This window comes from Pseudoxanthomonas sp. LjRoot143 (genome assembly GCF_964252945.1).
Taxonomy (GTDB): domain Bacteria; phylum Pseudomonadota; class Gammaproteobacteria; order Xanthomonadales; family Xanthomonadaceae; genus Pseudoxanthomonas_A.
Map to the genome: position 1 here is coordinate 3,708,647 of NZ_CAXUPM020000001.1, position 57,671 is coordinate 3,766,317.

At 61.8% G+C, this 57,671-nt stretch carries 41 protein-coding genes and 1 tRNA gene (2 of these 42 running past the window's edge); 16 read left to right on the forward strand and 26 right to left on the reverse strand.

The features are described 5' to 3' along the window. The 5 genes from ACSQ1W_RS17930 to ACSQ1W_RS17950 form a co-directional block, all read left to right on the forward strand. A protein-coding gene (locus ACSQ1W_RS17930; protein ID WP_436046243.1) for a translocation/assembly module TamB domain-containing protein crosses the window boundary here: on the forward strand, nt 1-1,500 show its end. It extends 2,247 nt beyond the left edge of the window; only the last 1,500 of its 3,747 coding nucleotides appear in the window; the start codon falls outside the window, past its left edge; its stop codon occupies nt 1,498-1,500. 2 nt (nt 1,501-1,502) lie between these two features. Next, a complete protein-coding gene (locus tag ACSQ1W_RS17935) occupies nt 1,503-2,558 on the forward strand; it encodes a winged helix DNA-binding domain-containing protein (RefSeq protein WP_436045137.1) in 1,056 nt (351 codons plus the stop codon). A gap of 79 nt (nt 2,559-2,637) precedes the next feature. After that, nucleotides 2,638-4,779, forward strand: coding sequence for a S46 family peptidase (locus ACSQ1W_RS17940; protein WP_436045139.1), 2,142 nt, complete (start codon nt 2,638-2,640; stop codon nt 4,777-4,779). 2 nt (nt 4,780-4,781) lie between these two features. After that, nucleotides 4,782-5,141, forward strand: a complete 360-nt coding sequence (locus tag ACSQ1W_RS17945; RefSeq protein ID WP_436045141.1) for a putative signal transducing protein — start codon at nt 4,782-4,784, stop codon at nt 5,139-5,141. Nucleotides 5,142-5,159: 18 nt separating this feature from the next. Further along, nucleotides 5,160-5,339 carry an oxidoreductase-like domain-containing protein gene (locus ACSQ1W_RS17950; RefSeq protein WP_192274521.1) on the forward strand — a complete coding sequence of 60 codons (180 nt, stop codon included), beginning with the start codon at nt 5,160-5,162 and terminating at the stop codon, nt 5,337-5,339. A 127-nt stretch (nt 5,340-5,466) separates the two neighbouring features. Here the strand turns inward: ACSQ1W_RS17950 and mnmG are convergent, their stop codons facing one another. Further along, nucleotides 5,467-7,356, reverse strand: a complete 1,890-nt coding sequence (mnmG, locus tag ACSQ1W_RS17955) for a tRNA uridine-5-carboxymethylaminomethyl(34) synthesis enzyme MnmG (RefSeq protein WP_436045143.1) — start codon at nt 7,354-7,356, stop codon at nt 5,467-5,469. Nucleotides 7,357-7,801: 445 nt separating this feature from the next. Next, complete coding sequence (locus tag ACSQ1W_RS17960) at nt 7,802-8,452, reverse strand: hypothetical protein (protein ID WP_436045144.1); 651 nt, start codon at nt 8,450-8,452, stop codon at nt 7,802-7,804. A 140-nt stretch (nt 8,453-8,592) separates the two neighbouring features. Between ACSQ1W_RS17960 and ACSQ1W_RS17965 the strand changes: the two genes are divergently transcribed. The 3 genes from ACSQ1W_RS17965 to ACSQ1W_RS17975 are packed head-to-tail and all read left to right on the forward strand — an operon-like array spanning nt 8,593 to nt 10,635. Continuing rightward, nucleotides 8,593-9,555: a threonine ammonia-lyase gene (locus ACSQ1W_RS17965; protein WP_436045145.1), complete on the forward strand. Its 963-nt coding sequence runs from the start codon at nt 8,593-8,595 to the stop codon at nt 9,553-9,555. Further along, complete coding sequence (locus ACSQ1W_RS17970; protein WP_436045146.1) at nt 9,552-10,160, forward strand: YdcF family protein; 609 nt, start codon at nt 9,552-9,554, stop codon at nt 10,158-10,160. Before ACSQ1W_RS17965 ends, ACSQ1W_RS17970 begins: the two co-directional genes overlap by 4 nt. A gap of 46 nt (nt 10,161-10,206) precedes the next feature. Continuing rightward, nucleotides 10,207-10,635, forward strand: coding sequence for a ketosteroid isomerase-related protein (locus tag ACSQ1W_RS17975; protein ID WP_192274526.1), 429 nt, complete (start codon nt 10,207-10,209; stop codon nt 10,633-10,635). A 17-nt stretch (nt 10,636-10,652) separates the two neighbouring features. Here the strand turns inward: ACSQ1W_RS17975 and bioC are convergent, their stop codons facing one another. The 4 genes from bioC to bioB form a co-directional block, all read right to left on the reverse strand. Then, nucleotides 10,653-11,552 (reverse strand): malonyl-ACP O-methyltransferase BioC, encoded by a 900-nt coding sequence (gene bioC, locus ACSQ1W_RS17980; protein WP_436045147.1) that lies wholly within the window; start codon nt 11,550-11,552, stop codon nt 10,653-10,655. Next, nucleotides 11,549-12,325, reverse strand: coding sequence for a pimeloyl-ACP methyl ester esterase BioH (gene bioH, locus ACSQ1W_RS17985; RefSeq protein ID WP_436045149.1), 777 nt, complete (start codon nt 12,323-12,325; stop codon nt 11,549-11,551). The genes bioC and bioH overlap by 4 nt, the downstream gene beginning before the upstream one ends. Nucleotides 12,326-12,379: 54 nt before the next feature. Further along, complete coding sequence (bioF, locus tag ACSQ1W_RS17990; protein ID WP_436045150.1) at nt 12,380-13,579, reverse strand: 8-amino-7-oxononanoate synthase; 1,200 nt, start codon at nt 13,577-13,579, stop codon at nt 12,380-12,382. A gap of 118 nt (nt 13,580-13,697) precedes the next feature. After that, nucleotides 13,698-14,774 (reverse strand): biotin synthase BioB, encoded by a 1,077-nt coding sequence (gene bioB, locus ACSQ1W_RS17995; protein ID WP_436045152.1) that lies wholly within the window; start codon nt 14,772-14,774, stop codon nt 13,698-13,700. A 61-nt stretch (nt 14,775-14,835) separates the two neighbouring features. Between bioB and ACSQ1W_RS18000 the strand changes: the two genes are divergently transcribed. Further along, nucleotides 14,836-15,540, forward strand: a complete 705-nt coding sequence (locus tag ACSQ1W_RS18000) for a ComF family protein (protein WP_436045154.1) — start codon at nt 14,836-14,838, stop codon at nt 15,538-15,540. Nucleotides 15,541-15,558: 18 nt separating this feature from the next. Here the strand turns inward: ACSQ1W_RS18000 and ACSQ1W_RS18005 are convergent, their stop codons facing one another. After that, the gene (locus tag ACSQ1W_RS18005; RefSeq protein WP_436045155.1) at nt 15,559-17,292 is read right to left on the reverse strand and encodes a hypothetical protein; all 1,734 of its coding nucleotides are present in this window, start codon (nt 17,290-17,292) and stop codon (nt 15,559-15,561) included. 136 nt (nt 17,293-17,428) lie between these two features. Then, entirely contained in the window at nt 17,429-18,331 is a 903-nt protein-coding gene (gene ubiA, locus ACSQ1W_RS18010; protein WP_436045156.1) for a 4-hydroxybenzoate octaprenyltransferase, read from the reverse strand. Nucleotides 18,332-18,560: 229 nt separating this feature from the next. Between ubiA and ACSQ1W_RS18015 the strand changes: the two genes are divergently transcribed. After that, nucleotides 18,561-18,637 (forward strand) — tRNA-Arg (locus tag ACSQ1W_RS18015). 418 nt (nt 18,638-19,055) lie between these two features. Here the strand turns inward: ACSQ1W_RS18015 and ACSQ1W_RS18020 are convergent. Then, complete coding sequence (locus tag ACSQ1W_RS18020; RefSeq protein ID WP_436045158.1) at nt 19,056-19,286, reverse strand: hypothetical protein; 231 nt, start codon at nt 19,284-19,286, stop codon at nt 19,056-19,058. 178 nt (nt 19,287-19,464) lie between these two features. Here ACSQ1W_RS18020 and ACSQ1W_RS18025 point away from each other — a divergent pair, with 178 nt between their 5' ends. After that, complete coding sequence (locus ACSQ1W_RS18025) at nt 19,465-19,950, forward strand: hypothetical protein (RefSeq protein ID WP_436045159.1); 486 nt, start codon at nt 19,465-19,467, stop codon at nt 19,948-19,950. 501 nt (nt 19,951-20,451) lie between these two features. Here ACSQ1W_RS18025 and ACSQ1W_RS18030 read toward each other — a convergent pair. From ACSQ1W_RS18030 to ACSQ1W_RS18080, 11 genes are all read right to left on the reverse strand, one after another. Beyond that, entirely contained in the window at nt 20,452-21,228 is a 777-nt protein-coding gene (locus tag ACSQ1W_RS18030; RefSeq protein WP_436045161.1) for a hypothetical protein, read from the reverse strand. Next, the gene (locus ACSQ1W_RS18035) at nt 21,225-24,206 is read right to left on the reverse strand and encodes an HsdM family class I SAM-dependent methyltransferase (protein ID WP_436045162.1); all 2,982 of its coding nucleotides are present in this window, start codon (nt 24,204-24,206) and stop codon (nt 21,225-21,227) included. Before ACSQ1W_RS18035 ends, ACSQ1W_RS18030 begins: the two co-directional genes overlap by 4 nt. Beyond that, complete coding sequence (locus ACSQ1W_RS18040) at nt 24,203-24,493, reverse strand: hypothetical protein (RefSeq protein ID WP_436045163.1); 291 nt, start codon at nt 24,491-24,493, stop codon at nt 24,203-24,205. The genes ACSQ1W_RS18035 and ACSQ1W_RS18040 overlap by 4 nt, the downstream gene beginning before the upstream one ends. Before the next feature lie 724 nt (nt 24,494-25,217). Next, a complete protein-coding gene (locus tag ACSQ1W_RS18045) occupies nt 25,218-25,691 on the reverse strand; it encodes a hypothetical protein (RefSeq protein WP_436045164.1) in 474 nt (157 codons plus the stop codon). A gap of 88 nt (nt 25,692-25,779) precedes the next feature. After that, nucleotides 25,780-26,505, reverse strand: a complete 726-nt coding sequence (locus tag ACSQ1W_RS18050) for a hypothetical protein (protein ID WP_436045165.1) — start codon at nt 26,503-26,505, stop codon at nt 25,780-25,782. Between the two features lie 24 nt (nt 26,506-26,529). Then, on the reverse strand, nt 26,530-27,369 hold the full coding sequence (locus ACSQ1W_RS18055) for a hypothetical protein (RefSeq protein WP_436045166.1): 840 nt from the start codon (nt 27,367-27,369) through the stop codon (nt 26,530-26,532). A 432-nt stretch (nt 27,370-27,801) separates the two neighbouring features. Then, nucleotides 27,802-36,528: a calcium-binding protein gene (locus tag ACSQ1W_RS18060; protein WP_436045167.1), complete on the reverse strand. Its 8,727-nt coding sequence runs from the start codon at nt 36,526-36,528 to the stop codon at nt 27,802-27,804. A gap of 35 nt (nt 36,529-36,563) precedes the next feature. Further along, on the reverse strand, nt 36,564-37,250 hold the full coding sequence (locus ACSQ1W_RS18065) for a hypothetical protein (protein WP_436045168.1): 687 nt from the start codon (nt 37,248-37,250) through the stop codon (nt 36,564-36,566). A gap of 120 nt (nt 37,251-37,370) precedes the next feature. Continuing rightward, complete coding sequence (locus tag ACSQ1W_RS18070; protein WP_436045169.1) at nt 37,371-38,792, reverse strand: HlyD family type I secretion periplasmic adaptor subunit; 1,422 nt, start codon at nt 38,790-38,792, stop codon at nt 37,371-37,373. Next, nucleotides 38,789-40,999 carry a type I secretion system permease/ATPase gene (locus ACSQ1W_RS18075; protein ID WP_436045170.1) on the reverse strand — a complete coding sequence of 737 codons (2,211 nt, stop codon included), beginning with the start codon at nt 40,997-40,999 and terminating at the stop codon, nt 38,789-38,791. The genes ACSQ1W_RS18070 and ACSQ1W_RS18075 overlap by 4 nt, the downstream gene beginning before the upstream one ends. Before the next feature lie 221 nt (nt 41,000-41,220). Continuing rightward, a complete protein-coding gene (locus tag ACSQ1W_RS18080; RefSeq protein ID WP_436045171.1) occupies nt 41,221-42,051 on the reverse strand; it encodes a hypothetical protein in 831 nt (276 codons plus the stop codon). Nucleotides 42,052-42,198: 147 nt separating this feature from the next. Here ACSQ1W_RS18080 and ACSQ1W_RS18085 point away from each other — a divergent pair, with 147 nt between their 5' ends. The 4 genes from ACSQ1W_RS18085 (at nt 42,199) to ACSQ1W_RS18100 (ending at nt 47,542) form a co-directional block, all read left to right on the forward strand. Continuing rightward, nucleotides 42,199-42,465: a hypothetical protein gene (locus ACSQ1W_RS18085; RefSeq protein ID WP_436045172.1), complete on the forward strand. Its 267-nt coding sequence runs from the start codon at nt 42,199-42,201 to the stop codon at nt 42,463-42,465. Nucleotides 42,466-42,735: 270 nt separating this feature from the next. Further along, nucleotides 42,736-45,183: a hypothetical protein gene (locus tag ACSQ1W_RS18090; protein WP_436045173.1), complete on the forward strand. Its 2,448-nt coding sequence runs from the start codon at nt 42,736-42,738 to the stop codon at nt 45,181-45,183. Then, nucleotides 45,180-46,235 (forward strand): ATP-binding protein, encoded by a 1,056-nt coding sequence (locus ACSQ1W_RS18095; RefSeq protein WP_436045174.1) that lies wholly within the window; start codon nt 45,180-45,182, stop codon nt 46,233-46,235. Before ACSQ1W_RS18090 ends, ACSQ1W_RS18095 begins: the two co-directional genes overlap by 4 nt. After that, nucleotides 46,232-47,542, forward strand: coding sequence for a TniQ family protein (locus tag ACSQ1W_RS18100; protein ID WP_436045175.1), 1,311 nt, complete (start codon nt 46,232-46,234; stop codon nt 47,540-47,542). Before ACSQ1W_RS18095 ends, ACSQ1W_RS18100 begins: the two co-directional genes overlap by 4 nt. A 532-nt stretch (nt 47,543-48,074) precedes the next feature. On the opposite strand, the gene ACSQ1W_RS18105 is transcribed toward ACSQ1W_RS18100, so the two are convergent. From ACSQ1W_RS18105 to ACSQ1W_RS18125, 5 genes are read right to left on the reverse strand one after another with little or no spacing between them, the layout of a single operon-like run. Then, on the reverse strand, nt 48,075-50,192 hold the full coding sequence (locus ACSQ1W_RS18105) for an AIPR family protein (RefSeq protein WP_436045177.1): 2,118 nt from the start codon (nt 50,190-50,192) through the stop codon (nt 48,075-48,077). Between the two features lie 8 nt (nt 50,193-50,200). After that, nucleotides 50,201-51,157 carry a PD-(D/E)XK motif protein gene (locus tag ACSQ1W_RS18110; RefSeq protein WP_436045178.1) on the reverse strand — a complete coding sequence of 319 codons (957 nt, stop codon included), beginning with the start codon at nt 51,155-51,157 and terminating at the stop codon, nt 50,201-50,203. After that, the gene (locus ACSQ1W_RS18115) at nt 51,141-53,858 is read right to left on the reverse strand and encodes a Z1 domain-containing protein (protein WP_436045179.1); all 2,718 of its coding nucleotides are present in this window, start codon (nt 53,856-53,858) and stop codon (nt 51,141-51,143) included. Before ACSQ1W_RS18115 ends, ACSQ1W_RS18110 begins: the two co-directional genes overlap by 17 nt. Beyond that, entirely contained in the window at nt 53,851-55,311 is a 1,461-nt protein-coding gene (locus ACSQ1W_RS18120) for an ATP-binding protein (protein ID WP_436045180.1), read from the reverse strand. Before ACSQ1W_RS18120 ends, ACSQ1W_RS18115 begins: the two co-directional genes overlap by 8 nt. Nucleotides 55,312-55,334: 23 nt before the next feature. Beyond that, entirely contained in the window at nt 55,335-56,939 is a 1,605-nt protein-coding gene (locus ACSQ1W_RS18125; protein WP_436045182.1) for a DNA cytosine methyltransferase, read from the reverse strand. Between the two features lie 28 nt (nt 56,940-56,967). On the opposite strand from ACSQ1W_RS18125, the gene ACSQ1W_RS18130 reads away from it, so the two are divergent. Then, nucleotides 56,968-57,441, forward strand: coding sequence for a very short patch repair endonuclease (locus tag ACSQ1W_RS18130; protein WP_436045183.1), 474 nt, complete (start codon nt 56,968-56,970; stop codon nt 57,439-57,441). Nucleotides 57,442-57,519: 78 nt separating this feature from the next. On the opposite strand, the gene ACSQ1W_RS18135 is transcribed toward ACSQ1W_RS18130, so the two are convergent. Beyond that, nucleotides 57,520-57,671: the 3' portion of a helix-turn-helix domain-containing protein gene (locus tag ACSQ1W_RS18135; RefSeq protein ID WP_436045184.1), read on the reverse strand. The gene runs 100 nt beyond the window's last position; 152 of the gene's 252 nt are visible here — the last part of the coding sequence; its start codon lies beyond the right edge, outside the window; it ends in the stop codon at nt 57,520-57,522.

Sequence of the window (57,671 nt, forward strand, 5' to 3'; positions counted from 1 at the left end):
CCGGCCGGCAACGCCTGGCAGGGCGAGGTGCATCTGGCATCGCTCGATGGCGGCCTGAAGATGGGCACCACCGCGCGCGGCGAGATCATCCGCTACGACAACTTCACCCTCGATGTGGACTTCACGCCGCAGCGGATCCAGGGCCGCCTCGGCACCGGCTTCAAGGGCGACGGCTATGTCGATGCGACCTTCAATACCGGCTGGGATGCGTTCGCGCCGCTGAAGGGCGACCTGTACTTCCACAACTCGCGCCTGTTCTGGATGGAGCTGTTCTCGCCGGACCTCGTGCGCCCGCAGGGCAAGCTGGCCGGCCATATCGGCGTCGCCGGCACGCGCGGCCACCCACTGCTGAGCGGTGAGGCCACGCTGACCGAGTTCACCGGCGAACTGCCGGCGCTCGGCGTGTCGCTGACCGATGGCGGTGCGGAACTGGTCGCGCTGTCCGACGGCAGCGCGCGCATCGACGGCAGCATGAAGACGGTGTCGTCCACCGGCGGCACCGGCACCGGCGGCGTGCTCAACGTGGCCGGCACGCTGGGCTGGAACAACGACACCACGCCGCTGCAGTTCCAGGTGCGTGGCGACAACGTGCTGGTCTCCGACACGACCGACCTGCGTGCGGTCGCCTCGCCGAACATCCAGGTAGGCTTCGCCGACAACACCATCCAGGTGCGCGGCGAGGTGGGCATCCCGTCCGCCACGATCGACGTGGAGAAACTCGACAGCGGCGTCTCCGCGTCGGAAGACGTGGTGATCCTCGATCCCGTCGACCCCGAGCGTGCGCCGAGTTCGCGGCTGGACCTGGACCTCGCCCTGAAGGTCGGCGACAAGGTGGAACTGAAGGGCTACGGCCTGGAGGGCACGCTGGCCGGCACCATGCACGTGCGTTCGCAACCGGGCCGCGAAATGCTGGCGACCGGCCGCCTCGATGTCGACGGCCGCTACGAGGCTTACGGCCAGAAGCTGCGCATCACCCGTGGCGAACTGGCGTGGAGCAACAACGCGGTCTCCGATCCGCGCATCAACATCCGCGCCGAGCGCGAAGTGGTCAGTGCGGGCGTCACCGCCGGCATCGATGTCACCGGCCGTGCCAGCCAGCCGCGCGCACGCGTGTGGTCGAATCCGGCGATGGCCGAATCCGAAGCGCTTGCCTACCTGGTCCTGGGCCGCTCGCTCAACACCGCCAGCAGCGACGAAAGCCAGCGCATCAACGCGGCCTCGTCCGCGCTCGGCGCCGGCGCCGGCCTGCTGGCCTCCCAGCTCGGCGCGAAGATCGGCCTGGACGATGCCGGCGTGCTGGAATCGCGCACGCTGGGCGGATCGGTGTTCGGCGTGGGCAAGTACCTCTCGCCGAAGCTCTACGTCAGCTACGGCGTCTCGATGGTCGGTTCCGGCTCGGCGGTCACGCTGAAGTACCTGCTGCGCAAGGGCTTCGACGTGGAAATCGAGTCGAGCACCACCGAGACGCGCGGCTCGATCAACTGGCGCAAGGAGAAGTAGCCGTGCGGCCGTCGCTGACGGCGCACCGCTTGCGCGCGCACGGCATCAGCGCGCCACTCGGATCGTCGCCCGCCGACGCCGTGCGGCACATGGCCGCGATGCAGGCCCAGGACTACCACGCCGCGCTGTGGGCGGTTGGCCTGCGCACGGCGGACGCGACGCAGGCCGATGTCGAGGGCGACATCGCGCGCGGCGAGATCGTGCGCACCTGGCCGATGCGCGGCACGCTGCACCTGCTGGCGCGCGAGGATGTGCGCTGGATGGTCGCGCTGCTCGCGCCGCGCGTGCAGGCCGCGAACGCCGGACGCATCTCCCGTGAGCTGGGTCTCGACGCGACGACGCTGGCGCGTGGTCGGCGCGTGGTGGAACGTGCCTTGTCCACCGGCACGCCGATGGCGCGCGCTGACCTGTACGCCTGCATGGATGCCGCCGGCATCGTCAGCCGCGACCAGCGTGGTCTTCATCTGCTGAACTGGCTGGCGCACGAAAGCGTGATCTGTCACGGACCCCGCGTGGGCAAGCAGCCGACATTCGTGCTGATGGATGCCTGGGTGCCGCCAGCCGCAGCCCTCGCGCGCGACGAAGCGCTGCATCGCCTCGCGTTACGCTATCTGCAGGGCCATGGGCCTGCGACCACCGCCGATCTCGCGTGGTGGTCGGGACTGACGCAAAAGGATACGCAACAGGCACTGGCGTCCGCGTCATCCCACCTTGAGCAGGAGACACACGGCGGCACGACTTGGTGGTGGCGTAGCGATGCGCCTGAACCTCCGCGATCGCGTGCCGTGCACTTGCTGCCGGCGTTCGACGAATACCTGATCGGCTACCGTGATCGCACCCCGGTACTGGATGCCGCGCTGACGCGGCGCGTGTTCAGCATCAACGGACTCGTGGCCGCCACCGCCATCGTCGGTGGCCGCGTCGCGGCGACCTGGAAGCGCGCCGTCGCCGATGGCGACGTGGTGTTCGATCCGCTACGTCCGCTGGAAGACGCCGAACACGCCTCCCTCCTTCGCGCTGCACAACGCTGGCGGCGCTTTCTCGGCGACGCGCCGTGATGGACGACGCGACACAGATCGTCATTGCCGCATCGGGAAGCGCCCGATATCGTCCCCTCTTCTCCGCTGGATCCTGACCATGCGCCGTCGATTCCCGATCACCACCCTTGCCCTGGGCGTCGCCCTGTCCCTGCCCGCCCACGCCGACGAAGGCATGTGGATGCCGTCGCAACTGCCGCAGCTTGGCAAGACGCTGCGCGAGGCCGGCTTCAAGGGCGACCCGAAGACGCTCGCCGACGTCACCGCCGCGCCGCTGAGTGCCGTGGTGCGTGCCGGCGGCGGCACCGGCGCGTTCGTTTCGCAGGACGGCCTGATCCTGACCAACCACCACGTCGCCTATGGCGTGATCCAGTACAACAGCAAGCCCGGGCACAACCTGATCGACGACGGCTTCATCGCCGCCGACCGTACGGGCGAACTGCCGGCCAATCCGGATTTCCGGGTACTGGTCACGGTCGGCTACGACAAGGTCACCGACGCGGTGTTGAAGGAGACCGCGGGCAAGACCGGGCGCGCCTACTTCGACGCGGTGGACCGCGCCAGCAAGGCCATCGTGGCCGAATGCGAAGCCGAGGGCGGCGTACGCTGCAGCGTCGCCAACATGTACTACGGCACCGATTTCTACCGGATCACCCAGCTGGAGCTGCGCGACATCCGCCTGGCCTACGCACCGCCGCGCGCGATCGGCAACTACGGCGATGAGATCGACAATTTCATGTGGCCGCGCCATACCGGCGACTTCACCCTGTTGCGCGCCTACGTCGGCAAGGACGGCAAGCCCGCGTCCTATAGCCCCGACAATGTCCCGTACGCCGCGCCGGCGCATCTCGCGCTCGCCAAGGACGGTCCCAAGGCCGGCGACTACGCGATGCTCGCCGGCTACCCCGGCATCACCTATCGCCATCGCACGGCGGCGGAGTTCGAAGAACAGATCACCTGGACGCTGCCCACCCGCGTGGCGGTGTTCGACCAGCTGATCGATGTGGTGGAAGCCGCGGGCGCGAAGGATGCCGACGCGAAGACACGCTATGCCGCACAGCTGCAGTCGCTGAAGAACCAGCGCAAGCGTGCCGCCGGCGAACTGGAAGGCCTGCGCCGCAGCGATGCGGTGCGTGTCCGCGACGACGACGAGCGCAGCATGCTCGCCACCGGAGCCGCGACGAAGGAACGCGGCGACATCGACGCGCTGGCCGCGTCGATCGCCGGCGGCTCGGCCGTACGCGAACGCGAGCTGCTGCTGAACCTGTTCGGCGCGCAGTCGCAGCTGATGCGCACCGCGATCACGCTGGAGCGGCTGCGTGTGGAGTCCGCCAAGCCGGATGCAGAACGCGAAAACGGCTTCCAGGCGCGCGACCACGCCATGATCGAAGGCATCCTGAAGCAGGTGCAGCGCCGTTACGCACCCGAGGTCGAAAAGGCGCTGCTCACCGTCCTGCTGACCCGCTACCAGCAGTTGCCGGACGCGCAGCGTCTTCCTGCCTTCGATGCCGCGTTCGGTCGCACGCCCGCGGCGCTGAAGCAGGCCCTCGACACGCTGTACGCGGGCACGAAGCTCGGCGACGAAGCCGAACGGCTGTCGCGCTTTGCAGCGGCACGCGAAGGCAAGCCGCTGGCCGCCGATCCGCTGATCGCGCTGGCGGCGATGCTGGTGCCCGTGCAGCTGACGCTGGAGAACGAACGCAAGACGCGTGAAGGCGAACAGCTGCGCCTGCGCCCCGCCTACATGCGCGCCCTGTTCGCGTGGCGCACGCAGCAGGGCCGTGCGCTGTACCCGGACGCCAACGGCACGTTGCGCGTGAGCTTCGGCAAGGTCGACGGCTTCTCCCCGCGCGACGGCATCCGATACACGCCGGTGACCACGGTGGCCGGCATCGTCGAGAAGAACACCGGCAAGGTGCCGTTCGATGCGCCGAAGCCGCTGCTCGACGCCATCGCGAAGGGTGACTTCACCGGCACCGAGGATCCGGCGCTGAAGACGCAGACGGTCAACTTCCTGACCAATCTCGACACGACAGGCGGCAACTCCGGCTCGCCCGTGCTCAACGCGCGCGGCGAACTGATAGGCCTGAATTTCGACAGCAACTGGGAATCCGTCAGCGCCAGCTGGATGTTCGACCCGCGCTACAAGCGCGCCGTCCACGTCGACATGCGCTACCTGCGCTGGCTGATGGGCAAGGTCTACCCGGCGCCGCATCTGCTGAAGGAAATGGGCGTCCGCTGAGCATGTTTGTCACCGTCGCCAGCTTCCTCGATCCGCTCGAAGCCCGCATCGTGCACGGACGCCTGACGGCCGAAGGCATTGATGCCTACTTGGCCGACGAACAGCAGGCGATCAACGACTGGTACATGCGCCAAGCGCTCGGCGGCGTGAAGATCCGCGTCCTGCGCGAACAGGCGGAAGAGGCGCGTGCGTTGATCGCGCAACTCGCCCAAGGTGCATTGGCATTGGAAAACGAAAGCGCCGACCCGATGGCTAGGGATGCAGCGCCGATCGACTCGCTGTCACAGCGGCTCGCCTTCCTCGGCCTCTTCACGCTGGGCCTTCCCCTGCCATGGCGTCGGCGACGTCAGACAGGCGTCTGACCCTCCGTAGGCAACCACGTGAATACCCTGCTCGCCCCCGACGACGACCCGCGACCGATCGCACCCGAGCCACCGCTGCCCAGCGACTGCTGCAACAGCGGCTGCCCGATCTGCGTGCACGACCTGTACGCGGAGCAGCTGCAGCACTATCGCGAGCAGTTGGCGGCGTGGGAGGCGAGGCATCCCGGCGTTGAGTGACGCTTGTTGTGGGAGCGACGTAAGTCGCGACCGTACGCGTTCCAGCATTCCGAGCAGAGGCGAGCTCCAGCTCGGCTAGGCGTCTACGGTCGCGACTTACGTCGCTCCTACAGGTGCTTCTCGCCGATCACGCCACGCGCGTGCGCCGCGCACGCTCCAGATGCACCAGCAGCAGCGAGATGGCGGCGGGTGTCATGCCGGGAATGCGCTGCGCCTGGCCGATGGTCTCGGGCTGCACGCGGTCGAGTTTCTGCTGCACTTCGGCCGACAGGCCGCGCACGGCAGCGAAGTCGAAACCAGCTGGGATCGGCGTGGATTCGTTGCGCTGCTGGCGTTCGATCTCGTCGCGCTGGCGATCGAGGTAGCCGGCGTACTTCACGCCGATCTCGACCTGCTCGGCGACCTGGGCATCGTCCACGCCGGGTCCGATCGACGGCACGGCGACCAGCTTCGCGTAGTCCAGCTCCGGACGCTTGATCAGGTCGAGCACGTTGGTCTCGCGGCTGACCTGCACGCCGAGCGTGTCGGCGACCTCACGGCCCAGCGCATTGGCGGGCGTGGCCCACAGCGCGCGCAGGCGGCCGGTCTCGCGTGTAATAGCCTCGCGCTTGGCGTCGAAGCGCTGCCAGCGCGCGTCGTCGACCAAGCCCAGCGAGCGGCCGGTCTCGGTGAGCCGCAGATCGGCATTGTCCTCGCGCAGCTGCAACCGGTATTCGGCGCGGCTGGTGAACATGCGGTACGGCTCCTTGGTGCCGTGCGTGATCAGGTCGTCGACCAGCACGCCGACATAGGCCTCGTCGCGACGCGGCGACCACGCGTCCTTCTGCTGCACGAACCGCGCCGCGTTGAGGCCGGCGAGCAGGCCCTGCGCCGCGGCTTCTTCGTAACCCGTCGTACCGTTGATCTGTCCGGCGAAGAACAGGCCGGCGACGGCCTTCGTTTCCAGCGATGCCTTCAGGCCGCGCGGATCGAAGAAGTCGTATTCGATCGCATAGCCGGGGCGCGTGATGTGCGCGTTTTCCATGCCGCGGATGCTGCGCACCAGCGCCAGCTGCACGTCGAACGGCAGTGAGGTGGAAATGCCGTTCGGATAGATCTCGGCGACGTCGAGGCCTTCCGGCTCGACGAAGATCTGGTGGCTGGCCTTCTCGGCGAAGCGCACCACCTTGTCCTCGATCGACGGGCAGTAGCGCGGGCCGATGCCTTCGATCTGGCCGGAGTACATCGGCGAGCGGTGCAGTGCGCCGCGGATGATCTCGTGGGTCTGCTCGCTGGTGTGGGTGATCCAGCACGAGACCTGGCGCGGATGGTCGGCGACGCTGCCCATGAACGACATCACCGGCAGCGGATCGTCGCCGGGCTGCTCTTCCATCACGGAATAATCGAGCGAGCGGCCGTCGATGCGCGGCGGCGTGCCGGTCTTCAGGCGATCGACGACGAAGGCGCCTTCGCGCAATCGCTGCGCCAGTGCGGTCGCAGGCGGATCGCCAGCGCGGCCGGCGGCGTACTGCGTCTCGCCGACGTGGATCTTGCCGGCGAGGAAGGTGCCTGCGGTCAGCACGACGGCCGGCGCATGGAACGTCAGGCCGGTCTGGGTGACGGCGCCGCGGACGGTGTTGTTCTCGATGACCAGGTCATCGACGGCCGCCTGGAACAGGGTCAGGTTGGGCTGCGCCTCCACCGCGCGGCGGATGGCGCTGCGGTAGAGCGCGCGATCTGCCTGGCAGCGCGTCGCGCGCACGGCCGGGCCCTTCGACGCGTTGAGCGTGCGCCACTGGATGCCGGCACGGTCGGCCGCCCACGCCATCACGCCGCCCAGCGCGTCGATCTCCTTTACCAGATGGCCCTTGCCAATCCCGCCGATGGCCGGGTTGCAGCTCATCGCGCCCACCGTTTCAACGTTGTGCGTCAGCAGCAGCGTGTGCGCACCGGCGCGCGCGGAAGCCAGCGCGGCCTCGGTGCCGGCATGGCCGCCGCCGATGATGATGACGTCGTAGTGGTGGAAGCGGGAGCGCATGGGGAAGGTTTGGTGGCGAAGGCCTGTGGAGGCGCGGGTACGGAAGACGGGATCCGGCATGGCAATCCGGCAAAGTTGGCACGCTTCCTGCTCTATTCCCATGCACCCGTCGTGGCAAGCGACCAGGGGCGCCGGGTTGGTAATTGGAACAGGGGCCAGCCATGCGCACGCCGGGGATGCCGGGGGCCGGTAGTCGGGGGACTACCGGCCCCTTTTTTATGCGCGCAGGATACCAGAGCAAGAAAAAAGCCCGGCAAAGCCGGGCTTTTTCGTTAGGCGCCGACGCCCGATGGGGCCGGAACAGGGGGGATCCAGATTTCCCCACCGGACGTCGACATTGAACCTTCAATTGCCGCTTACGTCAGAAAGCGACGCAACCGGTCAACCGAGGTTCGCAACCGCGTCAGCGGTGGGGGAATGGCGACGGACGGTCAGGTGGCGCGGATCACCGTTCGAGCTGGCGACTACCGCCATCGTCCCGTGGCATGGGACGGGACGGCGGTGCCGGGCGCTCCATCCGGGGCGGTGGGGCGGCGCGCTCCGGCGGCGGCGGCGGGGCCGCCCGCTCCATGTTGCGGGGCCGCTCGACCGCACGCGGCATCGACGGCGAGGAGGTCACGCGCGGAGGACGGTAGCCGCCATCGCCCACCCGGGGCTGGCTGGGCGACGGCGTCACCTGCGCCGGCCGGCCCGGAACCATGGGCTGCGCGCCGCCTTCACGCCAACGACCGGTCGGATCACGCCACGGCGGCGGGCGATTGCCGCTCCCGCCTGTCGGCGGCGGCTTGGGGGGAGGATTGTTGTCGCCCGGGCGCGGGGGGCGAGGCGGGTAATACGGGTAGTGCGACCCGTAATAGCCGTAGTAGGGATAACCGTAGTAGCTGCCATAGCGATAGGGCCCGCCGTAGCCGTAACCGTGGCCGTAGCTGCCGTAGACGCTGCCGCCGTAGTAGCCGCCGTACGGATCGGAATACTGCGTGCTCGGCCGGCCGTGGTAGTAGCCGCCCGGCGCGGTGTCGCCGACATAGTCGTACGTCGCGCAACCTCCCAGGGCGAGGCTGGCGAACACGATGGTCAAGAGAGATGAACGTTTCATGGCGGAACCCCCGTTACTCTGCCGTTGCAGCATCGGCGCGGCGCATTGAATCCGTGCTTAACCCGGCCGGTATGGCGGGAGGGGCGGAGCGTCCGCTGGCGGAGGTTCAGCGGGGGGCGATGCGCTGCTAACCTTTCCGCATGCCGATGCCTCTGCCCACCTTCGACGACGTCCTCGCCGCTGCCGCCCGTATCGCCCCCCACGCCTATGCCACCCCCGTCCTGCGCTCCCGCGCCCTGGACGCGATGGCCGGCTGCCAGCTCCATTTCAAGGCGGAGCCGCTGCAGCGGACGGGCGCCTTCAAGTTCCGCGGTGCCTGCAATGCGGTGTGGGCGCTGGACGATGCCTCGGCGGCACGTGGCGTGGTGACGCACTCGTCGGGCAACCACGGCGCCGCGCTGGCGTTGGCGGCGCGGACCCGCGGGATCGCCTGCCATGTCGTGGTGCCGGCGGGCGCGAACGCGGCGAAGCTCGCGAGCATCGCCCGTTACGGCGCGCACCTGCACACGTGTGCGGCGACCATCGACGCCCGCGAAGCCACCGCCGCCCGCGTACAGGCCGACACCGGTGCCACCCTGATCCATCCTTACACCCATCCGCACGTGATCGCCGGCCAAGGCACGGCGGCACTGGAACTGATCAATGCGCACGGGCCGCTGGAAGCCCTCGTGGCCCCTGTCGGGGGCGGCGGGCTGCTGTCGGGCACCGCGATCGCAGCCGCTGCCACGGCTCCCGGCTGTCGCATCCTGGGCGCCGAACCGGAAGGTGCGGCCGATACCGCGACATCCCTGGCCGCGGGCGAGCGCCGCGTCGAGTTCGTGCCCGACACGGTCTGCGATGGCCTGCGCGGCACCCTGGGGGAACCGAACTTCGATCTCCTGCAGAAGCACCGGGTGGACGTCGTCACCGTCCCGGACCACGACACGCTCGTCGCCATGCGCCTGCTGTGGCAATGCCTGAAGCTGCTGGTGGAACCGTCCTCGGCGATCGCGCTGGCTGCGGTCCTGCAGGCACCCGAGCGATTCGCGGGCCAACGGGTCGGCGTGCTGCTATCCGGTGGCAATGTCGACCTGGATGCCTTGCCGTGGGAGCGCGCGGCATGAACGCACACCGGCGCAAACCCAAACGCGGCGTCGTCGGCTGGGCCTTGCGCCTGCTGCTGCTTGCCGTGGTCTGGTTGGCCGGCGTGGCGGCCTACATCATCTGGGTGGGCCAGCGCGACGACGCCCAGCCAGCCGACGCCATCATAGTGCTCGGCGCGGCGGCCTACGACGCCAAGCCGTCGCCGGTGTTCGAGGAACGCATCCGCCACGGCATCGACCTCTACAAGCGCGGCCTGGCGCCGACGCTGATCTTCACCGGCGGCTATGGCGGCACCGGCGCACGCTTCTCCGAGTCGCAGGTCGCGCGCCGCTATGCGCTGCGCCAGGGCGTGCCGGAGAGGGCGATCCTCATCGAGTCGCTCTCGCGCAACACGCACGACAACCTGCGGCAGGCGCGAATTCTGATGCAGCAGCACAAGCTGCACTCCGTCATCATCGTCAGCGATCCGCTGCACATGGCGCGCGCACTGCGCATCAGCCGCGACCTGGGTATCCGCTCGGTCGGCTCGCCCACGCCGACCAGCCGTTTCCGCAGCTTCGCCACGCGCTGGCGCTTCCTGCTGCAGGAAGTCTATTTCTTCCATCGCGACCGGCTGCCGCGTTGACGGCGTGGCGTATGATCGTGGGGTCGTCCACCCCCCGGGAATCCGCATGAAGATCGACGGCACGCGCCGGCAGGACCGCGCCACCGAGCTCGTCCTCAACTACTACGCCGCCTTCAACCGCGGCGACTGGGAAAGCATGCTGGCCATGCTGACCGACGACGTGGTGCACGATCTCAACCAGGGCGCGCGCGAGACCGGCCGCGAGGCCTTCGCGACCTTTCTCGGGCGCATGAACGCCAGTTACCGCGAACAGCTGCGCGACATCGTGGTGCTGGTCACGCAGGACGGCCAGCATGCGGCTGCCGAGTACATCGTGCATGGCGAGTACCACCACACCGACGAAGGCCTGCCGCCGGCGAACGGGCAGACCTATGTGCTGCCGGGCGGCGCCTTCTTCGACATCCGCGACGACCGCATCGCACGCGTCACCAACTACTACAACCTGCAGGACTGGATCCGCCAGGTCGGCGGCTGACGCCGCCTCCCGCGCAATTATTCGCCACGTCGTCGGATCGGAATCCTCGACAGCGGTACCGTCGCGATGTCTTCGCCCTGCCCCCGGATCGGCGCACCCGGCGGCGGCGCCCATGCATGCGCATAGATGACATCCCACGTGCTCGGCAGCTTGCCGTCCTCGCGACGCAGCGGCTCGTAAGCGGTCGCCGCCGCGGCGAATCGTGCCCGTCCCGTCAAGGTGTGGCGACGCTGCTGCAGCGCGTTGGTCGCGCCCATCGCACGCAGCTCGCGCATCAAGGCGGGCAGGTCGTCGTAGGTCAGCGTGAAGCGGTCGCGATCGAGCACCGGATCGCGGAAGCCCGCTAGCATCAGGGCGTCGCCGAACTGCGCGATCGGCGGGAACGGACTGACATGCGGCGCGTCGTCGGCGTGCGCGAAGGCGTCACGCAGCTCCTGCAGCGTTTCCGGACCGAACGTCGAACACACCAGCAGGCCACCGGGCTTCAGCACGCGGCGGAAACCGTTGAACGCGGCGGGCAGGTCGTCCACCCACTGCAGGCTCAAGTTGCAGAACAGCACGTCGACGCTGCCTTCGGCCAGCGGCAGCGCGCGCAGGTCGGCGCAGACGCGCTGGAACGGCTTCCACCAGCCCGACTGCTTCTTTGCTTCGCGCAGCATCGGCATTGCCAGATCCAGTGCGATCACCTGCGCCTTCGGCCAACGCTTGCGCATGGCGGCCGCCGCATGGGCGGGGCCGCAGCCGACATCCAGCACCACTTTCGGATCCGTTGCGTCCTGACCCTGTCGCAACGTCAGGTAGTCCAGCGACTCCATCAGACGCTTCTCGACTTCGTGCTGCAGGGCCGCCGCCGCGTCGTAGCCCGCGGCTGAGCGCGAGAATGCGCGGCGGATATGGCGCTGGTCGAAGGTAGTCATGCGGCGACATCCTGCGGCAACGACTGCAGGAAACGATCGACGTCGGCTGCGACGAGGTCGGCGTGCCCAAGGAACGGCGCATGTCCGCCGCCGGCGATCTCGACGAACTGTGCGCCCGGCGCCATCTGCGCTGCTGCCCGCATCGCCTTCGACGGTACCAGCAGGTCGCGACGGCCCGCCAGCCATAGGCTGGGTACCGACAGCGAGGACAGCGCTCCGCGAAGGTCCGACTGTTCGAGCAGCTGGAGGCCCTGCTGCAATGCCTCGGCAGCGGGTTCGCCGCGCGCGTACAGATCCTGCTTCAGCGTGCGCAGTTCGCTACGGGCATGTTCGGACCCCATCGTATCCAGCGCCAGAAAACGTTCCAGCGTGCCGGCGTAGTCGTTGCGAAGATCATCGCCGAACTGCGCGAACACGCTGGCGTCCACGGCATGCGGCCAGTCATCGCTCCGCACGAAGCGCGGCGTCGCGGCGATCATCGCCAGCCCACGCACCTGCGGCGACGAGGCGGCAGCATGCAACGCGAACAGACCGCCCAGTGACCATGCCAGCCAAGCGGCCGGCGGCGTGCGTGCGAGGATGGCCTGGACGGTGGCTTCCAGCGACAGCGCTACGTCGCTGTCGCGGCTATGGCCATGGCCGGGCAGGTCGACGAGATGCAGCGTGTAGCGACCGGACAGCCGCTGCACCAGCGGCGCGAACACCCCGCCATGCAGTGCCCAGCCATGCAGCAGCACCAGAGACGGGCCACTGCCAAGAGTTTCGATATGCATGCCGCGTATTGTCGCCGATCCCGCGTGATGCAGGATCGCGGCGCGTGCATCCCGTCAGGCGACGGCGCCGTGGACGCGCTGCACGGCATCCCACGAACGCGCCAGCGTCGTCACCAGCCCGTCCACCTCCTGCAGCGAATGCAGCGCCGAGAGCGTCACCCGCAGTCGCGCCTTGCCATCGGGCACGGTCGGCGGACGGATCGCCGGCACGAGGTAGCCGGCGCTGTCGAGCGCGGCGGACAGCGCCAGCGCGTTGCCGTCGCTGCCGCACAGCACCGGCTGGATCGGCGAATCGGACGCCATCAGTTGCAGGCCCGCCCGCTGCGCGCCACTGCGGAAGCGGTCCACCAGCGACTGCAGCTTCTCGCGGCGCCATTGGTCGCGGCGTGCGTGTTTCACCGCGACGCGCGTCGCCGCGGCGAGCGCCGGCGGCATCGCGGTGGTGTAGATGTAAGGCCGTGCCGTTTCAGCCAGGTGCTGGATCAGCGTTTCCTCGCCGACCACGACCGCGCCATAGCCGCCCAACGCCTTGCCCAGGGTGACCAGCTGCAACGGCACGTCCGCGACGCCCATGCGGGCTTCCGCCACGCTGCCGCGGCCTTCGGGCCCCCGTACGCCGACGCCGTGCGCATCGTCGACGAAGAACAGCGCCTGCTGCATGCGGGCGACCAGGCTCAGCGACCGGAGCGGCGCGCTGTCGCCATCCATGCTGAAGACCCCGTCGGTGACCAGCATCGCCGCACCCTCGGGCTGCAGCTTCAGCTGGCGCAGCGCGCCTTCGGGGTCGAGATGCGGATAACGACGCAGCTTCGCGCCGGCCAGCCGGGTGGCGTCGAGCAGACTGGCGTGGTTGAGGCGGTCCTGTACGCAGACATCGCCGTCCTCCAGCAGCGCCTGCTGCACGGCGAGGTTGGCGAGGAAGCCGCTGCCGAACAGCAGCGCGCGCGGATAGCCCAGCCAGTCGGCGATGTCGCGTTCCAGCGCCTCGTGCGCGGCGTGGTGGCCGCTGACCAGGTGCGAAGCGCCGGCGCCGGCACCTTCGCGGGCGGCGGCGTCCTGCAGTGCGTTGGTCACTTCGAACTGCTGCGCGAGGCCCAGGTAATCGTTGCTGCTGAACTCGGTCAGCCAGCGGCCGTTGACCTCGACCCGGACGCCATCACGCCGCGTCACCGTGCGGCGCGTGCGCTGACGACCCAGTGCGATGCGCTGCTGGCGCTGGGCGAGGATGCGATCGTGCAGGTCGGTGCGGGTCATCGGCGTGGCCTGGCGAAGAGGGGCGCCGGGGCGCGTGGCGGGCGGCCACCGACGACGACACGCCGGCCGCGTCGCCGCGCCAGCGTCCTCCGTCCGGTACTGCCCCCTGTTGCCCCGACTACGCCGCCCGGCCGCAGGACGGCTCGGAACGGGTGATGTCGGCGTGCACCGTACCGCTGCCCGGGGCATCGGTTCTGTGATGGTCATGCACGTTTTCCACCTGCACTGCCATCGGTCGCAGCCCGAGGCGGGCGAACAGGGCCTGGTCGCGCTCGGTGTCCGGGTTGCCGGTGGTCAGCAGCTTCTCGCCGTAGAAGATCGAGTTGGCGCCGGCCAGGAAGCACAACGCCTGCAGTTCGTCGCTCATCGCCTCGCGGCCGGCGGACAGGCGCACCATCGATGCCGGCATGACGATGCGGGCGACGGCGATCGTGCGGACGAATTCGAACGGATCGAGCTCGGTCGTGCCATGCAACGGCGTGCCGGCCACCTGCACCAGCCGGTTGATCGGTACCGAATCCGGATGCGACGGCAGGTTGGCCAGCGCCTGCAGCAGGCCGGCGCGCTGGTCGCGCGATTCGCCCATGCCGACGATGCCGCCGCAGCAGGTCTTCATGCCGGCGTCGCGCACGTGTTCCAGCGTGTCCAGGCGATCCTGGTACTGGCGCGTGTGGATGATGTCGCCGTAGAAGTCCGGCGCGGTGTCGAGGTTGTGGTTGTAGTAGTCCAGCCCGGCATCCTTCAGCGCGTGCGCCTGTTCGCCGCTCAGCATGCCGAGCGTGGCGCAGGTCTCCAGGCCCAGCGCCTTCACGCCGCGGATCATTTCGGCAACCTTCGGGATATCGCGGTCCTTCGGCGACCGCCAGGCCGCGCCCATGCAGAAGCGCGATGCGCCCGCCGCCTTCGCCTGCGCCGCCTTCGCGAGCACCTCGTCGGCGCCCATCAACTTCTGTGCCGACACCCCGGTGTCGTAGCGCTGCGCCTGCGGGCAGTAGGCGCAATCCTCCGGGCAACCGCCGGTCTTCACCGACAGCAGGGTGGAGACCTGGACTTCGGCCGGGTCGAAGTGGGCGCGGTGCACCGTCGAGGCCCGATGCAGCAGCTCGGGGAACGGCAAGTCGAACAGGGCGAGCAGCTCGTCGCGCTGCCAGTCATGGCGCAGGACCGGCGCAGCCGAAGAAATGTGAGCGGACATCGCGACCTCAGGGGAATACAGTCGGGGAAGTCTGGAAACCGGGCCCCGCCCTGTCAACCGCATGGATGCACCGAAAGTTGACGGCTGGTGGCAGCACGCCACCCGCCTGCTGCTCGCTCCGAGGTGCCTGATCTGCCGCGAACGCGGCCACAATGGCGCCGATATGTGCGCATCATGCACGAAACAGCTGCCTTGGAACCTGACGAGCTGCCTGCGCTGCGGCCTGCCGATGGCCACGAACGGCGAATGCGGTGATTGCCTGCAGCGCCCTCCCGCGCTCACGCAGACGCGGGCGGTGTTCGTCTACGGGTTCCCGCTGGACCGGCTGGTGCCGCGCTTCAAGTTCCATCACGACCTGGCGGCCGGGCGATTGATGGCGGAGCTGATGGCCGGACCGCTGGCGTCGGCACCGCGACCGGACGCGATTGTGCCCGTGGCCCTGCATCCGCATCGGATACGCCAGCGTGGGTATGACCAGGCGCTGGAGTTGGCACGCCCCCTCGCCGCCGCGCTCGCCCTGCCCTTGCGGCCCGACCTGCTGCATCGTGTCCGTGCGACCGCACCGCAATCCGAGCTCGATGCCGGTCAGCGCCAGCGCAATGTCGCCCGCGCCTTCAGGGTCGTGCCGCACGCCGCGCTACCCGGCCATGTCGCCCTGGTCGATGACGTGATGACCACCGGAGCAACCCTGCAGGCAGCGGCCCGCGCCCTGCTCGGCGCGGGTGTCAGGCGCGTGGATGCGTGGGTGTGCGCCCGTGTGCCGTGATCGCACGCGACCACATCTTCAGGGCGTGAGGCCGGTGGCGGTAACGCGGCATTGCAGCGTCAGCACGATCTGGCCGCCCGCGGGCAGCACCGGAATCGTCACGCCCGCCCCCGTCAGGCTGGCGACCGGCACGGTGGCTCCCGGGCAGCTCGCACCGCCGGACGCTGCGCACACCGCCGTGCCGACGGGATCCGTGCAGTTGAGGCCAGCACCCGGGGTATCACGGATGACCGTGCCATTGGCGGCACTGGGGCCGGGATTGCTGGCGGTCACCGTGTAGGTCACCACGCCACCGGAGAGCGCCGTCGCGGGGCTGGCCGCCTTGGTGATCGACAGGTCGGTCCTCGGGATCCGCACGTTGCGGAAGACGCAGCTCAGCTGGTCGCCCGCGGCCGGGGTGAACACGAACGAGGCGCCATTGCCGGTGGGCGCCGATCCGCCACTGCGATCATTGGTGCAGGCATAGGTCGTGGTGTAGTCAGCCAGGTTCGCGCCACCCGCCCCGGCTTCGGAGAAGGTGTAGCTGGTGCCTGCCGTCGCCGGGCTGACGATCGCCACCTGCGTCGGCGCGGTGGTTGCACCGGTTGTCGTCACCGACGCGCCGGCGCCCGCACCGGCGCCTGCAATGGCAAGCGCGAACTGGTCTGCGGCCTGCAGACGGCCATCGGGCAGCTCCTTGCGCAGCCGCAGGATCGGACGCGCGGTGTTGGTGATCGCACACACGATCTGGTCGTTGGCGGCCGGCGTGACGTTCCACGTCGGCGATGCTCCGGCCGGCGTGAACGCCACGCCATTGCGCGTGCAGGCGATCGCCGCCGTGTACGCACCCGCGAGCGTCGATGTACTGCCGGGCGCCATGGTGTCGCGCAGGTAGTAGGTCGTGCCGGTGGTCACCGCCAACGCACCCGTGCTGGCCAGCTGCCCGGTGCCGGTGCCGGCGGTGGTGGCTTCGCGCACCGTGCCGGCCGTCGACGTCGTGCCGATCTGCACGGTGAACTGGTCGCTCGCATCGGCGCGTGGCGCGCCCAGCACCTTGTTCAGCGTGATGGTGGTGCCGTTGCCGGTGATCGAGCCGTTGCAACCGGTCGCGCTGGCCGCCGCGGCGGGGTCGCGGAATGCCGTCGACGGAATGATGGCCGACGTGCCGCTGCCCGGCAGCGTCCAGCGCAGGCGCGCATGGTTGATGCCGCCATGGTTGAGCCAGTACATGCGCACCAGTGCGCAGCTGTTTGCATTGGCGGCCGTGAAGGTGCCGAGACTGACGTAGGTGTCCTCGTTGGCGGTCCAGTCGTTGACCGTGCCCACCGGGATGTCGTACGAGGCCGTCCGGTAGGCCGTGTTGGCGTAGTCGCTGGAGAAGCCGAGTTCAACGTTGTCGTCGTGCGCGATGCTGACGGTGTAGGTGCCCGCCTGCGGGAACTGGATCAGCGCGTACGACACGCGCCCCATCGCCTGCAGGTTGCAGGAGGCGACGCTGGTAGCGGCGGAATCCAGGTTGCAGAGGTTGTTGGCGGCGGCCCGGTAGTTGATGTCCGTCGCGGTGCCGGTGCGCACGGCATTGGCCGGGTTGGCGGCGATGGCACGCAACGCATTCAGGCGAGCCGCACCGGTGCCGGTGTTGTTGGCGAACGTCGGCGCGCCCGCCGGGCCGGTGTAGACAGTGCCGACACGGTCGTTGCCGCGGTAGTCCTCCCATCGCACGGTTTGCGCCGCGGCGTTGCCCAGGCATGCCGCCAACAGCGCGCCGACCATCCAGCGCCCACACCTCACAGAAAGGAACCCTTCGATTCCCGTGCCCCTGTCTTGTTTTGCCATGTCGTGCGCTACGTGCTGTCACATCGAACAAGTGTGAACCGTATCACGCTATTCGCGCCTTGTTGGCTACGCGCTACGCCGTTCGGCGGGCCAGATCCAACGCCAGTCCGACGAAGATCACCGCACCTACCCAATTGTTGTGCAGGAAGGCCCGGAAGCACGCCTCACGCTCCCGATGACGCGCCATCCAGAACTGTGAGATGACGAGCAACGAGGCGATACCCACGCTTGCCCAGTAGCAGATGCCCAGCCCCGCCTGCCGTCCGACCAGATACAACGCAACGAACACCAGGGCATACAGGACCCCCTGGATGGCCAGGTCGAGATCGCCGAACAGGATGGCGGTGGATTTGGATCCGGCACGCAGATCGTCCTCCCGGTCCACCATCGCGTACCAGGTGTCGTACGCAGTGGCCCACAGGATGTTGGCGGCGTACAGCACCCATGCGACGGCCGGCACTTCGCCCTGCACGGACGCGAACGCCATCGGGATACCCCAGCCGAATGCCAGACCCAGGTACACCTGGGGCAGATAGGTGTAGCGCTTGAGATAGGGATAGCTTGCGGCGAGGAACAGTCCGATGACGCTCAGCCAGACGGTGAGCCGGTTCAATGTCAGCACCAGCGCGAATGCGACCAGCATCAACACCGCGAACACGGCCAGCGCTTCGCGTCCCGAGACCGCGCCGGTCGCCAGCGGGCGCCCTCGCGTGCGTTCCACTTGCGGATCCAGCCAGCGGTCCGCGTAGTCGTTGATCACGCACCCCGCCGATCGCGTCAGCCACACGCCCGCGGTGAACACGAACAGCGTCCACCACGGCGGCATGCCGCCAGCAGCCAGCCACAACGCCCACCACGTCGGCCACAGCAGCAGCAGCACGCCGATCGGGCGGTCGCCGCGCACCAGTTTCCAGTATTGGCCCAGGCGCTCGCGCCAACGCGGACCTCCGGCCTCTTCGTAACGCTCGTATCCCATGCGCAAAAGGGTAACAGGCCGGCTCGCGCGTCTGGATTCCGCATCGCACGGACGGAACTGGGCCATCGCACCGGTTTGCGGCTAGAATGCCGGTCCCGTGCGCCCGTAGCTCAGCCGGATAGAGTAGTGGCTTCCGAAGCCGCTGCTCATAGGCCAAAATCGGGAACCGCGGTGTCACCGGGCTACTACTCAAAAGTGGCTGGCCCGAAGCAAAAAGTCCTTTAAAAACGCGCCTGTAGCTCAGCCGGATAGAGTAGTGGCTTCCGAAGCCATTGGTCGGGGGTTCGAATCCCTCCAGGCGCGCCAATCCCCCTGTGACGAAATTGGGACTGTGCATTCGCGTTAGATTTTGGCCATATGGTCAAAACTCGTAGGAATTCGGCATAGTTTTGGCCGATCTGCAGTTGAGGGCAGCACTAAAGCCCTGATCGAACTAGCTTTTTTCCTGTTCGCCCGTCCACATTCAAGCCCCTCCCCATCGCCGCCCCGGCGATGACCGCAGACGATGCCGAGGCAGGCACACTTGAAGGCGTGTGTCGGGGTATGACGCGTTTATCTCGCTCGTCATACCTTTGGGACACAGGTGCAAGGAAAACACCCAAAAGAGCGTTGCAGACTAAAGTTCTGATTCGTGAGGTTCTTCTTGCTTCCTTGCTCGGCAAGAAATGCGACGGCCATCGAGCCGGTGGGGGCTTACCGTCACCCTCAGGAACCCCGTTCTTCGTCAGATTTGGTGCTGAGACCCAAGCACGGTCCAGCCCCGCTCTTCAAGGCTCCACCAATGTTGCCACGCCTCGTTTTCCGTGAACACAAGTTGGTCCGCGTGCACCTCTATGGGCGTCATCGGCCCCAGGACCGTTGGCGGGTTGGAGTTGCCGACACGAAGCAGGACGTGGAGGTGCTCGCCGGTGTGGTCAGCAATCATTCGATACAGCGTTAGGTTTGGTTTGCTCATAATTTAAATCCTTTTGGTTAGCGTCGAAGCCGAGCGGGATCGACTTACTATTTGTCATAGTTCAAGTAGAAAGTGACAAAACCCTTGTGGCACAAGGGTCTTCGTTTGAAAAATAGGCGGCGGTCGGAACAGATCAGGTAATCCCGGTATCCTTCCCTCAACAGGGGATGACACCACCATGCGCCAACGGATCACTAGCCTAGGCTTCCTGGCCTTGCTTGCGGGATGCAATTCGCCAACACCGCCCTCGCCGCTCGTTGACACACCGCACGCCGCCCCGGTTCAACTGGAGCCCGTTCCCGAGCCGGAGCCCGTTCCGGCGGAAGAGCCATCCCCCATTTCTCATGAGCCGAAGGTCCACATCGATGACCCGGCGATGGTCGCTCGGCTGCATAAACTGGCGGAAGAACGCGAAGCGTTGGGCACGAAAGTGTTCCAAGCCGGCGTTGCGATCGACGGGTTCATGCATGCCGGCACGGCATTCAACGAAATTCACGTCCCCGAGCATCAGTGCTGGGTGTTGGGACAAATGCTGGGCAAGGCAGGCATCGTGAAGCCTGTTGAGTGTCTTAGCCCAACGGCCACATACGCTTCATCTGCCGACGAACGGCCAACCTCTCCCTCGCTCAAGCCTAGAGCGCGCATCCGCTCCAGCCTCCCGTAGGCAAGTCTCTGGTTCGCATCGGTGCACGTCACATAGCGACGCGATTGTTGCGTCATTACTGGCAGGGAGACTCGACAGTTTCGGCCTTAAGGACCCACAACTAGGAACTAGCACGCACAATAGAGTCAGGCGATCATCGTCATTGCCATCGATGGCGGGTACTTATCGCCGCAATTAGTTACCGAAAAGTAACTATCCAACCTGCCGTTGACTCGCCGTGCGGGATGGCTCTGGACTGCTCGGACGGGGGCGCAGGCCATCTGAGCTCGATAGTCACCAGTTCACTAGATGCGGCCATACGTTCTGGCTGGGCGCGTTCCATGCACGTTGAGCATGACTCAGCCATCGACGGATTGGGCGCTAATCGATCTTGAACTCGCCCCGAAAAGAATGACCCCGGACGTTAGATCGCCTAGTCCGAATGGCCGAGAAATATCCTAGCGCTCGGTCAGATGAAGCTCTCGCGGCTTGCACGAGGCGCCGTGAACGATAGAAAGCGAATCACGGCATAGTTGCACCAGGGTGCACCGCGTCAGGGTATGTCACCAGCAAATGGAGCATCCAGATCGGTTGCACTTGCGAGGCACGAGCGTGCCGGGTTGACCAGAGATCCTCCCTCCAGGTCACGGGAGAGACGACCACCGTTGTTTCGCACCGCTTGTCCTTGGTAACTGCCAACCTCAATCGATCAGCCCATTCGGTGAGTTCAGTTTGGATGACGTAGCCCATTAGCGCGGCCAGACTTGCATCAGTGAAGGGTTCCTCTTCACGCAGGAATCTACCCAACCCAGGGTCTCCAAGATATTTCTTATCGATATCACTCTTCGAGAACAGCGGCTTGGCTTCGATGACGAATTCAGGACCTCCGGAAACTCTAGCTTCGTACTGGAGATCTACACGCTTTTGCTTGGAGCCGGCCAGCTTCCTGGACCGCTTCGGTCGTTCGCACCGGAAGTTGACCTCGCGGAATTCATGACCAGCAGGCAGCGCTTTGAGATAGTCGTCTACGTGATCCGCCAGTTCGTAGGTCACCGCGTTTTCGTGTGGGTGAGCCCGCACCGGCTTGGAGGTGCCCCCTTTCTTCGGTTTACCAACCTTTCGCAGTGCTCCGTCCTTCTTACAAAACTCTGCCCAGCCACTGGCCATCTTGGACTCGGCATGAGCAATGCTTTCCAACGCACATTGGACGATCAACTTCATGTACCTAAGTTTCGCCTTGTCATAGCCTGCCAGTTGAATCAGACCGTCCAGATCGTGCGAGCCGCTGCCCGCCGTCATGCGGCATCTTCCATGAGTGCCTGAATGATAGTCGCGCCATCCGTATACGCACTCTCGACGGTCCAGCGAAATTTCTCGGCAGGCTTCCTAATCTCAAGGAACGTTTGAGACGGGTTGTACCGTAGCTGCATGCTTCGACTTAAATCCGCGATATCGGCTGAGCCGGAAAGCGGGTCACCGGCCTTCGTGCCGGCAGACAAGCTGATGGCAACGCGATAGGGCGACAAGCGGTCTTCCTGCTCTACTACCCTGACCTCAGGCTGCCCGTCACTAACAGGACGAAGTGCCGCCTCCAACGCCTTCTTGTATGCCAACAGATCCTCTTCCGTCGGGCGGCGAGAGAAGCTTGTCGGTACTTGTCCGTCCTCGAAACCGTTTCGGAACAACCCGTATTCGTTTACCGCATCTGCCAGAGCACCGCTGAGACCGAAGCGCTCCATCAAGTGAGCGCTTGCTACCCAGGCATCCTCATCAAGCACCATATCAATGAGGGGATCGTCCAGATCCTGGAATGGAACTGGGATATCGAGAAGGTCATTCTTCTCCAAGCGCGTCCGATCTAGCATCCACAGTCGTCCAGTGATTGCTATCAGGTACCGGGCCAATCCCGATTCCAGATACCGGCCCAACCCCATGAGCACGCGCCGATGAGCCTGGCGCTCGCTGTCGGTCAAAGGCAGCGCACTGAAGAAGACGGCATTGACGGAAGAATTGAACGCCAAAGGCGCACTGGCGTAGGCAAGATCTCGCATGCTGCGCGGGATCAGCAGTACGTTGCCCGAGAAACGTCGGTGAAATTCATTATGGGCTCTGTGCTCCCAGTCGCAGGCCAGCCCGACGGGGCGATCACCTCGAACCAACTCACCTTGCACATTGATAGCAATGGACTCAACCCCATCGCGCTTGCGGAAGTCATTGCCCTTGAATTTGTCTGCACCACATATGTCTTCGGACTTCAGTCCAGTCTGAGCGGGAGATCCACCCTTCTTGATCTCCATCCCATGTGCCTTGAGGAAATCGCCTAGCGACAGCACATGACCCAAACCCACACGATCGCTCATGTACTGGCGAATATGACGATCAACAGGCCGAAGCATGATGGCCTCGAACCAACGTTCACCTCCCTCGGCAAGTAGCCGCTGCTGGAAATGCTGTACCTGTGATGCGTCGTAGCCAATCATCCACGGACCGGATGATTCGACAGGCCCTGGCAGGTGCGCTCGAGTTGGCGAGAATACCCACGTCTGTGAAGATGCCGTGGGCGCCTTATTGCGCACTAGAAGCACGCTCGCAGCCTGTCGGGCGTGGGCAAAAAGCACGTATCTCAGGTGCGTAAGATTGACTACACCGATGACGTCCATCGTGTTCGCCAAGTGCAGCGGAAAACGCTTGGCGCTGGGACTGACTAGAGATTTTGTCGGCACCACCTGGGCTGCAATGCCGTCCTTCCGGAGGTATTTGTCCAGAACCAACCACACCGCATGTTCGGCGGCTTCTTCCCCATCCACTTTCATGCCCGCTTCAGTTGTCAGCTCCTGCGAGCTGGTTACATCTTCCAGGCTTTGCCAAGGCGGATTGCCGAGCGCGATATCGTAGCGAGCATCTTCGCTGGCTGGCGGATCGATCGCGAAGAAATCACCGCAAAGAATGTTGGCCTTGTTCAGCGGTGGGAATAGGGGCTGTGCGGCCTCGCCGTATAGGCAGCTGCGTATATCGGTAGGATCGACATAGTCAAGCATCGTCAAATAGAGAGAGAATGCCGTTACAGCATGTGCAGAAGGGTTCTTCTCGATTGCGAAGATTGAGCGCAGGAGGATGTCGCGCAACTGTGCGGCAGGCAAGATATTGAGTCCACTTTCTTGCAGACTCGCCTCGATCATTCGCCGATAGGCACCCACGACGAAGACACCCGAACCTGCGGTGCAATCGATCACCCGCTTCCCGGCAACAATCCCAATCACGTCCTCTACCCTATCGAGAACGAAATCTGCCAGATAGGGCGGCGTGTAGAAGACGCCATCCTGCCTTTTCGACGAGGGATCTTCTGACTCCAGGAACTGTTCGTAGATAGCAGAGAGAGTCTCTGTCTGCAGGCTAGACAGATCGAAATCCAGGAAGCGAAGTTGAACACTTCCCTCCTTCAACTCGTCACCCAGCTTGATGCAGTCGCGCAGCAACTGAACATCCGTATCTGAAAACTGTGCACGCTCGGATTCTGACAACGGAAAGATGGTGCCGTTGAGAAGCTCATCGAGCGCGTCGAACACCCTCCACACCAGGCTAGCACTTAGGCCGCCACCCCGATCGGTGAACGCGGTCTGCGCCTGGAATTGACCCAGCCAACGCTCGTCGACAAGTGACCGATCGTGAAGAATATAGAAGTATAGGAAACGGCCGATGAGCGCATTTGCTGACCGAGCACTGGCACCACTTTGTCTGGACAGTCGTTTGCTCAATGCTTCCAAGGTGGACAGCAGCCGCTGATCCACGCGATCACCAGGATTAATGGCGTAGTCCCGCCACGCTATCGATGAGAGCAGGCGGCGTGCGCTGAAGCGATCAAGTACGGACGTCACAAGCGCATCGGAATCGGACTCCAGCAGTGACGCGTCGATTCGGGTTACAGATCGCTCCCAGTTGTCATGGGAGAAGCCGTAGCCTTCACTGATGAAAACGTGCTCGGGCGTGCAGATGATCAGCAGGGGCACCAAGCCCTGGCTCCATACCCGTCGATGCACGAGCGTGCGTGCCGCTTCAGCATCAGGTGCTGAGGCTACGTAAAGGAGCGGGACAAAACGGCGGCCACGTGGAGAAGTTGCCACTTGCCATGTGCCGAAAGCGCCCTGAACCCCCATGGCGCTGCGAGCGCGGCGCAGGGCCCCCACGGGACCTGTCACACGGTCAAACTCGTCAGCAGCCACCCAGCCTTGTGAGTCGATGTATCCCAGGCGCTGCAAGATGGTCGCTAGAAGCGTCATGTACCGCTCCCTCCGCGCTGCTGGTCAACTCTCCGGGCCGGTAGCGCATGGACATTGGCCGATGAAGCTTCGGGGTACAGGGCGAACCGGCGCAGAACTGCAGAAAAGTCCACTCCACGATCGGCAGCGTCGCCCATCAGCACGGCCGCCATCGCGTAACTCCGCGGCACCTGGCCCCGCCGCGCATAGTTGGAAACCGATGTCGGGGTTACCCCCATATAGCCGGCAAACGCGTTGACCGTTAGACCGGCCTTGCCCAAGTGGCGGCGGAACTCGGCATAGTCCATGGGCACCCCCGCCGGATGAGAATATCTCATGATATTATGAGGTTTGCCCATGGTGAACAAGCTCTACGGAGCCAGATCATGCCCGGCGTGCGTCACCCCAGATGAGATCGGTCCTTATGGAGGCGTCCACCGATGAGCGCCCCGTCCGTCGGCAGCCAGGATGTGGCCGCGGATCTGGCACAACCGCCTCGTCGTCAAATCGCCTCCCCGGCTAAGCGGGTGTCGAGAGAGGGCGGGCCATCTGGCGTTGGCCATAGTCCACGCGCGTGTCGCCTGCTGAAAAGGTCGCGCAGCCTCCTACCGTCAAGGCCAACAGCGCAATGCCACCTCTGATCCGATCCATGCGCGCCCCCTCTGCCGTGAGTGACTTCAACCCCTGAATGTGTCGCCACCATCGCGCGCACTGTCCTTATCTCGGCACCACGGGGGACGACGGCAGTGGCGGCCATCTAAATGTATGTAGTCTCCGAACGGCCGCCGTTCCGCCTGTAATCTGGCCGCAGAACCTGCATACCCTGGGTAAGCAGAGTTACGCGGCAGTCACAGCCGGTCTCGACGTCAGTGCAACTAACTCGTTCCAAGCGCGGTCAAGTTCGATCGACATTGCACCGATATGGATGCGCAAGGCGCGCGCGTCAGTTTGATCTGGCTGTGTGTGGCACCGGCTCCGCCGTCGGGCACGCGCCGAGGACGCTGGTGTCGGCAACCCTTGCTTGATGCGAGCCTAATTCTTTACAACATCTTGTCCCCAGCAATCACTGAGGACCTTTTCCAGTCGTCGCAGCGCTGCAGCCAACCGGGGGCAGGTGTACTTGAAGGATCGCACCGGATAGGAGCGTCCTGGCTTGACGATGTCTTCAAACGCCTCAGCCAGTTCAACCAACCTGTGCTGCTGGGAGGGCTCGATGCGCACTTCCAGTACCTGGTGAGGCGCGCCTTGGTAGGTGGCTGCATAGCGCTTAACCCAAGCAAGTATCTGAGGGCTTTCGGGAATGTTGTTTGCGAAGCGCAGCTTGATTGCAGGCGCGTCGGTGGTATCGACGAAGACCGAACAGAACCATCCGTATAGCTGACCATCGGCCGCAAAATCGGTGGGACGCCGTCCGTCGACGGCAAACAGATCGCTGGACGAGAGCTTCCGATAACGTTTGTCGGCAAAGCCGTACTCATCAAACAATCGTTGCTTCAACGCGCTCATGGTCAGTTCTCGTACTCTGTGAATATGGGTTGAGATGCGCCTAGCGGCCGCCAAGATTCCGCTGCCGCACATCTGTTCCGGATGCAATTCATTCTCGGGGGTGATGTCCTTCCGCTACGACGCAGTGATCGATGGCCCTTGCACTGATCCACTCCCGGTTGTCCATCAGACTATCGTGGACAGCATCGGGAAATCGACGATTTCGCATCATGGTGTAGATGTCCTTACGACGGTCCGGATTGAGCGCATATTTGCTGGCGCTTCTGCTGGTCTTACGCGTAAGGATTTCGGCCCTCAGCAGAATTGAGATCACAAGCCCCAATCGGCCCGCATGATCTTCATCAAAGCCGCGGCCCTTGGGCAGATCATCGGACCACATATAGCCTTTCGCATTGCCTGCCCACATGTGGTTGGCATCGAGCTTGTGCATCAGCATCAGAGCCACCGCCACGTCACGCGGCACGGTAGGCTCGCCGTTTTCAAAGCTGGTTAGCGCGCGGCCAATGGCCTGGCTGAGCTGAGTAAGGTCGCCCACTTCTTCAACGAAGATCGGCACCCGCAGACTGATGCGCTTCTGGATTGCGGTGAGCGCGTTGTGCTGGACGGGTTTAAGAAGCAGGACCGGCCCGTTGCTTTGCAGCACACGCGAAGCAAAGCTTTCCGCATCCAGCGAGCTATCGCCGGCGTAGGTCGTCACGTGCATCTGCCACGCTGCCGCGTTCCATGTCGGCTGGGCACGCCATTGATCCACCAACGAGGCTGGGTCTCCGTCATACCGGCTTATTGGACATCCCAGGTAGAGAACCTTGCGCATGCGTGCCGTCCCTGCCGCGCGTTCTTAGCGCTTTAGGCTACTGAGGGCCGACAGCACCAAACCCACGGGGATGGGAATCTCAAGCAATTGAGCCAGCGGCATCTGAGCCAACGCTGCCATGATGACCTGACGGGCCTCTGCCTCATTCGCAGCCCCCCCAGGCGCAATGGGACTTACCAGAGGCGTAGCCGGCGACTGTTGTTGGAAAGCCCATGCCGGCGGCAGCGCGTTGTCGCGAAGCCAGTTCTGGACGTGCGCCGATACCCGTCTGGATCGAAACGCATTCCAGGCACGGGTAATACCCGGGTCCATCTCTCGCAATCTGGCCGTAAAGGCATGCGGGGTCCAGCTATCTTCCTGCAGAAAGGCGGCCAAGCCTTCCGAGTTGCCGGGAGTTTGCTCGGCAAGGAACTCGATCGCCCATTGGCGCTGTAGCTCGGGCCCAAGCGGAGTAATTTCTACCCACTCGTCGGCGGGATTGGGCGCGAGTGCGAGTCCGGCTCGAATCAAACCTGTCGTTCGATTGATAAAGCGCCGGCCTTGGGGTGCCGAAAAAGTGAAGGCTTCCCACATTGCGCGATGCAGCGGGTTATACGTTTCAGCCTGTGGAGCAACGGCTGAAACAGTACCGACCCGATCAACGGCCAGCGCCCCTTTGTCCGTTTGCGTCAAGACGACACGGCCCTTCGCCTGCAAGTCATCCAGCACTTCACGCAGGGCTTTCTTTCCAAAGGTCTTGAAACCTACCTCTGGCTCGGCTCTCAACAACAACCCGCCCAGAACAGCGGCTGTCAGGGGCGCGTCAGGCCTTTTGTGGGTTTCGATCAATTGAACCGTCAGGTCCAAGTAGCGGGCGTAATCCATCTCACTGTCTCCCAGGCAAAAGAAGAGACCCCTTAGGCACTGCCTAAGGGGTGGTAACTTCATTTCTTGCTTTGCAGGGATCTGAGAGGACCCGGCACGATGTGCGCTCATCTGGAGTCTGCGTAACAGTCGCCTGCATGCGACTCGCGATCCAGAGCTGGGGTCTCAAGAACCGTCAGGGGCCTGCTGCTTGGTGGGTTCTCCACCTTCACCCCCTGGATCTGACGACCCAGACAGCAGCTGCAGGTACTTTCGGCTTCGCCAGAATGCCATGCGTGTCCCCTTCGGTCAAACCCGCCCGTTCATGTTCCGGCAAACCGCTCTTAGACTGTCTGGGGCGCAAGTAGCCACTGCCGCGCACCCACCCATGCTGGATTAAGACCAGGGCCGCGCACTGCGCGGCCCTGGTTGCTTAACCAGAGGCCTAACTACTTACAAGGCCTGTACAGCGAACATGGTTGTGTCGCGATGCTCAGGGCGCGACATCGTGAGCGTTTCAGCCCCGCCTTCCGAAGCAAAGCCCGCCATAGCCGAGATCAGGCCTGAAAGCTGCCGGATGTCCGGGCTTGGGTCGCCATGCACGACAGGTATGTCATGCCGCCATTGCTCACCCCAGCCGACATCGTCCGAGAAATGCCCGTCCCAAGGCATTTCCCTGTGCTCCCAACGCTGCAGTAGCGGCGCCAGACCGCCTCCCGTCATTGCCGGCGGATCAACCAGCGCCGGCTGACCGGTGCCACCGGTGATTGCCCGCCTTCCCCCTGTATCGGCTGCGACAAGCGGGATTTCCTGAATGACGGCGACCCGTTGGATACCAACTTGGCTGTCCGTGCGTGCAGGCAGGCTTTGCGTGGCGCGGCCATGCCCTGGGACAAGCATGGCGTCGGCCGAACCGCCCCCCTCAGCGACCAGTACAGATGCGTTGCCGGAAGATACGGCAGAAAAGCCTTGCGGCAGCGACGTAAGCAACCCCGGGATTTGCGATGCGGGGATGGCATACCCACTTCCCGGCTGCACATAACTGATGGCTTGGCCACCGCCGAGGAAGTGCCCCAACACCCGGACCTGGGACGCCGCACTTGCATCGACCCGGATCAGCAAATCATCGCCGTCTTGGTGGAAGGACAGTCGCTCACGCGCGATGCCGTTGAAGAACACCCAATCGGTACCCCCGCCGACATTGTCGATCGTGTCGCTCCCCGAACCGGCGGAGTAGTAATAATCGTCATCGCCCGCGCCACCAATCAGCATGTCAGCGCCATCCTCACCCACCAGCGTGTCGTTGCCATTGCCGCCGATCAGGATGTCGTTACCTGAGCCATTGAAGGAGCCATTGCCTCCGGAGAGGTAGTCATCCCCGTCACCACCCTCGAACTTGTCGTCACCGCCAAAGCCAAACAGAGTGTCGTTGCCCCCCAGCCCACGGATCAGGTCGCGGCCGGAGGTTCCAAGCAACTGCTCGCCCGACCCCGTACCGGTGACCACATTGGAGTAGTCATCGTCGTTGCCTTCATTGCCACCGCCTCCCGGATTGCCTCCAGCATCCTCAGCCAAGGCATTGATCGCGGCAGTATTAAGCAAACTGCCCGACGCCGGCTGGACGAAGTCGATGGCATAGTCGCCCCCCAGGAAGTGATTAGTGACCCGAACCGTAGCACTGGCATTGCCATCGACGGTGATCAGCAGGTCATCGCCCTCTCGAGCGAAGGCCAGATCGTCGGCCAGGATGCCATTGTTGAAGAAGACGCCATCGTAGCCGCCACCGGTATTGTCGATGGTGTCCTGGCCTCCGCCGTAGACATAGCTGTCGTTGCCGCCTCCGCCGATCAGGGCATTGGTGCCGTCTTGGCCAGCAAGGGTATCGGCCCCCGCCCCGCCTTCCAGGCGATCATTTCCAGAGCCAGTGGCGCTGCCATTGCCGCCGGCCAGGTAGTCATCACCGTCTCCGCCCTGCAAGGTGTCGTTGCCGCTCATGCCGAACAGCTGATCGTTGCCACCCAGGCCCTTGATCAGGTCCTTGCCGCTTCCACCCACCAGTTGCTCGGCCGAGGCGGTGCCCTCGATCACCTGATCATACTCACCACCCGTGCCGCCACCGGCGACGATCTGGTTGATCTCTGTAGTGGTCAGGTAGAAGCCGCCGTCGGGCTGGACATAGTCGATCGCCGCGTTGCCTCCCAGGAAATGGTTAAGCACCCGGACGGCCGGCGCCGCGCCCGCGTCGACAAAGATCAGCAGATCATCGCCATCGCGGGAGAAGGTAAGGCGCTCCCGGGTGATGCCGCCGGTGAAGAACACCCCGTCAAAGCCACCATCACTGTTATCGATGACGTCGCTGCCCGAGCTTTCGTCGAAGACATACTTGTCATCGCCTGTTCCACCGTAGAGGGTGTCGTCTCCCCCGCCCGCCACCAGCGTGTCATTCCCTCCGCCGCCATCGATCACGTTGGCATCGCTATTGCCGGCAATATAGTTGTCCAGCGAGTTTCCCATGCCGTCGATGGCACCGCCTTCCATCAAGAACAGGTTCTCGATGTTGGCCGACAAGGTATACGACGCAGTCGTCTGGACTTGGTCAGTGCCTGCACCGGCAGCCTCGACAACCACATCGCTGGTGTCATCGGTAATGTAGACATCGTTGCCCGCACCGCCTTCGAGGAGGTCCACGCCCGAACCGCCATCCAGGTAGTCATTCCCGATGCCGCCCAGCAGAGTGTCGGTTCCATCACCACCGAACAGAGCGTCATTACCATCCAAACCATGCAGGACGTCATCACCATCCCAGCCACCGAGGGTATTGTCCTCGGCATTGCCCGTAATGGTGTTACCCAGCCCGTTGCCATTGCCAGTTGTGATGCCTGCGCCCAGGATCAGGTTCTCAACGTTGCTTTCCAGAACCAGATTGGTCTCGAACACGCGCTCTACGGTGTCAATGCCCTCGCCTGCGTACTCGTGGACGCTGTCATCCGCAGATACAGCGACGTAGTAGTCATCGCCTGCGCCACCAGAAAGGGTATCCGCACCATCGCCGCCTTCAATTAGGTTACTACCCTCGTTACCTTGGATGACGTTGTCGCCGTCATTGCCCGTAGCATCGAGATTGGCGCTTCCCAGTAGAGTCAGGTTTTCCAGCGTCGAGCCGAGCGTGTAGCTAATGCTCGACTCCACCGTATCGACACCTTCATCGACGTTCTCGACGATCACGTCACTTGTCGAGTCAATGACGTAGATGTCGTTACCGAAACCGCCTATCAGGGTGTCGGCGCCTGCCCCACCGTCCAGTCGGTTATCGTTGCTGTTACCCGTCAACACATTGGCTTCAGTATTGCCAATACCCTCGTAGGCCGAACTGTTTTCAACGAGCGTCAAGCTTTCGAGATTGGACGAGAGCGTGTAGCTATAGGCAGTAGACTCTACTGTGTCGACGCCCTCGGATACGTGCTCAACGATGACATCGCCGGTCTCGTCGACTCGATACACATCATTGCCCGTCCCGCCGACCAACTGATCGACTCCCGCACCGCCGTCCAAATGATCCTCACCGGCGTCGCCGTGCAACGTGTCATTGCCCTCTCCACCCAACAAAACATCGTTACCGGAGAAACCACGAAGAGTGTTGTCTGCTCCATTGCCGGTAAGAACGTTGTCGAGCGTATTCCCGTTTCCACTGATATCGGCGTCGCCGATCAGTGTCAGGCGCTCAACATTGTTAATCAGCGTGAAGCTCACACTGCTCTGGACGATGTCTACGCCTCCGTTGGCAGACTCGACGACCACATCACCCGCATTATCGACGACATAAACATCGTTCCCAGAACCACCTGTCAGGTGGTCAGCCCCGGCTCCACCGTCGAGCAGGTCATCTCCCTCCGCGCCGACCAGCGTATCGTTGCCGTCCTGTCCGTAGAGCGAGTCATTGCCAGCACCTCCATCCAGATTGTCGTTGCCAGCCCCGCCTCGAACTGTGTCACTTCCTGAGAGGCCCGCAATGGTATTACCCAGTGAGTTGCCTTCGATGACGTCGTCCACCTCAGTTCCGAGCAAGGCAGCGGCATCCACCCCGTCGGCATCCAACGCCCAAGGCGCGCCATCGCCGGTATCAATGACCAAGCCGCGAAGCGCGAGTTGCGATATCTGGTCGAAGAATCCGACCAAGCGAATCCCGTCTGTAGGAGAGCCCAGGAAAGACAGCACCAGCGTCGTGCCGTCGCGACGCAGATAAACTTGCTGGCGAGGAATGCCACTCAGATGAATGGTGCTTGTGCCCTGGGCGTCAGCGATGATGTCTTGCCCATCTCCGGCTGAGAAGTAGTAGTGATCATCACCCTGACCACCCTCAAGCTGGTCGTTTCCAGCGCCGCCCGTCAGGTGATCTGATCCACTCCCTCCGCGAAGAATGTCGTTCTCCGCGCCTCCATGGAGAAGATCATCACCGTTATCGCCATTGAGCGTATCAAGCCCAATGCCACCCAATAGCGTGTCGTTGCCATCACCGCCCCAGAGCACATCGCTGCCGGCCTCACCATGGAGCACATCGTCTCCGGCAAGGCCAAATAGCGTGTCATTCCCTTCGCCGCCCGAGAAGCTGTCATTCGTGCTATAGCCGCGCAACGTATCTGCCCCAGAGGTTGGCAGCAGAACAAGCCCTTTTAGCGTGTCCACATCCCAGACTGTCTGGGATACGTCCTGGAAGCGAATCTCGTCGAGCTGATAGCCAGCCGTGGCGTCCGTCATGAAGAAATTGAGTACGGTGATCTTGTCTTCGCTGCCCACAAACGTGAGCACCAGACTGTCATCAACCCGGCGTGCCACCACATTCCCCGGGCTGATGCCAGCACCAAGCACAAGCACATCTACGCGGCCGTCACCGCCGTCATAGTTGTTGATCGTGTCCTGTCCATCTCCGACATTGAAGATGTAGGTATCGGATCCGGCGCCACCGTCGAGGAAGTCGTTACCAAGCCCACCACGCAAGACATCATCTCCACCGTCGCCCCGAAGCGAGTCAGCACCAGCGCCCCCTTCAAGAGCGTCGTGACCCGCGCCTGCGAAGATAACGTCGTCCCCTTCATCGCCTTGGAGTAGGTCATTTCCATCATAGCCATGCAACGTGTCGTTGCCTTCGCCTCCCGTGATCGTGTCATTCGTCGCATAGCCTTGAATGACATCGTTTCCGGATGTGGGCGCCAGAGCCATCTGCCGAACGGCGGTTACATCCCAGATGGTGCCGCCGTCGAACCGGATTTCATCCAGCCGCCAGGCGCCAGCCGCATCATTGTAGAAATAGTTGCTGACGGTCACCCGGTCATCGGTTCCGGCGAATGTCAGCACCAAGCTGTCGCCTGTTCGCCGGACAAGCACGTTTGTCGGCAGTATCCCGGGACCAAATCTCAGCGAGTCAGTCCGACCCGCACCGGCGTCATGGTTATTGATTACATCCTGACCGTCGCCAGCATTGAAGATGTAGATATCAGACCCTGCCCCACCTGCGAGGTTATCGTTACCTAGACCACCTTCCAGCGTGTCATCTCCCGCATTGCCCCGGATGAGGTCGTTGCCCCCGAGGCCAACCAACGTGTCGCTCCCGGCATACCCGTGAAGTTCGTCCGCATCCGCGGTGGCAACCTGCACCAACGGCATGACTGTCGCCACGGTCCAGACAACACCGCTGGCGAAGCGGATTTCGTCCAGCTGATAGCCTGCGGCAGCATCGCCAGCAAAGTAGTTCGTGACAGTAATGCGATCGGTACCATTGGCAAAAGTAAGGACAAGCGAATCACCCTGCCTCCTCGCCGTCACATCAGCGGGAACGATACCGGCACCCAACTGGATAGCATCCACGCGCCCCACGCTGGTGTCATGGTTGTCGATCACGTCCTGGCCGTCGCCTGCGCTGAAGTGATACACATCAGACCCGGCACCGCCAGTGAGCGTATCGTTTCCTAGACCTCCTTCAAGAACGTCATTCCCACCGTGGCCGTTGAGGATGTCATCCCCCGAGAGCCCGCCGAGCGTGTCATTGGTCTCGTAGCCATGGAGCTCATCCGATCCTTCAGTGGCGACCTGCACCCTCAGCTTGACTTCCTCCACGTCCCACGAGATTCCACCGACAAAGCGAATCTCATCGACCTGGAACCCACCAGCGCCGTCTCGTAGGAAATAGTTGTTGACCGTTATTTGGTCGGTCCCATTGGCGAACATCAGTACCAGCGAGTTCCCACGTCGGAACGCTTGAACGTCCTCGGGCGCGATACCCACCCCCAACTGGAGAACATCAAAGCTGCCTGCGCTACCGTCATAACCATCAATGACGTCTTGGCCGTCACCCAGGTTGAATATGTAGGTATCGGATCCTTCGCCACCGGATAGGGTGTCGTTGCCAGTCCCGCCCTGGAGGACGTCATTGCCTCCGTATCCAAACAGGCTATCGTTACCAGAAAGCCCCGTGAGAACGTCAGCAGTGGCGTAGCCATAGAGGTTGTCGTCTCCCAGTGTTGGGATCACGACCATCGGCTTCAGCGTGTCAACGGTCCACACCGTGCCGTCGGCAAACCTTATCTGGTCGAGCTGGTATCCTCCCGCGCCGTCCGCAGCAAAATAGTTAGACACCGTGATCTGATCTGAACTGCCAGTCACGCTGATGATGAGGCTGTCTCCCAGGCGCCGGACCGTCACACCCGCGGGCGCAATACCCTCGCCCAGAACGAGCACATCAAACCTACCGGCGCTTCGATCAAAGTTGTTGATCGTGTCCCAACCATCTCCCAGGTAATAGAAGTAGGTATCCGAGCCTTCTCCACCTGTCAGGCTATCGTTCTCAGTGCCGCCGGCGAGCTGATCATCTCCGGCCCCGCCACTTAGCCAGTCGTAGCCGGCACCACCCGACAGAATGTCTCTGCCCTCCTGTCCATAGAGGGTGTCGCCACCGTCGTTGCCAACTAGCAGGTCGCCGCCGGCACCGCCCCACAGGGTGTTTCCATCTCCGCTCCCCCATAGAACGTCGTTCCCTGCGGTACCACTTTGACCATGCTGGGCCAGCGTGATGCCCGCCGCCGCGAGTGCCGCCAGCCCGCTCTGCGTAGCAGAGGCCTCTGTGATCCAGGTTCGAAGCAGCCCCTGGCCATCCCAATCAGCCCTAGCCAGAATGCTGCCGCCGTAACGATAGAGATCGACAAGATCCTTCAGCGCCTCGGCAAGATTGTCCTGTCGCTTGCTTTCCAATAGCGCATGGAAACTGGAGAGATCGATATGGAGATCATTTCCCACAAAGTTGGTGTCTATGCTTTCGATGTAGGCGCTGAGCCTCGTACCCAAGACAAGCCTGGCGTAGACAGACTCGAGCAGCTCCTCATATGAACTGCTCAACGCTGCGATCTGCTCGTCACGCAGCTCAATGCTCATGACTTGCTCGTTACCGCCGCCAGGCGGCGCCACCGTTGTCCACGTAAAGGTGTTTCCACCCGTAGATACGCGATCATTCTGGTAAGTAATCAGACTGGAGCCATTGAACCTCTCCAGGATCGCGATAATCGGTGCCAAGTGCGCATGTTGCTGCTGCTTCCAAGCCTCCACCGCGGCCTGACCCTGCGCAACCACAGACGCGGGAACATCGCCATGAAACAAGATCGTTCGCGGCACCGAGCCTGACGACTCAAGAACCTGCTCACTGCTCTGCATCGTGGAAGTCCCAGCCCACAACGAGATTACGAGGTCCAGCTCGCCCCTCATTTCGTCTCGCGTCGTGCCAGGAGCGAAGCCCTGCAGCGTGCTTAGCAGGCTTGAAGACAGGCTCGCGGCTTCGACCAGGTCCCGCACTGCGCCACTCCCCCTGAGCCGTGGAAGCGATCTGGCTTCGGCTTCGACTTCAACCGGATCCAGGGAGCCGGTGAAGTCACGAAAGTAGTGATCCATCGCCAGTAGAAGATCGCCTGCCAAGCCCACGCTGCCATCCGAGCGTGTATAGGTGCCTCGGTTATCGACTACGTTTCCGTTGCCTAGGTCAAGGTCTGCAGTCGTACTCGGAGTCAACTGAATTGAAGCAACGCCGAGTTGATTAAGCGTGAACAGCTCATTGGCCTGGCTCACGCCGTCCTGATTCAGGTCGCGCCAGACGCGAACGTTGTTGTACTGACTATCTTGCGCATCGAAAACCCCATCATCATTGGCGTCAAGATCAGCCAGCGCAGCGAATCCAGAGGTCGCCGTGCTTCCATCTGAAAGTACGGTGTCCGCCCCGAAAAGCTCCCTGCCGCTGTCGATCAAGCCATTGCCATTTCGATCGAGCACCAGTATTCCATCATCGGACGATATCCATCCCGTACCACTACGAACGCCATCGCCATCGTGATCGAAGAGCACGGCTCCCGAAGCCGGTACGGTCTCAATACCATCGCCGTCCAGGTCAAGAACTAGCGGGTCGCGACGCGGGATGAAATTCTTCGCCTCGTCAAACATATCCTTGATGGCGTCGTATACATCCTCAACCGCATCCTTCACCGAGTCGACGAAGTCCTTGAGCTTCTCTAAGGCCGCCTTCTTCGCTTCGTCGAGGAAGTCGAGCACCGCATCAGTAGCAAATTCGACGATATCCTCGAGCATCCCCCAACCCTGCTCAACGAATTCGACAATGGTGTCATAGACAGCTTCAGCGATCGCTTGTGATGCCTCTATGAACCCTATGTCATCAAAGACATCAGAGGGAACAATTCTGGCCTCGTCCATTCCGAGCGCTTGTGGCCAGTCGTACTCGCCACTGGTTATCGTTCCAACCGACTGAGTAATAACACCATCAACTGCCGTGGCAGCTGGAAGCCCGAAGAACTCGACTGAATCGCGATAACTACGTTCAATCTGAGACGTGTCTGGCCAGCTCGGGGTGTTCTCCAAGATCATCAAATAGTTGTTCAAGTGCCTCAAGGCTACCTGATCAAAATACTGGTCGTACGCTGTCGGCCCTGCGATATTTCCCCAGTGCTGACGCACCATCTCATTCATGAACTGACCGTAGAAATCGGATGACTCACCAGTAACATTGGCAGCATCGTCAGCGTAGGTGTCCCCCCACTCGGCCAGCAGCTCCCAAGCATCGGCATAGCGACCCTGTTGGTGAAGCAACCTCAGCGTATCCAACTGTCCTTGATTCAGATTGTGCGCCGCCATGACTCCATCTCCTGGATGTCTTTTGAAGGGTTTGATTAATCGGCTTTGAACTGGTCGATACGCTGGTTTACATCACGATCGATGTCGTCCCATGCAGCCAAATGGGACGATGAAAACGAGTAGCTTATCTGTAGACCATCGGAACGAACTTTTGTCACATCGCATGCAGGCGATGGCGCCTCCACGCGATCGCACCTCAACATGAAGTATTCACTACCACGCTCCTTGATATAGACATCGGAGCCCTTGGCCTTATCTGAGCCGCCGTAGTTATCCCAATAGTGGCTTAAGCCCTCGAGTGCGCTGGGCATTGATTGCAGGCGCCCTGCACCTTTCATGCGCCGAAGATACTCTTCCATTGGATACACCTTCACATCTGGACTCACAAGCAGATGAACCTTGTTTCCGTATCCGAGGCGCTCAAACTCACCTTTGTTGGACTCGTCATAAGGCATGAAACCTGGAACTAGACCTGTTATAGAAATAGCGCCGGCCTCGGAGAAATCGTCCTTTGGGTTAGGCCACCTCTTCTTTCTTTTCAGGAAGTCGGTGTAGTGGTAGCCCAACGGAACTTCATATTTCTTCCCACCCAGGATGTACCTAACCGGCTCACTGAGTTCGCCTTCGCTATGCATATAGCCCTCGCATGCTGATACAGAAATAGCAAGAATGGCGACCAACAATCGCCAGTTACTCGTAGCTTTTTTTATCCTTCCGCTCACTCGTGGGTCCTGCCTTTGTTAGCACTGCGCGATTGAATTACCGATACGCCCGTCGCTAGCCGCCAGCTCTCGGAATCTGAAGAAGATGAGTTGTAGCTTCTGTATCTATAGAGTGACCCGTCACCTTTCCCGCATGGACTCTGTGCCGTGCTGTTTGAGAGGGCTTAGCAAATAGTCAATAAGCCGACGCTTTCCCGTCTTGATCTCGACACTCAAGCTCATTCCTGGCGATAGCCCTACCTTCACACCGTCCACCATCAGGCTGTCCTCTACCAAGCGGACTCGCGCAGGAAACACTAACCCGAGCTTTTCATCTTGCGCAGCATCGTGGGAAACCGCCTCTACAATCCCTTCCAGATAGCCGTAGCGCGTGTATGGGAAGCTCTCCACTTTCACCGTGGCCCGCTGCCCTGTCCGAATGAAGCCGATGTCCTTGTTCAGGACGGTCGCTTCCACCTCGAGGGATTCCTCACTGGGCACTACCGCCATGAGAGCCTGGGCAGGCGTTACCACCCCGCCGACGGTATGCACCGTCAACTGCTGCACGTTGCCATCCACCGGTGCGCGCAAGTGCATGAGCCTGTCTCGCTGTTGTGTCTTGGCGACCTGAGGCCGGTACTGCCCTTCCTGCTCACGTGCTTGGCGAAGGCCTTCGAACATTTGTTGACGCGTGTCAGCCTCCAGTACCCGGAGCTCCTCGCGCGCTCCGGCAAGTGCCGATCCTGTTTCCAACAGGGTAGCGCGCTGCGCCGTCAACGAGCGCTCCATCTCAACCATTTCTTGCTTGCGAGCCAAGAACTCGTGCCGACTGACGTACTGTCCTCCTAGCAGCTTCTCCAGATCCGCAACGCGCTCCTTGGAGATCGCCAGGCTCTGCTCCATCGGCGAGATCTGAGAGCGAACCGTATTCTCCTGCGCCTGACGCTGAGCGATGCCGGCCAGCAGGCTCTGGCGACGCGCCTGATACTCCGCCAACTCGCTTGCCGCCAATAGCCACTCAGCGCGCACGCGATCCTTCGGAATATCCAGTTCCTCTGGAGCAACGGCGAGATGACCGTCGTCGAGCGCCTTTGCCATGGCCTCATACCGAAGTGCAGCCAGCCGAGCGCTGAGGAGCGCATCGCCGGCCTGCTCGAAATCTGCGCCTGTGGCGGTGGCATCCAGCTCGACCAGGACGTCTCCTTTACGCACCGCTTGCCCATCCCGCACCAGGATGCGACGGATCACCGCGGTTTCGGCGGTCTGGATGACCTTGGTGCGGGAGTTGACGACGGTCTTTCCGGAGGCGACCGCGACGATATCCAGCTTTCCGAAGATCGACCACAGCAGCGCGACACAGAACAACGCCATGATGATCCGCATCGTCCAACGCGCCGCCGGCGATGCCGGGCTCTCGACCAGTTCCAGTTGTGCAGGTAGGAATGCCAGCTCATCTTCGGACCGTTTGGGTGGATCCAACTGTGAGCGCACCTTCCACGCCGCACTGAAGGCTTGGCCATAGCGAGCCAGGAATTCCTTAATCGCGCCGTAGACGTGCCTCATACCGTGCCCTGCTGGAGCTTGTAGAGATGCGCGTACTGGCCCCCAGGGCGATCCACCAGTTCGTCATGGCGACCTGACTCCACGATCTTTCCCTTATCCACGACAACGATCCGGTTAGCTATGCGTACGGTCGATAGCCGGTGCGCGATGACAAGTACGGTCCGGCCCTGGCAAATGGCGCGCATGTTCTGCATGACCGCATGCTCGGACTCGTAGTCCAAGGCGCTGGTGGCTTCATCAAAGATCAGGATGCGGGGATTGGTTACCAGGGCTCTAGCAATAGCAATGCGCTGTCGTTGCCCACCGGAAAGACCGGCTCCGTTGTCTCCGACCTTCGTGTCATAGCCCTCGGGGAGCTGTGTAATGAAATCGTGCGCACCAGCAAGCTGCGCAGCCTCAATGACGCGCTCCAGCGCCATGCCCGGGTCACCAAGTGCGATGTTTTCCCGGATGCTCCGGTTGAATAGGAAGTTCTCCTGCAGGACCACCCCGAGCTGGCGGCGTAGCCACGCTGGGTCGGCCAGCGCCAGATCATGGCCGTCAATCAGGACACGCCCTCGCTCGGGCACATAGAGGCGTTGCACCAGCTTGGTCAAGGTGCTCTTGCCTGATCCTGAGCGCCCGACAATGCCGATCACCTCCCCTGCCGCTACATCCAGGTCGATGCCTGACAGAACTTCAGCGGTATCTGGCCGGTAGCGAAAGCCCACGTTTTCGAATGTGACGCGGCCCTGGATCGCCGGCAGCGTCATGCGACTACCCGATACCTCGGTACGGGTGTTAAGGATATCGCCCAAGCGCTGGACCGATATGCCGACCTGCTGGAAGTCCTGCCAGAGCTGGGCCAATCGCAGAATGGGCGCCGCCACTTGGCCGGACAGCATGTTGAAGGCGATCAGCTGACCTACCGATAGGTCTCCCTGAATGACCAAGCGGGCGCCGAAGAACAGGATGGCGACGCCCACCAGCTTCTGCACCAACTGGATGCCCTGCTGGCCCACGTTGGCCAAGCGGGCCACCTTGAACCCCGCTCCCACGTAGCCCGCCAGCTGCGCATCCCAAGTTCGCGTCATGCGCGGATCCACCGCCGTGGCCTTGACGGTACCGATGCCGTTGATGGTCTCTACAAGGAAGGACTGGTTCTCGGCGCCCCGTGCGAACTTTTCGTCCAGGCGCTTCCTTAAAACCGGTGTGATGGCGGCTGACCATAGCGCGTACACAGGGAGGGACAGTACGACGATCAGGGTCAGCCAGAAGCTGTAGTAGAACATCACCGCCAGGAACACGCCGGTGAACAGAAGATCCAGCACCGAGGTCAGCGCCTGCCCGGTGAGGAAGTTGCGGATGTTCTCCAGCTCACGCACCCGCGCTACCGTCTCGCCTACCCGTCTGGACTCAAAGTAGGCCAGCGGCAGGCTGAGTATGTGGCGGAAGAGGCGGGCTCCCAATTCGACATCGATCTTGCTGGTGGTGTGGGAGAAGACATAGGTCCTCAGCCCATTCAGAGTCACATCAAAGATGGCGATGGCGACCAAGCCGATCGCGATGACCTCCAGGGTTGTCAGGCTCTGATGCACAAGCACCTTGTCCATGACGACCTGAAAGAACAGGGGCGTGACCAGTGCAAACAGCTGAATGAACAGCGAAACGACGAAGACTTCAAGCAGTATGCGGCGGTACTTGACTACTGCTGGCACGAACCAGCGGAAGTCGAACTTGGCCAGCTCGCCTAGTACGGAGGCACGGGAGGCGACGAGCAACAGTTGCCCGCCATAGCGTTCGGCAAACTGCTCTCGCGACAGCACTTGGGGACGCTGCAGGCTTAGATCCTGGATGAGGACCTGCTGCTCATTAACCTTTGCCACAATGAAGTGCTGGCCATCGGGCTGGAATGCCATAGCAGGCAACGAAATCTTGTCCAGCCGCTGCGCCGGGACGCCCGAGATTTTTGCTTTGAGTCCCAGCCGCTTGGCTGCGAGCAGAATGCCGGTTCGATCGAAGGGCTCATCCCCTCGGCCGTACTCGTGCTTGATCTGGCTCGCGTCGGCTGCGACGCCATGGTATTGGGCCAGCAAGACCAACCCGGCCAATGCCAAATCTATGCCCGGTTCGTCGTCTTCATCCGAGGCTTGGTCGTCGACCAAGACAAGCGGGCTGCTTCCATGAGCCATTGCGGATTCCCAAAATCCAAAAAAAGCGTTGTCCATACGCTCTCTGGCTCATTGGCTACCAGAGCGAATCCTGCAGGCATTGCATCGCCTTCACGAGTGACACGCTAAACGATGTCCTACGTGTCTTATCGTGATTTTTGTCACGCCACCATGTCAATGGCTTTACGGGCATCCCGAAAAGGTAAATGCATTTCCGTATATGCGCTTACCGAATAGTCGGCCCCAGCGTACGCGGCGTCATCAGCAAGCTTTGTACGTCAGCGCAGCGCCTGAGATAGCTCCAGGTTCCTGCGTGCGTTCTTGCCAGACTGCAGTGGGAGATCCGCATCAGGGTCGGCATCAAGTGCAGCCAAACCTTCATGAACGCTGTCGATCGGGAAGACACCCTGATATCCAGAGGTATAGATGCGATTCCAGAAGAGCCGTTCGATGCACGCGAACAGGCCTTCCCATCGGTAGCGCAACGCACGATGGCTGTAGAGCACGCGCGGGAAAAGATCGAATGCACATAGAGACGGAAAGAAGTGCCGAGGGTGGTCTTCCATCACTTCGCCTTTCCTCGCAAGGCAAAGCAAAGCGATAAGCGCGTTCAGCGATGCCTGGTTTCGAATAGCCCGAATCTGATCACCCTCAGGCCATCCATGATGAAACTGTCCTCGCCTATCCGGCGCGCCATCGACGAACAGATGCCTTCGGATGTTCATTGGCATCAGTTCCAGAAGATGATTCAGGCGCCAGATCGCAGGGGCCGTGGGGGCCAGCAACTCCCAAAGCGGCAGGTCCTTCCAGTAAGCCAGATTGACAGAGCCGCCCGAGCGCTGTGAGACGAGCGCTATCGATGCGGGGTGTGGGAGGGACTTGCCCTGCCGCCAACGCAGGTACTTGTTCGAACCTGATAGATCCTTTTCATCGTCGTCCTTGCCATACGGCGCCAGCCGATCTACTCGCCACTCCAGGGTCCTGGGTGAATCCGATCCGAAATGGGCGGCCAAGGCCCCATAACAAACCGCACCGCGGGCCGCCTTGACCTCTCTGGTGTGAGGACCCCAGTCACCATCATTGGGAGGCACACGGAAGTCGATGGGCATGCTGCATAGTCGCTTGGCAGTCCTTCCTTGTCACGTCTAGGCCGCTTCACCGGTGGAGTGGATCGTCTATGAAAAAGTGATCCACTTTGAAGTCCGCGCGCGCACCTTTCTAGGATTGGTCCTAACTCAGTCCGCGAAGGTCCCTCCATGGCACAGACGTCACAGCTACACACCGCTGCGGTTCAGCCGAAGACGTATGACGACTTCGAGTGCCGGTTGATATCGGCGCTCGGTGCCACCGTGGGCGGACGCGCCCTGACCAAGGCGCTGGGGTATCCCACTCAGGATGCGTTCCGCAAGGCCTCTCACCGGGGGCGCCTGCCTGTTCGGACCTTCGAGATGGTCGGACGCCGTGGTCGCTTTGCGGTCACCACGGACATCGCTCAGTGGCTTTGGGATCAGCGTGCAGGCTAAGGGCCTGACCAATGACGCGCGTACTCATCCAAGCCTGTTACCTCACCCAGCAGAGAAGGCTTGGTTTCGAGCTCGCAGATCAACCCTTTTCCCAGGAGATGCTCACCATGCCCTAGCCATCTGAGGGCGAAAAAAAGCCCCGGTGATCAGACCGGGGCTTTCTTGGATCGGCTTACGTGAAGATCGGCCGAATCCAGTCTCGCCCTATCCCGCAGCAAATACAAGACCCCTCCTTCAGGGGAGGGTCCTCTGCTGTCACGAGATATGGAAATGAACGAAAAACAGCTGCGAGAGCACCTGCAGGCCTTACACATGCCTGCCCTCGGAATCGCCTACGTTATCCAAGCCGCCACTACCGATCCGGCCAAGACCGTCTTCCACGGCAATCGACAATCTGTCGCGGGGGAATACCACAGCTCGATCCCCACTTGCCTGGACGATGCACCACGTCACTGGCGTCTGCAGTTCACCGCACGCTCCACCGAGTACGCCTTTATCGTGGACCTGGAGAGCCGAGGTCACGCCATGCTGGTGCTTGATCAGCCCAGCTCGGTCAACCTGGACATCATCAACACGCGCGGGCGACGTCAACGCATCACCTACACGGCGGACTTTCTGGTCGTGGAGGGTGATCGCGTACGCGTGGTGGAATGCAAAACCCGTGAAGACGCCCTAAAGCTGGTCAAAGACAAGCCCGGCTGCTGGTGTGAGGACGGGGGCAGGTTTGTCTACACGCAGGCGCGGGACTTCTTCGCCCAGATGGGTATGGTTCACGAGGTGATTCTGTCAGATCAGCTCCCCTGGCTTCGCGTACAGAATCATCTCCTGATGCAGGCCTGCGATCGCGCACTTGGCACGATCGATCTGGCGGACGTGCTGGTAAGCATCGCACGGTATGTGCGCCAGCATGAGCCTTGCAGCATTGATCAGATCCGGCGCGACCTGCAGCTTCTTACTGCCGGGCCCATCCTGCGCGCGATCCAGGACCAGATCGTGCATGTGGCTCTGGATCAGGTGCAGTTGACCGATAGCCACTCTCACTTCATCTGCGCCTCGGCTGCCAGCGCCACGGCCGTCGCGCTGGGTCTATCGAGTATCCAGGCGTTGGCGCGTACCGACCAAAGCGTTTCGTTTGATCAGGTATGCGATCCCTCGCACGTGGGTGAATTTGGCTATCGACTGGCACGCCTGCAGGGTCAAGCGCTGACGCGCCCCGGGGACAAGAAGGACCCCTCCCCCCGCACCCTGCGGCGCTGGCGCAAAACGGCGCGAGAGGCCGGCAGCAGCGCTTTGCGTCCGCGCTGGAGCCAGTGCGGTACGCGCGGCATGCGCTTGAGTACCTGGCATGCCGAGCTGGTGATTGAGCAGATTGCCCAAGGCAAGAGCTCCATCACCCGACCTACACGACGAAAGACCCACGGCAATTACGAAAAACTGGTGGAAGCCCACTGCTTGGCTCACGACGTAAAAGCACGACCTCTCTCCTACTCTCAATTTTGCGAAATATGGGCGCAGCGCAAGCATCAATACAGCGATGCCATGGCTTTGGGCGGACTACGCTTGGCCAATGCGGTAGCCCCACACAAGGATGTCGACCAACAACTGCCTATGGCCAGTAGGCCCTTTCAGGTGGCCAGCATCGATCACTGCCTGGCGCCGAGCCTGGCCGAGTGCGATGTCTCCGGCGAGCAAGGCTTGCCGTGGGTGACAATCCTGCTCGATGCCTTTGAGAGCGAGCCCCTAGCCTTCGTGCTTCGTTTTGAGGCGCCCAGTTTTGTGTCCGATGCCTTGGTACTGCGAGACTGCGTAAAGCGTCATGGACGCCTGCCGGCCGCGCTCTATACCGATGGCGGCAGTGATTTCACCAGCGGCAAATTGGCCCATTGCCTCGCCGAACTGGAAATGAGCTGGTTCAAGCGGCCTGTTGCAGATCCCCGCTCGAGTGCGGCAGTCGAACGCACTTTCCTGACATTTGCTACTACCGTCTGCCAAGGCTGTGATGGCTTCATGCCCGATATCCTCAATCGTAGAAGCGTCTCGCGCGACAAGCTGCCAGCCAACGGGCCGCGTCGGGTATTCCAGCAGCTGTATGACCATACCGAGCACCTGCTCTTGAATGTGCTGCCACATCTTCCGCGCTTGGACGCAACACCCACCGCGGCGGAACGGCGCGCTGAATTCGAAGCCACCTACGGCGTGCAAGGCTTGCCTCAGACGGTCGACCTGCCTTTCCTGATCAAAACCGCCGTGCCCTTGGCCAGCACCGGCAAGAGTTGTCCCTCTGGTGCCATCCGCGTGAACAACCGGCGCTTTTACTCCACCACGTTGAATGGCAAGACACTCAGGTTGAGCAAGCTGAACCTGCGTCAGGATCCGCAGGACGCCAGCGTGGTGTATTTCGCTTACGAGGGCAGTTGGCATGTGGCCAAGTCACGCCGAGCCTTGGACAACCGAGGCCGGGAGGACAGCGCAATCGCCTACAGTCCGCCGCCGGTAGACCAGGAAAAGGTGAAGAAGCAGCGCAACCAAATGCTGCATGGATACGCGCCCACGCCGCCGCCAGAACAGTCCGGCGCTCAGCCGCCTGCAATTCCACCAGGTGCATCGGACACCGATATGGCCAGCTCCCCACCCCCCGACGCGGGCATCAGGCTGGATCAGATCCCCACCATGGGCTCCATCCACACCCTGCTACAGAAAAAGTGGGGTGGCGCATGAAGTCCCACTACGTCCTGGCGTTGGAGAAGGTCAAGCCGCCTCTGATTGATTTCGTGGGTCACGACCACCTCATGGAGTGCCTGAATCAGTCCATCTCTTTCTGCAGCATCGAAGGCGGCAATTCCATTTTGCTGATCGTAGGACCCTCGCACGCCGGCAAGTCTGCATTGCTCAGCCAGCTCTCCGGCTACCTGTATACCCAGCAGTTCCAGCAGCACACCCCAGACCTGATGCATGTCATTGGCGCCACCGCGCTGACCTCGCGCGAAGGACGCACCACGCCCAAGTACATCTACAGCGCCTTACTGGAAGACCTGCAGCATCCCTTGTTCTACACGCAGCACCTAGAGCGGCCGGAAGATTACCGCCCTTGGATACGCTTTGATGAGACCTTCATGCTCACCCGTTTGCGCAGGAGCATGGAGGTACGCGATACGCGCTTTACGATCCTGGATGAGGGACAGTACCTGACGCGCGCCAAGGATCCGGAGTTCAAGGCCTCGTTGCTCGAGTCGATGAAGTCCCTGGTCACCCCGCGCTCGTCGCTGATCATGGCCGGCGGGTACGAGCTAGTGGAGGTCGCCTTAAGCATCCGGGCGCATGTGGCCATTCGCGTGATCGTCCTGCACTTGGGCCGGTATAAGGACACGCCCGAGGATAGGCAGGCGTGGCTGCAGATCCTGAAAGCATATTCGCTCTGCCCCTTGTTGCGCTTGAGCCGTGAAGACTTGTTGATCACCCATGCGGACTTGCTGCTTGAGCAGTGCCAAGGAGTCTTGGGCATGCTGGAGAAGCGCCTGATCGCCTGCAAGATGCTCTCCGATGCGCGAGGCGTGCCCATCGACGAGGGGATTCTTGAGGCAACCGCTCCCTCACAGTTGGCTTGGAACACGATGCAGGCTGACATTGCGCACGGTGAAGCGACCCTGGCCGCCTACCAGGCCAGCGTCGATGTCACCAAGGTCAAGCCCGCCTCAGCGCCAAAGAAGAAGCCTACAAAACCTCCCTTTACCCGCAACGCTAAGCGCTCTCATCCCCCGGTGACGGTATGAGCGCGTACTTGCTGCCGCTGGAGCTGCTGGGCAAGGACAGTTGGCAACAGGAAAGCCTGTGCTCGTATCTGTTTCGACATGCCGAGCTGCATGGGGTCACCGCCTCGCAACTGATCCAGATGATCAATGGATGGCAAGTGCGGCAGGGAAGACCGCAGCTTAAGGTCTGCAAGACCCTGTTCTATACCGGCAACGGGCATGGCATGTTCAGCTACCGTGAGCGGATGCAGACGTTGGTCGCCTCCATCGAAGTTGCCAGCGGACGCGAGAACCTGCAGCGCGCCACGCTGACATCCATCGGGCGGGTACTGGCCTCGCAATGTCGGGGCACCATGCGCGCCTCCCGTACTTGGTGCCCCAATTGCCTGGCCGAGGATGTCCAGCAGGAACGGCCTGTCTATGATCGGCTGATCTGGTCATTGCTCCCGATCAGAAGGTGCCATGTGCACCGCCTTCGGCTCAGAGACAGCTGTCCGCACTGTGAGAAGCGCCAGCGTTTTCCCGAGCCCGGCGGCAGGATGAGCCGCTGCTTCGGTTGTCATGGAGATCTTCTGGTTCCTGCACGAAGGGACGAGGTCATGCTCGAGCCCACCTTTGGTGAAAAAGACTGCATCGAACTGGTTCGTGCAATCAGCTGTGGCGAATTGGATCAGGTCGACCCTTCAGCCATGGATACCTTTCATGCTCACCTGGATCGGTCTTTGCCGCCGATGGCTAGAGTCGTGAGCGCCATAGCCGAGCGCAGTGGGGCGGCTCGCCAACGAGACGAGAGCGTTCCCCCGACATTGGACACGTTGCTCAAGAAAGCCTACGTCACGCAGTGCAGCGTCGTGAGCATCCTTACAGACCCTCTAGGAGCAGCCTTCAGCGCCGGCACGCTGGTAGGTGATGCCTCACTCATGCCCCGCACGCAAAGGCCCCGCCAGCCAAGCGAGGTGTTGCCTTACGTGGAGCAGACCCTTCGGGAGTTGATTGCCCAGCCGCTCAGCCAGCCCATCCCCCCGTTACCTCGACTGGCGCAGGAGTTGGGGGTTTCTCAAGGCTACATTCGGCACCGACTGCCGACCTTGGTCCTCCAGTATCAGCATCGCCGCATAAGTGCTAGCAGCACGATCACCAGCCTTAAGCGACAGGCAATTCAGCGCGAGCTCGTGCGGCTGGCGCAACGAGGCGAAGGCTTTGCGAGCCTGCACGAGCTGGAACGTTATCTGGCAGCCAAGATCACCTGCTCCATCCCGCTGGCCCGGCACGAGATTCGGAAGTACCGCCAAGCTCAACCATTCCGGTCCGGGCAACAGCTTGCGTGAGTCGGAGAGGCGCTATTCGTGTTAGTTTGGCCGCTACACCTCGCTAACCCATTGATTGGTAGAGCAGTGGTAGTGGCCAAAGTTTTCCTGAAGATGCGGTCAATGTCTTTTGGAATGCACAGGGACGCTGGTGGGACAGTGTCCGAATAGCGTTGTGCGCGGCTTGAGTACAAGCCTCCGGGAGGGTTCTGATCCTTCTCCCTTCTCTTACTTGCCAAGTCGGAGGCCTTGGGCATGCCGCGTCACGCCTGTCGCCTATGTGATCTCGCGATCTAGCACATGCACGCCTAGCTGTAAGGTGATTCTGTGCCGTCACACTGCGACACGAGCCGATCACATGACTTACTCGCCCGCCTTCCGGACCGCGAGGTCCGCCTCGTCATCATCCACCTGGTGCAGCTCACGGAATGGACCATCGGCGAAGAGGCCGCCATGCGGATGCTGGACCTGTCCAAGGACAAACACTTAGCCGATCTTAGGGTCAGCCGTGTCGAACGTATTCTCTGAGCATTGAAGAAACGTAGCGTGGACTTCAGTCGCCCGGGGCGACTCGATCATGTCGGAATCCTTCTCCTTCGCACCTTTCACCAACTTCCCGGAGTCGCTTCCAGTCACGCTCTGTTGCCACCCTCGCGACGGTCAGAGGTGAAGCCGCCTTCCTGAGGAGCTCCAGCTCAGGTCCGAACACATGCTCACCAACGCTCTCCCATGCCAAGAGCGCCTGCCAGTAGCCATTCTCCGATTTGCTCCAGATCTGCTGTTGTAGGGATATGCCGTCATCTTGGCTCCCCTGCTGGCGGGCCTGCCTAACTTCCGCCCTGCTCGCATCCCTGTCGATCGACCACGCAAGGGCTGACGCATCCAGATGGAAGCTGATTGCCTTGACTGTCTCCCAGCACTCTTCCTTCTTGCTCCATTCACCCACGTTGGCCGATCCGGGCGGCGGGTTCAGAATTGCCTTCTGCGCAAGTACGGCAGACCGGGTGAACACCTTCATCAGGGCGTCATCTGCTTCCTGCCGTTCCCAGATCTTCATTAGATCAGGCTCACGACCTGCGCGGCGGATAGCACGGAACAGCAACGCCCAACCGTACGACACGATCTGGGGGCGATAAGCACCCTCGTACCACACCCCTTTTGCCGCGGCCACGAGCGCCTCGCCAGTCTTCCAGAGAATGGCCATGGCCACGATGCGCTGGTAGTAACCCTCTCCATAACCCGGACTCATAACCTCCCACTGTTCTGCTTCGGTCCTGCCCCCCTTGGCAGAAAATTTTGTCGCGAACTTCATGAAGTTCTTTTGCGCTCCAAGGCTGACCCAGTGCGGCTTCTCGTCCAGCGTGCTGTCGTACTTCGCAAGATCCGTCTTGTTGATCAGCTGCCGGGGTGGATAGGCAAGATCGAAGGCATCCTTCCTCGCTTGGGTGAGGTACAGACGCTCATTCTGAAACTGCCCGCGGGACCGCTCATAGAACCACTTGCTCTGGACACGTTCGCCAGCCCGGGCCGGCACCATCAGACGCCTGGAAATCTCTTCCATCCTTCTATGGAACGGATGGTTGGCAAAGAAGTCCGCTATCGCGACCTTGTTCTGGGTGTTGGCGTACTCGGCGATCTTTGGCACGAGGTCATTTGCGCGAGTGCTTGAAACGACGGTGAGCTTCATCGGGACGCTGACGCCGCTAAGATCCAGCTTGTCCTGCTTGCGCGCCCTGAGGATGCTTGCCGTGGTCTGTCCACCATTCACAATCTGGAGATCGGAGAGCTTGACGATATGCGCCCCATCCGAGCCTCCGAGGGAGACATCCACCGCAGTCGCGGCGATGCCGTTGTTGTAGGCAAAGAACAATTCTGGGGAATCTTGGATCGTGGCCCGGATCCCCTTGTTCACTCCGCCCTTCATGCCTAGGAATGATCGAACATTGCCTTCTAGCAGACGGCTTCCGTAGTGTTCGTAGAGGTCCGCGAGAAGGTTTCCTTCAATGACGCACAGGTAGGACCGGAGTCCCCCCCGACTAGATGCGTCGATGCACGCGATGCCCTTCGATCCGAATTCCTCCAGATCGATCTCAACCTGTTCACGCTCACGCGCTGACTCGTACAGCGCCTTGATCCGCTGTAGATCCCAGATGTGGGTCTCAGTAGGCGTTCCTGCTACCTCACCCCTGAACTCACGCTTGTAGGCTCGGCTAAGCAGCTGATTCGAGAAGATGTGGAGTCGGATGCACGAGATCCCAGCCCGCTTCCGTCGAAGCGTCGTGGCCAGCTGGTAAGCCGGACTGGACTCTGCGATCTTTTCCTCCAAGTCCGTCTCCAAGGCCTCGCTTGCGAAGTTCTCGAGCCAGCCCTTCATCTGATCTACATCGGATGTGGCTAGAGTCGAAGGCGTCTCGTCGTCCACCCAGCGCCCGATGACCATCGACAAGGCCCCGTCGACATCGTCCGGCTCGGTGAACCCGTGCAGCTTCAGCTGTCGCCCGTATGCACCCCGCCGGGTGTCCTCAGCCAAGACGAACTCCCCGAACACCGGGTCCTCTTGCAAACGCTCGGCGATTTCGGTGACGAAGGCGATCGTGTCCACGAGATTCGAGGATTCGCTCCGACGCACAACCATCTGACGCAGTTCACCCAGGAATTCGTTATCGTCCATGACCTTCGCTATTTCGACCTCAAGGAATCGAGTGACAGCACGTACGTCGCGGACGTAATGCCCACAGGAACGCTCGCAATGGTCAACCGGGGAAACTTGCCATCGACCGTGAATTGCTCTGTCAGCAAGGGCTCGAAAGCCAACTCGTCGTAGTGCGGATGCTCGAAGTAGCCGACTTCGAGAAGAGACTCGCGGAAGGAGGCGAGCGCGACCGGGTCAGAAGCGAAACGTTGCTCGAGACTTGTCGTCAACGCGTTCAAGGTGAAGGCGCCCTTCTCTTCACTCGAAGCAGGCCGCATGGTCCATACGCTCAGCGAAACAGGAAGGACACCATCCAGCTGGCGCAGGGAACTGATGGTGACTCCTCTTGCCCCCGGACCAATCGCCTTCACCTCTACGGCCTCAGCGGAGAACCGGAAGTCTTGGTCGGCCCCAGAGGGCCCCACCCAAGCTGACGCGACCTCCAACGCACTTCGCTGTCCCCCGGAGAGCACCGAATCCATGTAGAGCAGTTCCGCTAGAAGTCCCATGACTTGATGGGACTCCAGAAGCCCCGCTCCGCTTTGATCGAACAGTCGCTGCCACAAGGCCAAGCGCCGGTGGACGAATCGGATGAGTTTATCCTCGTCATCCGTGTTCTGGATCTCGTCTATCAGGTCATGGCACAACCGACCGAAGACTGGGGAGAGCTCGGGCCTACGCAAGCGCAGGACCATCAGCCAAGTGTCGAAGCCTTCCCTCCTGAGCCTGAAGTAGTCGAGCGCGGCGGACTTTAAGACCGCCGCTGCAGGCTTGGTGCTTACTTCGATCGCTAGAACGACGTTGTTCTCGGCGTCTACACCACCGTACACCTTCTTGGCGGCAAGATCATCCAGAAGGAAGAAGATATAGGAATCAACCTTGGGAGGCGCTGCACGTGCCTTCTCGATGGCTGAATCCCATGCCCTCTCAATCGAAGTGTTCATCTGGGTCGCTCTCTTCTTCCGCAAGAAGGCCAACGTTCTTTAGGTAGACCTTGTTTAGCCTGTACTTCACCGACGACGTACTCGTCTCCTCAAATTCCGGGAATGACAGACTGATCGCGACAAGAAGGTCCGTCCGAACTTCCTTTGCGGGCATAATTCGGGATGCACCCTTCGCGTCCTCGCTCGCGTCAGTAGGTTCAATCAAGTGGATCGTAAGAAGCGGCCGCTTGCGCACATACCGATATGCCTCACCAGGAGCGCGCCTGTCTGCCCGCTCCTCCGGCGCCTTACTGCGCCATTTCTCCTCTGCTTCGCCGATCTCCGTCTTCGTCAGACCAACCATCTCATCACTGATATCCCCGACGCGCTGCTTGTTGATCTTCAGATAGGGAACATCCTTGGAACGCGATCTTTCAAACTGTCGCTGCCGCTTTTTTACGGACAACTCCTCCCCATCCGGGCCGAAGACGGTCACGCCGGCTGCCGCTGGCCCTTCTCCTTGGGCGACGCACACATCCCATTCGCGGAGACTTGGAACTTCAGTCTCCGCAATGAACGTCACCATCGGCATTTCCTTCGTCTTTCCGTCAGGCATGAAAGCCTGATTGACGGGCGGGATCTCAAGATCATTCAGAACTCGGGCCACTTGGCTTGCGGCCACCTCCTTCCAGATGTAGCGGGTCCCCAGCAACTCGGCTCGCCCCAAGGAGCGCAGGAACTCGGCTGTCACTGCGACGTTCTTCTTGTTGACCTCCGGATCTTTGGGAAGCGAAGCCGTCTCGATCCCGCGACGGGCGAAGGAAGCTTCGATCTCCACTTCTTCGGAGTTCCGCATCTTGCTCTGCGCGGTCACGAGCAGAAGATCCTTGTGTGACCTGACGCGGATGCCAAACCTGCTCGGCGGAAGCCGATTGAGATGCATGTGACGGATATCGGTCCGTAGTTCGCTCACCACCTCCGCGATATGCGCGAACCAGTCCTGCGCGTCCTCCGTCATCCAGACCCTGAAGAGGTCTTCGTAGCCGGGCCGGTAGCCAAACCAGCGCCCCATCTGAAGAAGCGTATCGTATGCCTTGGAGTCCCGGAAAAAGTAGCTGACACAGAGGCCCTCAAGGGTCAGCCCTCGGGACAAGGTGAGTCCACCGATCGCAATCACTCGACGGCCTTTTTCAGTCCCTCGGTACTGTCGATAGTTGAGCTTGTCTTCTGCCTCGGTCTCTTGGTTGATGGTCAGAACCTTCACCGACGCAACGGATTCATACAGCTTCTTTCGTACCTCAACCCACGGCATACCGTTCTTGGCGTAGTGCTCTTCAAACAACTCATGCAGCCGCTTCAGCGGTGAGTGCCCGGACCACAAGTCGTCATCCGCTAAGTACTGCTTGATTTCATTCACAAGATGGAACAGGTAGCCCCTGATCACATCCGCCAGACGGAACTGCACATCCGTGAAGCGAGTGACATTGACCAGCATGGATCGGTGCCGGAGCTGCTCTTCACGAAGATCCCGAATCGCGCAGGACAGAAGGAACACGCCGATGGCGTCCTCAAGGGACGGTGGAATTTCTTCGACCGGGTGGGTCTTCTTGTGCTTAGGCGGGAAGTACTTTCCGGCGTCCGTGATGTCGATCAGTTGCTCGTGGTACTGGCCGTCCTCAAGGAAGATCGAGTGCGCGCCGATGTAGGTACTCGGCGCCTTAAGGCTGTAGATGAAGTTGCTCGGGAAAATATCTTTCTTGGTTGGGTCGGGGTTGATGAACACGTTCGCAAACGGCGTCGCCGTATAGCCAACGTAGGCCGCTCTTCGGAACTGCCCCAAGAGCTCGCGGATCAGGGCGTTGATCTTGGCTGGATCCTCTTCCGGCTTCCTGGAGTTGACCGAAGCGTTGTCTGACTCGTCATCCACAATAAAAAGGGGGATATCCAGCTGCCCTTGCCCGCGCTGGCTTTTGAGGTACTTGATCAGTCGCCCCAAAGGCGTGGTGTTCTTCTTGAGGACCAGCAGCAGCGGCTCGCCCAGGTTCTGGAGCGGGATCCCGCGCAGCGCGCGTTGATTTGCGGTGAGGAAGTCCGATTCAACAGAAGTGAGTACATTGGGGACGTTGTCGCGGAACCGCCCCGCGCCAACCAAGCGACCCTGGATTCCGTCGATGAGTTCGCTGCTGTCTCTTCCAACAAACCCTTCATCCATGCGCTCTTGGGTTTGAGATCTGAGCTCCTCGATCATTCCAGTGAGAAGGACAATCACCTTGTATCCGGCATCTGCAGCCTTACTGATCAAGCCGCAGTAGTTCGCGGTCTTGCCAGACTGCACGTCACCCATCACAAGGCCCTGGGTCCGCCAGCTCTCCGAGTCTCCAGGGTTCCCACACTCCCTCAGGACGTTGTCGGTGTCTTCATCGATGGTTCGGAGCACCGGCCCCGAGAACCCTTGCGACTGCAGCTGACTGACATAGGAGTCCCAGTAAGTCCATTTGATCTTCGCCTTGGCGTCGTCAAGCCAGGGCTCGACCTCACCACTTGTCAGCCCTTCACCGGCGCTCATGCTGACACCGACCATCGCCTCCAGTCGGCGCCGCGTCGGCTCCAGATCCATACCTCCGAAGATCGAAGACAAGACTCCCATCGTCCGTTGGAGCAGCTCGTCCGTCAGCTCCTGCTTGCCGATGATTCCCATGGCGGTAAGAAACGGATCAGACATCGTTGAGTCTCTTAGTAAGGGCCCCGTGCAGAGCCGGGAAGCGGGCAAGGGGGTCGATCTTCAGGACTGCTGAAAGCTCGAGATCCGTCAGCTGAAGTAGGCTCCGAGCAATCTCTTCCAGGCGGTCCAGGTCGTAATCTGGATCCCGTGGCTTGTCACCACACATATCGGCGTAGATCTGGTCGTACGGGAGAGATGACGCCAGGTATTCGAGGATCGTCTGCAAATGCCGCTGCTGATCGGCATTGAGTGACTCACTGAGCCTTGCAACCAGAGGATGATCCACGTTCACTTGGTAGCTGAAGCTGCCGTGCTTGGGTTCAAGCCGCTCCCAGAGAGGCACGATCGCATCGTTGCGCGAGCTCTTGCGGCCTGGATAGACGATTGTAGCCCTGCTCCTGTTGGCAAAGTGGGGAATCAGCTGCTTCAACCGACTACGGATCGCGTCGGGGGGATATGCCGCAGACTTCTTGATGTCCAACGCCCAGAGCTCGTCGAACGAGTTGGGAATGTCGACCCTGACGCGTGTGAGCTTGTAGGCCTCATGCTTCGGAACCAGACGAAACCATGTTCCCCAGATGACCAAGCGTCGCGCCCGATAGATGTAGAAGCCTTGCGTCCCACGAAGGCCATCACGACCACCGGCGGTTTGGATCTCCTCTTCTGTCAGTCGACTGATCGGTGGAAGGACGAATGGACGCACTTCAACCAAACCCCTTTCGTGGCGGATCGTCTGTCCCTCCAGCTCCTGACGGAACTGGTTGGAAGACAGGAACGGATCCCTAAGGGGCAATGAAAGACCATTCACTGTGATCTGGACCGGGGGGTGAGAACCCTCCTTCTGCGCGAACCTGTGAAATACCAGCGCCAAGTGCTCAAGTAGCGGCTCCATCCGGGCGGTCATCTCCGCCTGCACATCCTTGGCGCCTGCGGTCAGCCTGTCCAAGTCCTGCCAGACCACCAAGGTGCCCGAGGCCTGCGCCTTCAATCGCTTGATCAAAGGCAAGGCTTCAGTGGCGGCTTGGTCCGGAACAACGACCAGCCAACGTCCGGACTCCCGGACCAGATCGATATCCCAGCACCTCGCACTGAGGACTCCGTTTTTGCTGCCGACCACTGTCAGCTTTCGACACTGCGAAAGCGACGCCGTCTTGAGCCCCAAGCCGAACCGCCCCAAGTCCGTAGGTCCGCGCTGATCCGTCGGATTGGAGCTGCCATGCCTCATGGCATGGGTCAGCTCATCCGGAGCCATTCCGCTGCCATCATCAAGAATGGCTAGAAAGGGGTTTCCCGCGGCAGCGTCGTACTGCACATGCACTGTACGGGCTTCTGCAGAAAGGCTGTTATCCACGATGTCGGCCACAGCAGCCTCCACCGTATAACCGACGGCTCGCATCGACTCGATCAGCGACACCGGATCCGGAATGACTTCGAGCGTCTGGACCTGATTCATCCCCCCCCCATCAACAATTGATTCTATTTGCCCCTAAGCACTCCATACACCACTTTCGCGATCTGACGGGCCAATGCCGGAGGAACCGCATTTCCGACTTGGACACGCTGGTCAGTCGGGGGTCCAACGAAATAATAATCGTCGGGGAACGTCTGCAGGCGCGCCGCCTCACGAACTGTGAGGCAGCGGCACTGGGTAGCGTCCCAGTGTATGAATGCGTTGCCGTCCTTGGACAGATGGCTCGTTATGGTGCTTGAGGGTAGGCCGCGTCTTTGGACCCGAAAACGGTCGGCGAAGGCACCCGTGTCCCAGTTCTCATGGTCTGGCGCAAGCTCTTCCGGGAAATCTGCGCTGGTCGGAGAACGTCCATACTCCTGCGTAAACGCCGCACAGAAGAGGTAGCGCCCCAAGTCACTCTCCATATGACCCCTAGCCTCATGGTTGAAGACGATTCCTGGGTTGGATCCGCGAAGCGTTGCCCCCAGTGCACTCGTCCGCCCGGGCGCGTACTTGTTCGAGTTTCTGGGAAGGTCTAGGGCAGGAATCAAGTTGGCCAGCGCTTCCGCGACTTCGGGAAGCCTCCTGCGAACAGCCTTGATGACCTTGCGCCTCTCGCGCTCCATTGCATCGAACCACTCTCCAGCATCATCGGCGCGTCTGCTCAACCCACTTCGGAGTCGCGGAAGACCGGATAGAGCTTCTTCGATGGTCGCTGCGGGTGTTGTGTCCAGCCCTGAAATCGCGGCAACACCGGGCCACATACAATCTTCTCGTACTCCCATGATGATGACCCGGTGTCGGGCTTGCGGCAGGCCATGCTCCTCACTGCGCAGGAGAAAAGCTTCAGGGTTGTCAGTGACAACCGCTTGTGTGCGCGCTGTTCCCGGCGGCACATGGATCGGAAGCAGAACGTAACGAGACGAGTCGTCTGCTTCCCCACCGGACTTGCCCAGAGCACCCGAAGGATTGGCCAAGTCCTGCTGGATGGACTGGAACATTTCTTGGCTTCCGACCTTTGATGACAAGATGCCCTTGACGTTCTCCATGATGAAAACGGCCGGCCGGTACCTCGCGAGAATCGCGAGGTATTGCTTGTACAGGAAGTGCCGCGGATCCCCCTTGAGTGCGAAATCCACCACTTTGCTCTGACGTGCCCGTCCGACTAGAGAGAAGGCTTGGCACGGAGGGCCACCGATCAAGATCATCTCGTCGTAGCGACCTCGAACGGCGTCAAGTCTATCGAACAGCGGCTGGTTATCCGCCATGTTCTTCTTGAGCTCCAGATGCAGAGCTTCGGCCTCAGCTTCCTCCCACAGGCCGCTCCAGGGTCCACGGCCGAAATGGTCCCTGACCTCTGAGGGCTTCAAGTAGGGAGCTGTACTCAGGAAATCCCAATAAGCCTGGGGTACCTGCCCCTCCTCCCTGAGTAGTAGCCTGTAGAAGGCCCGCAGGCGGAGAGTCGCATGGGCCGACCTTTCTTTCTCAACAGAGACGGCGAGCTCGAAAGGATGGATCCGGGAGCCCTCACGCGCCTCGAAGCTGCTGAACCCTTCGCCCAGCCCGCCCGGGCCGGCAAAGATGTCGATGACCCCTATCCTGCTTTGGTTCTTCTTATGTGCTGCGGACAAGACTGGATTCTTCAAAATGGTTGATGTGATGAGCGCCGACAAGCGCTCTGCATTGATGTCACGCATCAGGGGCAAGGACACCGGCCCCGAAATGCTCATGCGTAAGTACCTCTGGGAGGCAGGGCTCCGGTACCGGCTTCACCCCTGCCGTATGCCGGGTCGGCCCGACATGGTCCTTAAACGCTGGAATGCCGTGGTATTCGTTCATGGATGCTTTTGGCACAGCCACGCCGGATGCCCCTTCTTCCGCCTTCCCAAGACGCGAGCGGAATTCTGGGAAGAAAAGCTGCGCCGCAACCGGGAGAGGGATGAACGCGCCATCTCATCGCTGGCTGGGGCCGGCTGGCGCGTTGCGATCGTTTGGGAATGCGCGGTCAGAGCCGACTCGGTGGCCGCGGGACAAGCGCTGGCAACTTGGGTGCGCCATGGCGTTGAGGGCATACAGATCGAAGGCGCTGGAGCTGCCATTCGGCATCGCGCACTTGAATCCGCCATCCCCTGAGCGGAAACATTTCCCTTGGTCATCTGTGTTGTCCGTCGCCTCCACCTTGGGCAACACGGACTCTGGGCCTTATAGATCTCACCGGATGATTTCCGGCTCGGCAGCCTGTGCATCAGGCACATGCTCCACCAGATCCTCCACCCGGCAGCCGAAGTAGCTACAGAGCTTGTCCAATACGTCCGTCTGGACATTGGCACCGTGATGGTTGACCAGTTTGGAAAGGGTCATCC

Coding starts and splice junctions, on each gene's coding strand:
- ACSQ1W_RS18060 (WP_436045167.1), bottom strand. CDS start 36,528: ATGGCGGCGCACAATCTGAATCAAGGACAGTTGGATACGCTGAGGTTG.
- ACSQ1W_RS18130 (WP_436045183.1), top strand. CDS start 56,968: ATGAGCGCCGACAAGCGCTCTGCATTGATGTCACGCATCAGGGGCAAG.
- ubiA (WP_436045156.1), bottom strand. CDS start 18,331: ATGGGATACGAGCGTTACGAAGAGGCCGGAGGTCCGCGTTGGCGCGAG.
- ACSQ1W_RS18110 (WP_436045178.1), bottom strand. CDS start 51,157: ATGAACACTTCGATTGAGAGGGCATGGGATTCAGCCATCGAGAAGGCA.
- ACSQ1W_RS18000 (WP_436045154.1), top strand. CDS start 14,836: ATGGATGCACCGAAAGTTGACGGCTGGTGGCAGCACGCCACCCGCCTG.
- ACSQ1W_RS18115 (WP_436045179.1), bottom strand. CDS start 53,858: ATGTCTGATCCGTTTCTTACCGCCATGGGAATCATCGGCAAGCAGGAG.
- ACSQ1W_RS18045 (WP_436045164.1), bottom strand. CDS start 25,691: ATGAGCGCGTTGAAGCAACGATTGTTTGATGAGTACGGCTTTGCCGAC.
- ACSQ1W_RS18035 (WP_436045162.1), bottom strand. CDS start 24,206: ATGACGCTTCTAGCGACCATCTTGCAGCGCCTGGGATACATCGACTCA.
- ACSQ1W_RS18030 (WP_436045161.1), bottom strand. CDS start 21,228: ATGACGGCGGGCAGCGGCTCGCACGATCTGGACGGTCTGATTCAACTG.
- ACSQ1W_RS17945 (WP_436045141.1), top strand. CDS start 4,782: ATGTTTGTCACCGTCGCCAGCTTCCTCGATCCGCTCGAAGCCCGCATC.
- ACSQ1W_RS18080 (WP_436045171.1), bottom strand. CDS start 42,051: ATGCCCATCGACTTCCGTGTGCCTCCCAATGATGGTGACTGGGGTCCT.
- ACSQ1W_RS18090 (WP_436045173.1), top strand. CDS start 42,736: ATGAACGAAAAACAGCTGCGAGAGCACCTGCAGGCCTTACACATGCCT.
- ACSQ1W_RS17940 (WP_436045139.1), top strand. CDS start 2,638: ATGCGCCGTCGATTCCCGATCACCACCCTTGCCCTGGGCGTCGCCCTG.
- ACSQ1W_RS17960 (WP_436045144.1), bottom strand. CDS start 8,452: ATGAAACGTTCATCTCTCTTGACCATCGTGTTCGCCAGCCTCGCCCTG.
- ACSQ1W_RS18095 (WP_436045174.1), top strand. CDS start 45,180: ATGAAGTCCCACTACGTCCTGGCGTTGGAGAAGGTCAAGCCGCCTCTG.
- ACSQ1W_RS17975 (WP_192274526.1), top strand. CDS start 10,207: ATGAAGATCGACGGCACGCGCCGGCAGGACCGCGCCACCGAGCTCGTC.
- ACSQ1W_RS17965 (WP_436045145.1), top strand. CDS start 8,593: ATGCCGATGCCTCTGCCCACCTTCGACGACGTCCTCGCCGCTGCCGCC.
- bioB (WP_436045152.1), bottom strand. CDS start 14,774: ATGTCCGCTCACATTTCTTCGGCTGCGCCGGTCCTGCGCCATGACTGG.
- ACSQ1W_RS18070 (WP_436045169.1), bottom strand. CDS start 38,792: ATGAGGCACGTCTACGGCGCGATTAAGGAATTCCTGGCTCGCTATGGC.
- ACSQ1W_RS18005 (WP_436045155.1), bottom strand. CDS start 17,292: ATGGTCGGCGCGCTGTTGGCGGCATGCCTGGGCAACGCCGCGGCGCAA.
- ACSQ1W_RS18120 (WP_436045180.1), bottom strand. CDS start 55,311: ATGAATCAGGTCCAGACGCTCGAAGTCATTCCGGATCCGGTGTCGCTG.
- ACSQ1W_RS18100 (WP_436045175.1), top strand. CDS start 46,232: ATGAGCGCGTACTTGCTGCCGCTGGAGCTGCTGGGCAAGGACAGTTGG.
- ACSQ1W_RS18040 (WP_436045163.1), bottom strand. CDS start 24,493: ATGGACTATGCCGAGTTCCGCCGCCACTTGGGCAAGGCCGGTCTAACG.
- ACSQ1W_RS17970 (WP_436045146.1), top strand. CDS start 9,552: ATGAACGCACACCGGCGCAAACCCAAACGCGGCGTCGTCGGCTGGGCC.
- ACSQ1W_RS18020 (WP_436045158.1), bottom strand. CDS start 19,286: ATGAGCAAACCAAACCTAACGCTGTATCGAATGATTGCTGACCACACC.
- ACSQ1W_RS18055 (WP_436045166.1), bottom strand. CDS start 27,369: ATGGATTACGCCCGCTACTTGGACCTGACGGTTCAATTGATCGAAACC.
- ACSQ1W_RS18050 (WP_436045165.1), bottom strand. CDS start 26,505: ATGCGCAAGGTTCTCTACCTGGGATGTCCAATAAGCCGGTATGACGGA.
- bioC (WP_436045147.1), bottom strand. CDS start 11,552: ATGACTACCTTCGACCAGCGCCATATCCGCCGCGCATTCTCGCGCTCA.
- bioF (WP_436045150.1), bottom strand. CDS start 13,579: ATGACCCGCACCGACCTGCACGATCGCATCCTCGCCCAGCGCCAGCAG.
- ACSQ1W_RS18025 (WP_436045159.1), top strand. CDS start 19,465: ATGCGCCAACGGATCACTAGCCTAGGCTTCCTGGCCTTGCTTGCGGGA.
- ACSQ1W_RS18105 (WP_436045177.1), bottom strand. CDS start 50,192: ATGGACGATAACGAATTCCTGGGTGAACTGCGTCAGATGGTTGTGCGT.
- ACSQ1W_RS18075 (WP_436045170.1), bottom strand. CDS start 40,999: ATGGACAACGCTTTTTTTGGATTTTGGGAATCCGCAATGGCTCATGGA.
- mnmG (WP_436045143.1), bottom strand. CDS start 7,356: ATGCGCTCCCGCTTCCACCACTACGACGTCATCATCATCGGCGGCGGC.
- ACSQ1W_RS18085 (WP_436045172.1), top strand. CDS start 42,199: ATGGCACAGACGTCACAGCTACACACCGCTGCGGTTCAGCCGAAGACG.
- bioH (WP_436045149.1), bottom strand. CDS start 12,325: ATGCATATCGAAACTCTTGGCAGTGGCCCGTCTCTGGTGCTGCTGCAT.